The organism is Pararobbsia alpina, from assembly GCF_902859895.1.
GTDB classification, from domain to species: domain Bacteria; phylum Pseudomonadota; class Gammaproteobacteria; order Burkholderiales; family Burkholderiaceae; genus Pararobbsia; species Pararobbsia alpina.
The window spans coordinates 1-57,671 of record NZ_CADIKM010000003.1; the positions used below are offsets into that span (position 1 = coordinate 1).

Annotated in this window: 49 protein-coding genes and 3 pseudogenes (1 of these 52 running past the window's edge); 31 read left to right on the top strand and 21 right to left on the bottom strand. The window is 62.0% G+C overall.

From position 1 onward, the window contains the following. From HV670_RS04060 to HV670_RS04080, 5 genes and pseudogenes are all read left to right on the top strand, one after another. Positions 1-340, top strand: a 340-nt coding sequence (locus HV670_RS04060; RefSeq protein ID WP_281362356.1) for an IS4 family transposase, incomplete at its 5' end; no start/stop codon positions are given. A 27-nt stretch (positions 341-367) separates the two neighbouring features. Then, a complete protein-coding gene (locus tag HV670_RS04065; RefSeq protein ID WP_175103379.1) occupies positions 368-664 on the top strand; it encodes a hypothetical protein in 297 nt (98 codons plus the stop codon). A 520-nt stretch (positions 665-1,184) separates the two neighbouring features. After that, entirely contained in the window at positions 1,185-1,433 is a 249-nt protein-coding gene (locus HV670_RS04070) for a hypothetical protein (RefSeq protein ID WP_175103380.1), read from the top strand. A gap of 639 nt (positions 1,434-2,072) precedes the next feature. After that, positions 2,073-2,357 (top strand): hypothetical protein, encoded by a 285-nt coding sequence (locus HV670_RS04075; protein ID WP_175103381.1) that lies wholly within the window; start codon positions 2,073-2,075, stop codon positions 2,355-2,357. Between the two features lie 979 nt (positions 2,358-3,336). Continuing rightward, positions 3,337-3,516 (top strand): annotated as a pseudogene (locus HV670_RS04080) (transposase DNA-binding-containing protein); the annotation flags it as partial. Between the two features lie 130 nt (positions 3,517-3,646). Here HV670_RS04080 and HV670_RS04085 read toward each other — a convergent pair. From HV670_RS04085 to HV670_RS04095, 3 genes and pseudogenes are all read right to left on the bottom strand, one after another. Beyond that, positions 3,647-4,171, bottom strand: a complete 525-nt coding sequence (locus tag HV670_RS04085) for a YceI family protein (protein ID WP_175103648.1) — start codon at positions 4,169-4,171, stop codon at positions 3,647-3,649. 84 nt (positions 4,172-4,255) lie between these two features. Continuing rightward, complete coding sequence (locus HV670_RS04090; protein WP_175103382.1) at positions 4,256-4,837, bottom strand: YceI family protein; 582 nt, start codon at positions 4,835-4,837, stop codon at positions 4,256-4,258. A 23-nt stretch (positions 4,838-4,860) separates the two neighbouring features. Beyond that, a pseudogene (locus HV670_RS04095) lies at positions 4,861-5,420 on the bottom strand (cytochrome b). A gap of 101 nt (positions 5,421-5,521) precedes the next feature. Between HV670_RS04095 and HV670_RS04100 the strand changes: the two are divergent. Further along, positions 5,522-6,433, top strand: coding sequence for a LysR family transcriptional regulator (locus HV670_RS04100; RefSeq protein WP_175103383.1), 912 nt, complete (start codon positions 5,522-5,524; stop codon positions 6,431-6,433). Here the strand turns inward: HV670_RS04100 and HV670_RS04105 are convergent. From HV670_RS04105 to HV670_RS04145, 9 genes are all read right to left on the bottom strand, one after another. Next, the gene (locus HV670_RS04105) at positions 6,427-7,020 is read right to left on the bottom strand and encodes an NADPH-dependent FMN reductase (RefSeq protein WP_175103384.1); all 594 of its coding nucleotides are present in this window, start codon (positions 7,018-7,020) and stop codon (positions 6,427-6,429) included. The two genes, HV670_RS04100 and HV670_RS04105, sit on opposite strands and share 7 nt — an antisense overlap. 162 nt (positions 7,021-7,182) lie before the next feature. Then, positions 7,183-7,734, bottom strand: a complete 552-nt coding sequence (locus HV670_RS04110; protein ID WP_175103385.1) for an ankyrin repeat domain-containing protein — start codon at positions 7,732-7,734, stop codon at positions 7,183-7,185. A 255-nt stretch (positions 7,735-7,989) separates the two neighbouring features. Beyond that, positions 7,990-9,030 carry a LacI family DNA-binding transcriptional regulator gene (locus HV670_RS04115; protein ID WP_175103386.1) on the bottom strand — a complete coding sequence of 347 codons (1,041 nt, stop codon included), beginning with the start codon at positions 9,028-9,030 and terminating at the stop codon, positions 7,990-7,992. A gap of 224 nt (positions 9,031-9,254) precedes the next feature. Next, complete coding sequence (locus HV670_RS04120; RefSeq protein WP_175103387.1) at positions 9,255-10,331, bottom strand: ABC transporter ATP-binding protein; 1,077 nt, start codon at positions 10,329-10,331, stop codon at positions 9,255-9,257. Positions 10,332-10,334: 3 nt separating this feature from the next. Then, complete coding sequence (locus HV670_RS04125; RefSeq protein ID WP_217478366.1) at positions 10,335-11,234, bottom strand: carbohydrate ABC transporter permease; 900 nt, start codon at positions 11,232-11,234, stop codon at positions 10,335-10,337. A gap of 50 nt (positions 11,235-11,284) precedes the next feature. Further along, the gene (locus tag HV670_RS04130; RefSeq protein ID WP_175103388.1) at positions 11,285-12,172 is read right to left on the bottom strand and encodes a carbohydrate ABC transporter permease; all 888 of its coding nucleotides are present in this window, start codon (positions 12,170-12,172) and stop codon (positions 11,285-11,287) included. Between the two features lie 183 nt (positions 12,173-12,355). Further along, positions 12,356-13,606: an ABC transporter substrate-binding protein gene (locus HV670_RS04135; RefSeq protein ID WP_175103389.1), complete on the bottom strand. Its 1,251-nt coding sequence runs from the start codon at positions 13,604-13,606 to the stop codon at positions 12,356-12,358. 72 nt (positions 13,607-13,678) lie between these two features. After that, positions 13,679-15,067 (bottom strand): GH1 family beta-glucosidase, encoded by a 1,389-nt coding sequence (locus HV670_RS04140; protein WP_175103390.1) that lies wholly within the window; start codon positions 15,065-15,067, stop codon positions 13,679-13,681. Between the two features lie 175 nt (positions 15,068-15,242). Further along, positions 15,243-16,496 carry an MFS transporter gene (locus tag HV670_RS04145; RefSeq protein WP_246256978.1) on the bottom strand — a complete coding sequence of 418 codons (1,254 nt, stop codon included), beginning with the start codon at positions 16,494-16,496 and terminating at the stop codon, positions 15,243-15,245. A 252-nt stretch (positions 16,497-16,748) separates the two neighbouring features. Here HV670_RS04145 and HV670_RS30840 point away from each other — a divergent pair, with 252 nt between their 5' ends. Both HV670_RS30840 and HV670_RS04155 read left to right on the top strand, forming a co-directional pair. Further along, positions 16,749-17,141, top strand: a complete 393-nt coding sequence (locus HV670_RS30840; RefSeq protein WP_246256980.1) for a surface-adhesin E family protein — start codon at positions 16,749-16,751, stop codon at positions 17,139-17,141. A 101-nt stretch (positions 17,142-17,242) separates the two neighbouring features. Beyond that, the gene (locus HV670_RS04155; RefSeq protein WP_175103392.1) at positions 17,243-17,503 is read left to right on the top strand and encodes a hypothetical protein; all 261 of its coding nucleotides are present in this window, start codon (positions 17,243-17,245) and stop codon (positions 17,501-17,503) included. 155 nt (positions 17,504-17,658) lie between these two features. Here HV670_RS04155 and HV670_RS04160 read toward each other — a convergent pair whose 3' ends face one another. Next, entirely contained in the window at positions 17,659-18,603 is a 945-nt protein-coding gene (locus HV670_RS04160; protein ID WP_175103393.1) for a LysR family transcriptional regulator, read from the bottom strand. Between the two features lie 342 nt (positions 18,604-18,945). Here HV670_RS04160 and HV670_RS04165 point away from each other — a divergent pair, with 342 nt between their 5' ends. Next, entirely contained in the window at positions 18,946-20,139 is a 1,194-nt protein-coding gene (locus HV670_RS04165) for a porin (protein ID WP_175103394.1), read from the top strand. Between the two features lie 101 nt (positions 20,140-20,240). Here the strand turns inward: HV670_RS04165 and HV670_RS04170 are convergent, their stop codons facing one another. After that, a complete protein-coding gene (locus tag HV670_RS04170; protein WP_246256981.1) occupies positions 20,241-21,197 on the bottom strand; it encodes an EcsC family protein in 957 nt (318 codons plus the stop codon). A 208-nt stretch (positions 21,198-21,405) separates the two neighbouring features. Here HV670_RS04170 and HV670_RS04175 point away from each other — a divergent pair, with 208 nt between their 5' ends. From HV670_RS04175 to HV670_RS04185, 3 genes are read left to right on the top strand one after another with little or no spacing between them, the layout of a single operon-like run. Continuing rightward, positions 21,406-23,001: an MFS transporter gene (locus HV670_RS04175; protein WP_175103395.1), complete on the top strand. Its 1,596-nt coding sequence runs from the start codon at positions 21,406-21,408 to the stop codon at positions 22,999-23,001. Positions 23,002-23,014: 13 nt separating this feature from the next. Then, the gene (locus tag HV670_RS04180) at positions 23,015-23,482 is read left to right on the top strand and encodes a MarR family winged helix-turn-helix transcriptional regulator (RefSeq protein ID WP_175103652.1); all 468 of its coding nucleotides are present in this window, start codon (positions 23,015-23,017) and stop codon (positions 23,480-23,482) included. A 14-nt stretch (positions 23,483-23,496) separates the two neighbouring features. Continuing rightward, positions 23,497-24,012: a hypothetical protein gene (locus HV670_RS04185; RefSeq protein ID WP_175103396.1), complete on the top strand. Its 516-nt coding sequence runs from the start codon at positions 23,497-23,499 to the stop codon at positions 24,010-24,012. On the opposite strand, the gene queF is transcribed toward HV670_RS04185, so the two are convergent. The 4 genes from queF to HV670_RS04205 form a co-directional block, all read right to left on the bottom strand. Continuing rightward, the gene (queF, locus tag HV670_RS04190; protein ID WP_175103397.1) at positions 23,969-24,793 is read right to left on the bottom strand and encodes an NADPH-dependent 7-cyano-7-deazaguanine reductase QueF; all 825 of its coding nucleotides are present in this window, start codon (positions 24,791-24,793) and stop codon (positions 23,969-23,971) included. The two genes, HV670_RS04185 and queF, sit on opposite strands and share 44 nt — an antisense overlap. Then, positions 24,783-25,700 carry a 5'-nucleotidase gene (locus HV670_RS04195; RefSeq protein ID WP_175103398.1) on the bottom strand — a complete coding sequence of 306 codons (918 nt, stop codon included), beginning with the start codon at positions 25,698-25,700 and terminating at the stop codon, positions 24,783-24,785. Before HV670_RS04195 ends, queF begins: the two co-directional genes overlap by 11 nt. Positions 25,701-25,713: 13 nt before the next feature. After that, entirely contained in the window at positions 25,714-27,246 is a 1,533-nt protein-coding gene (gene ilvA / locus HV670_RS04200; RefSeq protein ID WP_175103399.1) for a threonine ammonia-lyase, biosynthetic, read from the bottom strand. 170 nt (positions 27,247-27,416) lie between these two features. After that, a complete protein-coding gene (locus HV670_RS04205; protein ID WP_175103400.1) occupies positions 27,417-28,082 on the bottom strand; it encodes a nucleotidyltransferase family protein in 666 nt (221 codons plus the stop codon). A 597-nt stretch (positions 28,083-28,679) separates the two neighbouring features. Between HV670_RS04205 and HV670_RS04210 the strand changes: the two genes are divergently transcribed. The 19 genes and pseudogenes from HV670_RS04210 to rhuM (HV670_RS31820) all read left to right on the top strand — a co-directional run bounded on the left by HV670_RS04210 (position 28,680) and on the right by rhuM (HV670_RS31820) (position 50,665). Then, positions 28,680-32,675: a DUF3683 domain-containing protein gene (locus HV670_RS04210; protein WP_175103401.1), complete on the top strand. Its 3,996-nt coding sequence runs from the start codon at positions 28,680-28,682 to the stop codon at positions 32,673-32,675. Between the two features lie 94 nt (positions 32,676-32,769). Continuing rightward, entirely contained in the window at positions 32,770-33,213 is a 444-nt protein-coding gene (locus HV670_RS04215; protein WP_175103402.1) for an HIT family protein, read from the top strand. Further along, the gene (locus HV670_RS04220; protein WP_175103403.1) at positions 33,213-33,626 is read left to right on the top strand and encodes a gamma-butyrobetaine hydroxylase family protein; all 414 of its coding nucleotides are present in this window, start codon (positions 33,213-33,215) and stop codon (positions 33,624-33,626) included. Before HV670_RS04215 ends, HV670_RS04220 begins: the two co-directional genes overlap by 1 nt. 92 nt (positions 33,627-33,718) lie before the next feature. After that, entirely contained in the window at positions 33,719-34,450 is a 732-nt protein-coding gene (ubiE, locus tag HV670_RS04225) for a bifunctional demethylmenaquinone methyltransferase/2-methoxy-6-polyprenyl-1,4-benzoquinol methylase UbiE (RefSeq protein ID WP_175103404.1), read from the top strand. Positions 34,451-34,601: 151 nt separating this feature from the next. After that, the gene (locus HV670_RS04230) at positions 34,602-35,357 is read left to right on the top strand and encodes a ubiquinone biosynthesis accessory factor UbiJ (protein WP_175103653.1); all 756 of its coding nucleotides are present in this window, start codon (positions 34,602-34,604) and stop codon (positions 35,355-35,357) included. Further along, entirely contained in the window at positions 35,357-36,928 is a 1,572-nt protein-coding gene (gene ubiB / locus HV670_RS04235; protein WP_175103405.1) for a ubiquinone biosynthesis regulatory protein kinase UbiB, read from the top strand. The genes HV670_RS04230 and ubiB overlap by 1 nt, the downstream gene beginning before the upstream one ends. A 208-nt stretch (positions 36,929-37,136) precedes the next feature. Continuing rightward, on the top strand, positions 37,137-37,595 hold the full coding sequence (locus HV670_RS04240; RefSeq protein WP_175103406.1) for an FmdB family zinc ribbon protein: 459 nt from the start codon (positions 37,137-37,139) through the stop codon (positions 37,593-37,595). An 8-nt stretch (positions 37,596-37,603) separates the two neighbouring features. Beyond that, complete coding sequence (locus HV670_RS04245; protein ID WP_175103407.1) at positions 37,604-38,263, top strand: DUF502 domain-containing protein; 660 nt, start codon at positions 37,604-37,606, stop codon at positions 38,261-38,263. An 84-nt stretch (positions 38,264-38,347) separates the two neighbouring features. Continuing rightward, positions 38,348-40,153, top strand: a complete 1,806-nt coding sequence (gene aspS / locus HV670_RS04250; protein ID WP_175103408.1) for an aspartate--tRNA ligase — start codon at positions 38,348-38,350, stop codon at positions 40,151-40,153. A 194-nt stretch (positions 40,154-40,347) separates the two neighbouring features. Continuing rightward, entirely contained in the window at positions 40,348-40,818 is a 471-nt protein-coding gene (nudB, locus tag HV670_RS04255; RefSeq protein WP_175103409.1) for a dihydroneopterin triphosphate diphosphatase, read from the top strand. Continuing rightward, positions 40,815-42,071, top strand: coding sequence for a cardiolipin synthase ClsB (clsB, locus tag HV670_RS04260; RefSeq protein WP_175103410.1), 1,257 nt, complete (start codon positions 40,815-40,817; stop codon positions 42,069-42,071). The genes nudB and clsB overlap by 4 nt, the downstream gene beginning before the upstream one ends. A 125-nt stretch (positions 42,072-42,196) precedes the next feature. Further along, positions 42,197-42,802: a TetR/AcrR family transcriptional regulator gene (locus HV670_RS04265; protein WP_175103411.1), complete on the top strand. Its 606-nt coding sequence runs from the start codon at positions 42,197-42,199 to the stop codon at positions 42,800-42,802. Between the two features lie 46 nt (positions 42,803-42,848). Beyond that, the gene (locus HV670_RS04270) at positions 42,849-44,633 is read left to right on the top strand and encodes an acyl-CoA dehydrogenase C-terminal domain-containing protein (RefSeq protein WP_175103412.1); all 1,785 of its coding nucleotides are present in this window, start codon (positions 42,849-42,851) and stop codon (positions 44,631-44,633) included. Positions 44,634-44,656: 23 nt separating this feature from the next. Beyond that, positions 44,657-47,089 (top strand): 3-hydroxyacyl-CoA dehydrogenase/enoyl-CoA hydratase family protein, encoded by a 2,433-nt coding sequence (locus HV670_RS04275; protein ID WP_175103413.1) that lies wholly within the window; start codon positions 44,657-44,659, stop codon positions 47,087-47,089. A gap of 19 nt (positions 47,090-47,108) precedes the next feature. Further along, entirely contained in the window at positions 47,109-48,308 is a 1,200-nt protein-coding gene (locus HV670_RS04280) for an acetyl-CoA C-acyltransferase (protein ID WP_175103414.1), read from the top strand. A gap of 147 nt (positions 48,309-48,455) precedes the next feature. Continuing rightward, on the top strand, positions 48,456-49,244 hold the full coding sequence (locus tag HV670_RS04285) for an enoyl-CoA hydratase (protein WP_175103415.1): 789 nt from the start codon (positions 48,456-48,458) through the stop codon (positions 49,242-49,244). Between the two features lie 168 nt (positions 49,245-49,412). Then, a pseudogene (locus tag HV670_RS30845) lies at positions 49,413-49,696 on the top strand (hypothetical protein); the annotation flags it as partial. Continuing rightward, complete coding sequence (gene rhuM, locus HV670_RS04290) at positions 49,696-50,475, top strand: RhuM family protein (protein ID WP_281362357.1); 780 nt, start codon at positions 49,696-49,698, stop codon at positions 50,473-50,475. The pseudogene HV670_RS30845 and the gene rhuM (HV670_RS04290), both read left to right, overlap by 1 nt. Continuing rightward, complete coding sequence (rhuM, locus tag HV670_RS31820) at positions 50,429-50,665, top strand: RhuM family protein (RefSeq protein ID WP_281362358.1); 237 nt, start codon at positions 50,429-50,431, stop codon at positions 50,663-50,665. The genes rhuM (HV670_RS04290) and rhuM (HV670_RS31820) overlap by 47 nt, the downstream gene beginning before the upstream one ends. Before the next feature lie 142 nt (positions 50,666-50,807). On the opposite strand, the gene HV670_RS04295 is transcribed toward rhuM (HV670_RS31820), so the two are convergent. The 3 genes in view from HV670_RS04295 to HV670_RS04305 are tightly spaced (at most 60 nt apart) and all read right to left on the bottom strand, a layout consistent with a single transcriptional unit that may run on beyond the window. Beyond that, positions 50,808-52,979, bottom strand: a complete 2,172-nt coding sequence (locus HV670_RS04295) for a putative bifunctional diguanylate cyclase/phosphodiesterase (RefSeq protein WP_175103416.1) — start codon at positions 52,977-52,979, stop codon at positions 50,808-50,810. Continuing rightward, the gene (locus HV670_RS04300) at positions 52,976-56,638 is read right to left on the bottom strand and encodes a response regulator (RefSeq protein ID WP_175103417.1); all 3,663 of its coding nucleotides are present in this window, start codon (positions 56,636-56,638) and stop codon (positions 52,976-52,978) included. Before HV670_RS04300 ends, HV670_RS04295 begins: the two co-directional genes overlap by 4 nt. Before the next feature lie 60 nt (positions 56,639-56,698). Beyond that, a protein-coding gene (locus tag HV670_RS04305) for an ABC transporter substrate-binding protein (protein ID WP_246256982.1) crosses the window boundary here: on the bottom strand, positions 56,699-57,671 show its 3' portion. 182 nt of this gene lie beyond the right edge of the window; 973 of the gene's 1,155 nt are visible here — the last part of the coding sequence; the start codon falls outside the window, past its right edge; the stop codon is at positions 56,699-56,701.

Genomic DNA, 57,671 nt, shown 5'->3' on the forward strand with positions numbered 1-57,671 from the left:
CGAACGGCTCGAGCGCGCGTTGGCGCTGTTTCTGGTGGTGGCCTGGCGCGTGGCTCATTTGATGCGGCTGGGTCGAACCTGCCCCGATCTGCACGCACATCTGTTCTTCGATCCCGATGAAATTCGCGCCGCCTACCTGCTCACGAAAACCCGTCCTCCGGCGCAACCCAAGCTCAACGACCTGTTGCGGTTGGTCGCGCGCCTAGGCGGATTCCTCGCTCGCAAGGGCGACGGCGAACCCGGCGCGGAAACCATCTGGAAGGGACTCACGAAAGTTCATGTCGCCGCAGAAACAATGCGTTTGTTGCGCGAGGACGGTGGTAACGACGCTTGTGTATAACGAGGTGGGTTAAGTATGGGAAATAAGATGAACATCGATGAGTTACTTTCGCAGGCGAAGCTGGCATCGGAGGACCATGTGAAGTTCGCACGATTCGTTGCAGTGACGGAGGCTTTGTGCGATGAACAATCCCCGCTTGTGTCCGCAGAGCGTCTGTCAGTCATTAGAGACACATGGTTTGAATTGGAATTGATCAACGCCTTGGCGTTGGACGAATGGGAATCGCACGGTAAGCCAGCGGATTGGACTGAAGTATGGAATTCGCGCTTTAGGTCAGATGCTCAGGAGTTGGTAGGCAAGCTATATAACCTGCTTTCTCTATAGTCTCTAAAAGAGTTGCCCATCGACGTGGCGGGGATCGTCTCGCAAACGCGACGACGACCGCGGGCGGCGCACTGTCAGCCGGCCAATCTGGATTGAATTTATACGGCCCCAATAATTTGGCGGCGATTAGATCCTCCATTAGTAGCGGCGCGGGGGGGGGTGAAATGGCCACATCCGCGCTAAATGGGGCGAAAATTAATTTCGAACAGAAAAAATGATTCGATTTCTATTGTTCCTTGTGTGGGCGCTTGCGATATCGATTCCAGGTGTCGCCCTTATTAAAATAACCACCGTGTGCATAGTAGAATTTTACTGTCACGTAGATTATAGCTGGAGCTATCAAGATGTTCGCTTCATTCTGATTCGGGGTTCCATTATGGCGTTGGCATTCTGTGTGTACGGGATGATGCGCTACAGATGAACCTTCAACCAGGGACAGTTCCGCACTGCCAATCAGCCGGACTGCGGCGGCTACCCGCGGAAGCGTAATTTTTGATGCTTTCTCGAAGATTGCCAAAGAATGATTCGACTAAAGCGCGATGTAATTACGATTGGATCCTTATTTCTGTTCTTTCTGGGGCTAGTGCTTGCAGCAGGGATCTTCTTCGAACTTCTGTTTTGGCCTTTGCTTGCATGGCAATTAGGTTCTACCGACTACGAACTTCCAACAATTGATCGCTTGCGCAAGTGGGGAAAGTTTATTTTGATTATTTCACCCGTTTGCTTGGTGATTATGTTGCTTTATGAGAAGAAGGCGTTTGGCCGTTAAATTCGTTAATGTTTTGTCTGCCAGGTGTTGCTACGTGAACTGGATTATCAGGTTTGAACTTATATGATTCTAACAATTGGGCAGTAATTGGATCCTCCATTGCCGATGATATGGGGGATGAAATAGCAACATTCGTAGTAAATGAAGCGAAAGATGCTATGGAACCCAAAAATGACTAGGCTCTTATTATTTTTTGCGTGGACATTTGCAATATCGATTTCTGCTGTTGCCTTCATCAAAATTACCGTCACATTTATAGTAGAATTTTTTATGACATGGCTCATAAGTGGAGCTATGAAGATGTTCGCTTCATTCTGAGTCGAGGATCCTTTATGGCGTTGGTGTTCTGCGTGCTCGGCGTGATACGCTACATTCAGTTAAATAAACGATACATCAAAGAGGATGGCAATGACGATTGAATATTTCTGAGATAAGGCTCCTCGGTGGCGTTGGTGTTCTGTCTGCTCGGACTGGTGCGCTACAGATGAAGCTTCACTCCGGAAAAAGTTCCGCGCTATCAACCGATTTGCGGCAAGCATATGTGGCGCCCGGTGGCGGGCAGCAGGTACTGGTTCCAAACCGCAGCCAATGGACCGATCCAAACGCGAACAAGATTGGTGAAATCAAGGGACTTCGCTAATGGATGCAATCAAACTGAGGCACTACGCGGAACTACTAGAAACCGAGATTCAGGCGAATCGTGGCAAGAGCAAAGATGTGGACTGGCTGGCGCAATATCGAACATTGCTTGAAGCACTGGAAGATGCTCGCACGGGGCGTATCGACCAACCTCGAGAATTAGGATTGAATCGATGGTTATTTGAATCCAATATTCAGGAATTCGATATGTTAACGGAGAGGCTGGCGCAGTTTGAGATCCTCCTTCGAGGCTCGGAGCTGCCAAGCGAAGGCGGGGCCGGATAGGCAGATGAAAACTGAGTACGTTTGCTATTTTCTACGACGCAACAACGATCAACTGGACCGATACGATGAACCGCCGCCAATGGACGGCGCGAGAGCCTTCGTTGTTCGAATGCGATCTCACCACTGAACGATATATTCGGCGTGACTCTAGTTGTCGAAGCGACAGTCTTGCGAGCGTGTTGCGGATCGGCCCGAGGGCGGGCAACCTGCAAGGCATAGTGCCGAATCGAGGACAATGGACCACGCCGACAAAGGTAAAACATGGATCAGGTAAAGCAATTGCAAGAGAGCGCGCGGATACTACATGCTTTGCTAACCCGCCATGCAAAATCTAGTGAGAACGCCGAGATGGTTTTGGGCTTTATGACTGCGTTGTTTGTCGCCATTGAGTGCGGCGAAGTAGTACCACCGGTTCATGACAAATATCGATGGTACTTCGCGAATACGGAGGGACCTCTGTTCAAGTATGACGACTTGGGCGAGGCCCATGCTCAGTATTCGCACGCCTTAGAGGGCTGGGTCACATGACAACCTCAGATTTTGCATTCCGACCGCTTCAACCACCAACCTCATCCGGATGAAGGACAACGCCAAGGCGTTTGCAGTGTTTTACGAGGATGCAATTGGCCGGTCCATCACTTCGAGGCCCAACAGATCTTTGCTGGCCAACGGCTAGAACCGTGTAGATCCGGCTGAAGTGAATCTATGGCACGTGAGGTCAATCCTCACGATCGTTCAATGCATTTGGCCAATGAATTGGTGCTTCAGATATCATCGCCATTTTCAGTCCGGTCCGGCCGAGAGCCGCCTCAAGCCTTGCAGGTAGCGGCGTGCATTTGCCTCCGTACTACCGGACACAGATTCAAACTTAAGTTGATGAAGTCGCACGGCGCCGAAAAACTCACGTGGAGAGCGATATTTCAGTGCACTGTGCGGATGATGCTCGTTGTAGTTGACCTGATGGCCAGCGTGCCCCAGGGCATGCCAGGGTTGGTGCGAGACGATGGCGGCGTACCGCTTCTTCGACAACGACAAGGTCGAGTGGCGTACGAATCTGGAACCGCGTTGGCAGCAGACGCACGAGCACATGCAAGACCATGTCGCTGCAAAAACATTGCGCCCCTTACGCGACGACGATGGCGACGACATTTCTGTATAACAAAACGCGTCTGAAGTGATCTCACACAAAAAGCAAAACGCCGCACCGCATCGTCGAAAACGGTTGCAGTGCGGCGTTTTTGCATCATGTGGCGGCTCGCGAACGCGCCGCCGTCACGACCGGTTCAAACTCAGTCGGCCTTGATACCTTCAACCTGGATCTGCAACTGGGTCGCCATCTTGAAGCCGTACTTGGCACCAAAGTCCATGCCGAAGTCGGCACGGTCGAATTGCGCGCTGGCTTCGGCACCGCAAACTTCACGCTTGAGCATCGGGTTCATGAAGCACTTGAACGAGTCGATCTTCAGGTTCAGCGGCTTGGTCACGCCGTGCAGCGTGAACGTGCCGACGACTTCAGCTGGCGTGTCGCCGTTGAAGCGGATCGATGTGCCCTTGTACGTGGCGGTCGGGAATTTCGCAACGTCGAAGAATTCGTCGGTTTTCAAATGCTTGTCGAGCGGCGCATTGCCGGTGTCGACCGACGCCGTGTCGATCGTGACGTCAACCGTGCCGGTCTTTGCTGCAAGGTCGAGGGTCACGACGCCGCTGCTGTTCGTGAACTTGCCACGCCATATCGAGACGCCACCGAAGTGGTCGGCTGCGAAGCTCGGATAGGTATGCTTCGGGTCGAGGTTGTAGGTCACCGGTGCGGCCATGGCCGAGCCGGCGAGCAGTGCCGCAACGCCCGCTGCGATCAGATGCTTGTTCAATTCAGACTCCTTGGTGTTGTTGAGACGGCCTTACTGGCCGCCGGTCACGATATGGAACTTCAGTTGGATGTCATCGGCGACGAGCGAGGTGTCGCTCCACTCGCCCTGACCGATCCCGTATTGCAAACGCTTGATGGGCAGCACGCCGTCGAAGACCTGCGAAGCGCCATCCTTCTTGTACTGAACCGGTATCACCACGTTCGCGCTCTTGCCACGAATCGTCAGTGTGCCGGATGCCGTATAGCCGCCATTCGCGCCCGGCTTGATCGAGTTCGAAACAAAGGTCGCGCGCGGAAATTCCTTGGCGTCGAACCAGTCCTTGCCCGCGACCTGGTCGTTGTATTCGGGGCTGCCGAGATCGAAGCTCGCGACGTCGACATCGAGCTGGGCCTTCGCGGCAGGCAGGTTCGCGGGGTCGAACGCGATGGAGCCGGTCATCTTGCCGAACTTGCCGTCGACCGGGACGTTCATCTGCTTGAACGTGGCCGTCACGCTGCTTTTCGCGCTATCGATGCCTGCCTGCACGGCCTGCGCGCCCGTGGCGAACGCGGCGGAGCCGAGCACGAGACCCAGCGACAGCGCGAGCGATCGAATCGGTTGCTTGGAGAACATGGTATGCCTCGAACGTTAAAGGGTCAGCGGCCGAAGGGCAGCATGCGTGCGAGCAGGCGCTGCCGGTCGACCCACTGGTGCTTGACCACCGCGAGCAGATGCCCCGCGACGGCCGCCAGTAGAGTGTAGTTCAGGTAGATGTGGACCGGCTTGAGCACGGCGGCGAGAGTACGGTTCGTGTCGATAAGCTTTGGCAGCGGAAGGACGCCCAGATAAACGACTTGGACGCCGGCTGCAGAACTGTACAGATAGCCTGTGACAGGAATGAGGATCATCAGGACAAAAGGGCGACATGGCCGAGATGCGCGGCGAGCTTTTCCCAGTCGTGCATCGCCTCGGGCAGCGCGGGTGGACGGTTGAATGCACGCCAGGCCAGCCGCGCAAGCGCGAGCACGAGGACGGTGACGCCGATCCACTTGTGCCAGGAAAAGTAGCGCAGCTTCGCAGGGGTGAAGCCGGGGATATCGGTCATGACCCAGCCGATCGCAAAGCCCCAGACGATCAGGGCGGCAATCAGCCAATGGAAGGCCATGGCGGTTCTCGTGTACTTCCGTGCCGATTGGGCGGCGAGGGGCTGCTGCATCGTCAGGGTTTCCACCAGGTCAGAGCGTCGAACTTTACGCGCGCGCATCGATAGAAACAATGGCTTAAAATCGATGCTTACTATCTAATTTATCGATGACCATGTCTGAGCGATCACCGACACTGGATCAATTGCGGGCCTTCGTCGCGGTCGCGGAGACCGGCAGCTTTTCGCGAGCCGCCGAAGTCCTCGACCGCGCCCAGTCGGTCGTCAGCTATACGATTGCGAACCTCGAGGCGCAGCTCGGCTGTTCACTGTTCGAGCGAGCGCGGCGGCGCCCGGTGCTCACCGAGGCGGGCCGCGCCATGCTGACCGACGCGCGGCGCGTCGACCTGATGATGCGCGAGATGACGGCGCGCGCGACAGGCTTGACCGGCGGCCTCGAGGGTGAGGTCTCGCTCGCGGTTGACGTCATGTATCCGTCTGCCAAGCTGGTGAGCGTGCTGCAGGCTTTCGCGGCGGAATTTCCGACCGTCGCGCTGAAGCTCCAGATGGAGGCGCTCGGCGGGGTATTGAAGCTCGTGCTCGACGACGAGAGCGGGTTGGGTATCGCAGGTCCGCAGGAGAGCTGGCCGGATTCGATCGAGGCGATCGCCGCCGGCGCGGTACGGCTCGAATCGGTCGCCGCACCGTGCCACCCGCTTGCCGGGTACGAAGGCAAGATTCCGGTCACGGCCCTGCGCGAGCACACGCAGCTCGTGCTGTCGGACCGCAGCCGGATGACCGAGGGGCACAACTTCGGCGTCTATGGCACACACACTTGGCGGCTCGGCGACCTCGACGCGAAGCATCGTCTGCTGCTGGCGGGACTGGGCTGGGGCTCGATGCCCGAGCATATCGTCGCACCCGACATCGCGGCGGGCACGCTCGTGCGGCTGGATCAGGCCGATCGGAGCCAGGCCTTCGAATACTCCTTTTCGCTGATCCACCGCGTCGATGCCCGTTCGGGTCCGGCGACCCGCTGGCTGGCCGAACGCTTCTCTTCTCTCCCGGCCCAGCCCGCTCCTCAATAAGGTGTGCCTTCGGCACGTTGCCGTTTCAAGGCGCGTGCGTACCAGAAGAATTCGTCGAGGAAACGGTTGAGCGTGCGCTCGACCCAGTCCGCGGTCGGCTTGCCGTGGGCATCGATTGCATGTTGGATACGAGGAATCGGCATCAGGCTCGGGACGCTCGACATGCCGAGTTCCGCGAGCGTCATGCGCAACTGCATTGCCGCGCGCACGCCGCCGAACTGGCCCTGTGAATAGCAGACGATGCCGGAGGGGCGCCAGTAATACTCTTCGAGAAAATGGTCGAGCAGGTTCTTCAGCGCGGCCGGCATGCTGTTGTTGTACTCACCGCTCACGATCAGAAAACCGTCGGCCCGGCGATAGAGCGTCGCGAGGCGTTCGAGCGCTTCGGGTGCGCTGCCTTTCGGATGTTCCTTGTACATCCGGTCGAGCAAGGGCAGGTCCAGTTCCATCGGGTCGACCAGCACGGCCTCGTGGCCGCGCTGTTCGAGCGCGTCCACAACGAGGCGCGCGGCGCGGATGCCCTGACGGTCCCTGCGAACCGACCCCAGCAACACCGGGACAGTCAGGCGGTCTTGCGTCTGGCTCATGCGGTCCTCCGTCAGAGAAAGAAGGTTTGGCGGATGGCTGCAGCAACAAACAACCCTGTTGGCAGGCCCGATCACACTAAGCCGTGTCGCCGGGCATCGATGACGGGGTGCTCGTGGCGCGCTGTTCACTCGACCTCGACTCAACCTCGACTTAACCTCGGCTTAACCGCGCCCGAGCTTTTCCAACTGCGTGGGCGTATCCGGCGCGCCCATGCGGAGCGCGGCGCCGTGCGCGGTGACGCCGCTCGTATCCTGCGCATCGACCTTCGCGCCATGCGCGACGAGAAAGTCGACGATCTCGGTGCGGTTGAACATCGCGGCGATCATCAAGGCGGTGCGACCGTCCGGCGAAGCACCCTCGACGTCCGCGCCGTGCTCGAGCAGAAGCTCGATCATCGAGAGGTTGCCTTTGAAGGCCGCCCCCGCGATCGGCGTCTGACCATTTTTGTTGCGCAGGTCCGGATCGGCCTTGTGAGCCAGCAAGACCCGTACCGCGTCGAGATGACCGTGATAGCTCGCGAGCATCAAGAGGCTGTCGCCTTTTTCGTTGCGCAGGTTCGGCGGCAGGCCCTTGTCGAGCAACTGGTCCAGCATGCCGGCGTCGCCTGCGCGCGCGAGATCGAACACCTGGCTCGCAAACTCGATCGTCGCGTCGTCGATCTCGGGCGAGGGTGTCGAGTGTGCCGGGCTGGCCGGCTTCGGTAGGTCTTGCATATTGGGCTCCCGGGAAACATGTGCGTGAGGCGCTGTGCCTGCCTCATGACATCATAGCTTCGTGCCGCCTGCTTCGTCTGTGTCGCACGGCTGAGCCTGAGTACACACAGGGTCCATGGAGGAGCCTTGCAGGGGCTCAAGCAGGTTCAGACAGGCTTTGGCAGGGCTCGGACAGCGCTCGGACGGGGCTCAGGTGGGACTCGGACAGGGCTCAGGTAGGGCTCGGACAGGGCTCGGACAGGGCTCAGCCAGGGCTCAAGCCGGGCTCTTCGCGCGGCTGCGCGGCTTGGCGCGCACCTGCGCGACCGATGCGCGCATCGAGACCGACACGGGAAACTGGCGAACCACCGGCTGCCCCACGCCATAGCATTCATTGATCAACCAGCGCACGGCGTTCGACGTGACCTCGTACATCGGAATATGCACCGAGGTCAGGGTCGGCGCGGTATGCGCGGCCGCGTCGACATCGTCGTAGCCGATGACCGAGAGCTCGTGCGGTACCGATACACCGGTTTGCCGGAGATAGGACAGCGCACCGATCGCCATATCGTCGTTCGCGCAGAAAAGGCCCGTGAACGACAGGCCCAGCCCGGCGAACGCCTTCATCGCCTGCCAGCCGCCATCGGGCGTGAAATTACCCTCGACGACCGGCACGCCCGCGGGATCGATGCCATGCGAGGCGACTTCGGTGAGAAAGCCGTTGACCCGGTCGACGTTGTCGGGTGCGCTCTTCGGGCCGGCCATCACGGCGAGCTTTCGGTGCCCGTGGTCGAGCAGCGTCCGTGCGGCCAGCATGCCGCCATAGGTGTGGTCGACAGAGAAGCACGCGTCGCGCATGCGCTCGAAATTGCGGTTCAGCAACGCGACCTTCGGCATGCGCTGCTGGATCCGCACGACATCCTCATCATGGAGATCGTGGCTGATCACGATGATGCCATCGCAGTCGCGCTGAATCAGGAAATCGATTGCGTCCAGCGCCTGCTCGCGTCCGTCGCCTTCGCCGCTGCCGTTCGCGACCACCATATGGCGGTGCACGGCGCGCAACTCGTTGTCGGTCGTCTCGAGGATGGTGCCGTAGAAATTGCCGCGGAACGACGGCACGAACAGGCCGATCACGCCGAGCGATTGCATCGACAGGGCGCGTGCGATCGAGGAGGGCCGGAAATCGAGCGCGGCTATCGCTGCGCGCACGCGTGCGGCCGCTTCCGGTGAAACCGACCCCTTGCCGGAAATGGCGCGCGATGCCGTGCCCACCCCGACTCCGGCCAGCCTTGCCACATCCTTGATGGTTGCCACGCGCTCTCCTGTCACCGCTCCGGGGGGCGGCTGGCGCCTTTGCTCCGGGCAAAATGGGGCGATTATATTTCGCTCGCCCCGCGCCGGTAGTCAAAAAATAGTCGGATCATCGACGCCCGGCCGTGCGCGCCGCGCCAATGCGGCACACGCCCAGCCCCCGGCCAGGCAGGTCAGCCTGCCGGACCCGGGATCCGGCGGCCGCTCTGTGGCGGCGCAGCCCGTGTTCAGAGCCGCTGGCCGCTTGCCTCGTCGAACAGCGACATATGCTGCGGGTCGATCGTGAAGCCGAGTGAGGCATCGAGTTCAGCGACGCCCGTGTCGCCCGCGATCGAGGCAAGCGCCTTGCCCGCATAGTCGAGCCAGACCACGCGATGGTTGCCCATCGGCTCGACGAGCGAGACGGTGCCGCGTTGCTTCGCCTCGCCGGTACCGATATGCAGATCCTCGGGGCGGACGCCCGCGACGACCGGCTTGCCGAATACCGGCGCGCTGATGAAGGCATACCGCGACGCATCGATCACGATCTCGCCCGAGCGGAACTCGACGCCGTTCGCACCGCGCTCGAGCGTGCCTTCGAGGAAATTGATGCCCGGCGAACCGAGAAAGCCCGCCACGAACACATTGGCCGGCTTCGCATAGACTTCGGACGGCGCGCCGATCTGCTGGATCACGCCGCCACGCATCACCGCGATGCGGCTCGCGAGCGTCATCGCCTCGACCTGATCGTGCGTCACGTAGATCATCGTCGAGCGCAGCGTCTTGTGCAGTTGCTTGAGCTCGCGGCGCAGTTCGGTGCGCAGTTTCGCATCGAGGTTCGACAAGGGTTCGTCGAACAGGAACACATCGGCTTCGCGCACGATCGCGCGCCCGATCGCCACGCGCTGACGCTGCCCGCCAGACAGTTGTGCGGGCTTGCGCTTGAGCAGCGGCTCGAGATGCAGGATCTCGGCGGCGCGCTTCACACGGCGCTCGATCTCCGGCTTCGGCGTGCCGTTGATGCGCAACCCGAACGACATATTGCGCTCGACGTTCATGGTCGGATAGAGCGCGTATGACTGAAACACGAGGCCGATCTGGCGGTCTTTCGGATCGGCCCAGGTCATGTCCTTGCCGCCGATCTCGATCGAGCCGTCGGTGACGTCGATGAGCCCGGCGATGCTGTGCAGCAGCGTCGACTTGCCGCAGCCCGAGGGGCCGAGCAACACGACGAATTCGCCTTCCTGTACATCGAGATTCAGTTTCTCGATGATGGTGTTGTTGCCGAGGCGAATCTCTAGATTGCGTATCGATACATTGGACATGAGCTAGCCCTTCACTGCGCCTGAGGCGATGCCGCGAACAAACCAGCGGCCCGAAACCAGATAGATCAGAAGCGGCACCATCGACGTCAGGATGGTCGCTGCCATGTTGACGTTATAGAGCCGCTCGCCGGTCGTCGTGTTGATGATGTTGTTGAGCTGCACGGTCATCGGCAGGTTGGCCTGCCCCGCGAAGACGAGCCCGAGGATGAAGTCGTTCCAGATCGCGGTGACCTGCATGATGACCGCGACGATGATGATCGGTGTCGACATCGGCAGCATCAGCTGGAAGAAGATCCGGAAGAACCCGCCGCCGTCGATTCGTGCGGCCTTGAACAGCTCGTTCGGGATCGTCGCGTAATAGTTGCGGAACAACAGCGTCATGATCGGCATGCCGAACACGGTGTGGATCAACACGATGCCGGGCAGCGAGCTGAACAGGTGCACGCTCGCCAGCACGCGGACCATCGGGTAGATCATGACCTGCAGCGGGATGAATGCGCCCATCAGCAAGATCGCAAACAGGATGGTCGCGCCGCGCGCCCGCCAGAACGACAGGGCATAGCCGTTGAGCGCGCCGAAGAAGATCGAGAAGATCGTGCTCGGCACGACGATCTTGACCGAGTTCCAGAAGCCGACCTGGATGCCGTGGCAGGCGAGGCCGGTACAGGCTTCGGTCCAGGCCGAGCGCCATGGTTCGAACGTCAGGTGCATCGGTATGGCGAACAGATTGCCGAGCCGGATCTCGTCCATCGGCTTGAGCGAGGTCGTCATCATCACGTAGAGCGGGATCAGGAAAAACACTGCCGCCGTGACGAGGAAGGCGTAGACCCCGATGCGCGCTGGCGTGAGGCGCGGCCGGCGGCCGCGCTGGGCTTGCGCCGACTCGCGCACGGGCGCGGTCATGCCGGGTACGGTGGCTTGACTCATTTTTTGGGTGTCCCCTATTGCTTCGCTCATCCCGCCTCCTTGAGCCGCATTGCCTGGCGGCGCACGTAGAAAACCGGCACGACGATTGCCAGCACGGTCAGCAGCATGACGATTGACGCCGCCGAGGCGAGCCCGAGGTTCGCGCGGCCGAACAGGTAATCCATGATGAACTTGGCCGGTACCTCGCTTGCGGTACCGGGGCCGCCCTGCGTCATCGCGACCACCGCGTCGTACAGCTTGACGACGGCAACGAACAGCAATACGAAGGCGGTCGCAAACGACGCTCCAAGCATCGGCATGACGATGCTCACGTAGACGCGCCAGCGCGGAATGCCATCGATGCGCGCGGCCTTCCAGATTTCCTCGTCGATGCCGCGCAGCCCCGCGAGCAGCAGCGCCATCACGAGGCCCGACGCCTGCCAGACCGCGGCCAGGACGATCGTATAGATGACCTTGTCCTGGCTGACGATCCAGTCGAACTGGAAGCCCGTGACGCCGAGCTTGCGGATCACCGACTGCAGGCCGAGCGTCGGGTTGAGCATCCATTGCCAGACGAGCCCGGTCGCGACGAAGGACATCGCATAGGGGTAGAGGAAAATCGTGCGCATCACGCCTTCGCCCGTGATCTTCTGGTCGATGAAGACAGCGAGCAGGAAGCCGATGACGAGGCAGGCGACGATGAACAGCAGCCCATAGATCACGATGTTCTGCAGCGACACCATCCAGCGGTCGTTATTGAACAGACGCACGTATTGGGTGAGGCCAACAAAATCGTTCGAGGGAAAGGTGTGCGAACTGCTCAAGGAGATCTTGGCGCTCCATACCATCGTGCCGAGGTAGACGAACACGACGGTCAGGGCCATCGGTATCAACGCCACGTAGGCCGTCCACGGGTAGCGCTGTTTGCGAGGCATTTTGGCCACAACATCCTCCGGGTCAAACCATTTACAGGGATACGAACACAAGAATGCAGAGACAAATACGGCGAGCCGGGGAATCCTGCCGGCTGGCCGGGGCGCCGCTCGTGGAGCGGCGCCCTTACTGCCTGAAGCTTTCAGACTCGACTACGGACTGCTCAAGCTTTCCGCACGCTTCGCTCAGGCACCCTTGACGGCGCTGGCGAAGGCCTTCTGTGCATCGTCGACCGATTGGTTCTTGTTCCAGAAGTTGGTCACGACGTCCTGCAGCGCACCGGCGAGGTCGGGCGACATCAGCATTTCCGCATTCGGCAGCTGACGCGACTTGTCCTTCATCGCGGTGAGCCCTGCTTGCGCGCAGACGTCGAGCTTCGACGCGTCGACGTCGGCACGAACCGGGATCGAACCCTTCTTCGCGCTGAACGCGACCTGCGCCGCGGGCGAGGTCATCACGGTGGCCAGCAGTTGCTGCGCCTTGATCGCCTCCGCATTATCCGTCTTCGGGAACACGAATACATCCCCCGCGACGATATACGGCGCCTTCGGACCGAAGCCCGGCAGGCAGCCATAGTCCTTGCCCGCGCTTTGATTCGCGGCGATGAACTCACCCTTGGCCCAGTCGCCCATGATCTGCACGCCGGCCTTGCCGCTGATTACGAGTGCGGTCGCATCGTTCCAGTTGCGGCCCGGCGAGCCTTGATCGACATAGTTGTGCAGCTTCTTGAACTCGGTCAGCACGTTCTTGAACGCGGGGGAGTTCACGGCATTCACGTCGTGGTCGCGATAGACCTTGAGGTAGAGATCCGGACCGCCGACATCGGCGAGCACCGCGTCGAACGTGATCTTTTCCTGCCACGGCTGGCCGCCGAGCGCGAGCGGAATGATGCCCGCGGCCTTGAGCTTGTCGAGGTCGGCCATCAATTCGGCGAAGTTCTTCGGGTCACTCGTGATGCCGGCCTTCTGGAAGGCGGGCTTCGAGTAGAAGAACCATGCCGGCATGTGAATGTCGACCGGCGCTGCATACCAGTGGCCCTTGAACTTGATGCTGTCGATCACCGGCTGCGGCAGGATCTTGTCCCAGTTTTGCTTCGCGGCGACTTCGTCGACGTTGTTCAGCAGGCCCTGGTCCACGATGTCGTGGAACTGCTTCGATGTGTTGAACTGGGCTGCGGTGGGGGGATCGCCGCCGATGATGCGGTTGATCGCGGCCGCGCGCGCCTGCTCGCCGCCTGCGATCGCGTTGTCGATCCACAGACCGCCCGCCTTGTTGTAGGCATCGGCGTATTCCTTGATCGCGGCGGATTCACCGCCCGAAGTCCACCAGTGGATCACGGTGGCCTTGAGCGGTTCAGCGTGAGCCACGGCGCTCGCGCCGAGGACCAGCGCGACCCCGGCGGCTATCGTTGTCAGCTTTCTTCTTGCCTTGAACATTCAGACCTCCTCCGTTGTAAGCCGCAGACTGACAGGCGGAGCCTGCCGCCAGCGTGTGGTGTTACAGCAATATCAAGACTGAGCGCGGCGATCCGCGAGGAACTTTGCGACGAGTTGAGCGCTGCGCTTGAGCGTGCGCTTCTGGGTCTGGTAGTCGACATGGACGATGCCGAAGCGGCGTTCGTACCCGAAAGCCCATTCGAAATTGTCCATCAGCGACCAGATGAAATAGCCGCGGATATCGACGCCGGCCTTCGCCGCTGTATCGACGGCCGCGAGGTGGCGGTTCAGGAACGACAGACGCTGGTTGTCGATGACTTCGCCATCGACCACTTGGTCGTCCGAGGCCATGCCGTTCTCGGTGATATAGATCGGGGGCAGATTCGGGTAGGTCTTGTGAAAGCCGATCAGCAGCTCCTGCAGGCCCAGCGGATAGACTTCCCAGCCCATCTGCGTGCGTTCGACGCCCGCGGGCGGCGCTTCGACAAAGCCGTGCGCGCCGTCGCTCTTCACATTCGTGCGGAAGTAGTAGTTGAGGCCGAGGAAGTCGAGCGGCGCGCCGATCGTTTCGAGATCGCCTTCCAGCACGAGGGGTTCGGCACCCGGCCACAGTTCGAACAGGTCCTGCGGAATCTGCTTCTTGAGCAGCGGGTCGAGAACCCACGCGTTGTGCTGGACTTCGAACAGGTGCGCGGCGCGCTGGTCGGCGGCGCTGTCGGTGTTCGCGGTGCCGCGGCCGACGTTGGCCACGATGCCGACCTGCGAGCCCGGATCGTTCTTGCGCAGGATCGGTACCGCGAGGCCGTGGCCCAGCAGCAGGTGGTGCATGGCCTGGGGCGCGTAGCGGATATTCGTGCGACCCGGCGCGTGATGACCGCTCGCATAGCCGAGGAATGCCGAGCACCACGGCTCGTTGAGCGTCATCCACGCATCGACCTTGCCCGCGAGCTCGCGGCTCATCAACTCGGCATAGTCGGCGAAGCGATAAGCGGTGTCACGGTTGAGCCAGCCGCCGCGATCTTCGAGATATTGCGGCAGATCCCAGTGATAGAGCGTGACGAAGGTCTTCAGGCCCTTGGCCTTGAGGCCGTCGAGCAGGGTCTTGTAGAAGTCGATGCCTTTGCGGTTCGGCTTGCCGTTCTCGTCCATCACGCGCGGCCACGCGATCGACAGGCGATAGCCGTCGACATTCAACGAGGACAGCAGCTCGACGTCGGCTTGCCAACGATGGTAGTGATCGCAGGCGAACTCACCGGTGTCGCCGTTCAGGACCTTGCCCGGTGTGGCCGAGAACGTATCCCAGATGGAGGGGAGGCGGCCGTCTTCATGGATTGCGCCTTCGATCTGATAAGAGGCGGTCGCCGTGCCGAGCAGAAAGTCCTTGCGCCGCAGAATCGAATCGGCCGGTGGGGAGAACGAGTGGTCACCAGCGTTGGGGGAAAGGGGCGCGTCGTTGAACACAAACACTCCTGGCAAGGATGATGACTATTGAAGAAATGAAGGAGTTGGAAACGGTTCCAATTGAGACGTGAAAATGTAGCAGGCCGCAAAGAACGGCCTCAATAGGGGTTTCCACAGGGGCTCCTGCGCAGCGTTTGAAACGCGCTTTGTGTTCGCGCAGTGCCCGCGCGATGGCCTAGCGCGCCGGGGTCGGCGTCGTCTTCGGGTTGCCACCCCGTCCGGCTGCTTCGGTGACCGGCGGCGTGGCACCGACTACGCGGCCGCCGATGACGGCGACGGCGATCGACGCCAGGAACAGCAGCCCGAATGCAAAACGCAGGCTCAACTGATCGGCGATGAAGCCGATGACCGGCGGCCCGACCAGGAAGCCCGCATACCCCGCGGTCGCCGTCATCGACACGCCGATCGAAGCCGTGGGACCCGTGCGGCCCGCCGCGCTGAAGATGATCGGCACGAGGTTCGATACGCCGATGCCGATCAACGCATAGCCGATGCAGGCGACCACGATGGTCGGAAAGGCAATGACGAGTACGAAGCCCAGGGCCGCGATGCCCCCGCCGATCCACATGGTTTTCTGTTGGCCGAGCCGGCGCACGACCAGATCGCCAACGAGGCGGCAGACAGTCATCGCCAGTGCGAACGCTGCATAGCCCGTGGCCGCCTGCGCCGCCGTGCCGTGCGCGACGTTGCGCAGGTAGACACCGCTCCAGTCCGTCACGGCCCCTTCGGTCACCATGCTCAGACAGGCGACCGCGCCGAGCAGCAGAAGCGCACGATTGCGGAACGTGAACGGGATTTTCTCGTGATGCGTCGGCGGCGCTTCGAAGCCAGGTCGCAGACCGATCGTTGCGCTCGAGATCACGATCAGCGCGACCAGGGTGGCGGGCAGCGCGAGGCCCGCTCCGACCGACAGCCCCGAGCTCGCGATGAAGCCGCCGAGCGCGGCACCGATCAGGCCGCCGACGCTCCAGGCGGCGTGGAACGACGACATGATCGGTTTGCCGCCGCGTGTTTCGATATAGCTTGCATGCCCGTTCATGAGCACATCGGTCGAGCCGTTCGACATGCCGAGCAGGAACAGCGCGATCATCGCGACGGGCAGGCTCGGCGCGTAGCCCGGCAGGCCGAGCAGCACGACGAAGAAGAGTGCGGCGCAAAGCGTCGAACGCGGCGTGCCGAAGCGCAGCGCAATGCGGCCCGCAAGCGGCATCGCGACGATGGCGCCGGCGGCGAAGGCGAGCAGTGCGAGACCGAGGGCACTATCGGATAGCGCGAGATGTTCCTTGATGCGTGGAATCGACGCGGCCCACGCGCCGATACCGACGCCGTTGGCGAGGAACACGCCGAGGGTCGCGACACGTTCGCGTGCCGGCGTATTGATGCTGTCCGGATCATGCGGGGATGTCGAAGAGGTAGGCCGGCCCGTCATGATGTCTCCTATAGGAATTGTCCGAGCATGTTAGCGCATTGAAAGCGCGCGGAGGATACGGGTTTATTGGAGTGGTTACTGGAGCGGTTACAGAGGGGTGACGATCCACGCGGAACGGCCGTTTCGAACCCTTCCGCAAGCATCGCAAAGGGCCGGAACGCCTGTACTGTCGGGGTTCTCGCCTGCTAGAATCCGTCACGTTCAAGAGTCGAACGCAATAACAACGCACGCAAGTCCACCGGATGGAACCGCATGAATGTTTTCTGGAAATGCGTGGTCCTGATGCCGCTGGTCGGCATGGCAAGCATGGCACAGGCGACCAAATGGGTTTCCTTGTCCCAGGCCCCCGATTTATCGTTCTCGGTCGATACCGATAGCGTCGTAAAGGATGAAAACGGTTATGTTGCCTACCTGACATTGACCACGTGGAAGGACGCCGCCGAACCGTCGGGCGCGACCGCGCCCGTATTGTCCGCAGTCACCCGTTACAAGATGGATTGCAACCGCCGCCAGTCGATGGCCATCGATGTTCGCTATGCGGGTGTCGATGGCGCGCCCGCGGGCGTGCACAGTTTTCCGCCGAATGCCTGGACGCCGGTGGCGCCGGGCACGGTGGTCGACGCGATCTATTCGAAGATTTGTTGAGCGAGGATTTTCCGGGAGGCCGGTGCCGCGTCGATCGCCTGCAAGTGTATTCGACGTGGTTTCAATAAAGAAGAGCAGGTTCTGGCAAATCAGACACGCACATGGCGATCAAGATTTCGGGTCCGTACAAGGGATTCTTCATCACCGTCGAGGCGACGCCAGCCCTGGCGCTCGCGCGGCCCGTTCGCGAGACCAACCCGGCGTTTGCCGCGACTGCCTACATCTACCGTCATGCGCCGAGCGGCGACGGCCGCGGCATGCGGTTTGACGCCAACCACGGCCGCCGCTTTGCGTCGATATCCGACGCATTCTTGTTCGGCGAGGCTTTTGCTCAGGAGCGCATCGACGAGATCGATGCCTAGAGGTGCAGCGGTGCTTACGAGCAGCGCCGCAGGGAGCGGCTACTCATGCAGTCACCGGAGGCAGTCATCTCATCCAGCGGCTCATGCAGTCACCTGATGCAGACATCACGTCCAGCGGCTCATGCAGTCACGTGATGCGGCGCTAATAGCACAACTCATGCCGCGCAGGCGATCGCCTCGTGACGCGGCGAAGCGCGCTCTTCCGTATGCCTGAAATGATTGATCGCGAATTCGACGAAGGTGCGCGTTTTCGCTGACAGATGGCGTCGCCCCGGATAGACAATCGAGACTTCACTGCCCGCATCGGCGGGGCGAAATGCGGGCAGCACGCGCGTCAGGGTGCCGCTCGCGATATCGGCCTGTACAAGCGATTCGGGTAGCAGGGCGATGCCCATCCCCGCGATGGCCGCATGCCGCAGCATCGCCGCATCGTTGGAAGCATAGTCAAGCTCGAGTGTCACGTGCCGCGTGATGCCCTGCGGTCCTTCAAAGGTCCAGACGTTGTCGCGCAGGTGTGACGAGGGGCCGAGCACCGAATGGCGCGTGAGCGCATCGGGCGCGTCGGGCTTGCCCTTGTGTGCAAGATAGCGCGGCGCGGCGACGATCGTCGCGTGGATCGACATCAGCGGTCGATGGACAAGACTGCCGCTCGTGACGAGATGCGGCGAGACGATGCCCGCATCGAATCCTTCCTCGACAAGATCGACACGCCGGTTCAACAGGATCACGTGAAGCCGGACTTCGGGGAACTGGCCTCGATAGGCCGACAGCATCGGCGTGAGGCCGCCGAGCGAAAACGAGGTCGACGCTACAATCCGCAGCGTGCCGGAAGGGGTCGCCGACGAATCGCCGATCGACGACTCGATCTCTTCGACCCGCGCGAGTACCTCGCGGCAGCCCTGTGCATATTCGCGGCCGGCTTCGGTCAGCGAGACCGAACGCGTCGTGCGGTTCAGCAGGCGCGTCTTCAAATGGGTTTCGAGCAGTGCGACATAGCGCGTGACTGCCGCATTCGAAATGTCGAGACTCGTCGCCGCCCTTCCGAAACTCCCTGTTTCAGAGACACGCAAGAAGACGCGCATCGCTTGCATCACATTCATCTCACTACTCCCGCGCACTCATGCATGGGTGCACGGTGCAGATCTACACATGATGCCGGGTACGCACGGGGAGATAGATCGGGAGATTCTGAAAGCGTGTAGGGCTGCGGCTTTAGTCCGAGTTTTCGCATCATTGGTTGAACCCATCGCGCAATGTGGTGCGTTGTCGCAATCGCACGGCTGGCGGGCCACTCAGGTTGTCTCGTGGTCGGTTGAGCGAGGTGCGCGTCTCTTCGTCATTCAACTTTACTGAAATAGGATTTTCATTGTCCGGGGTGGTTGGGGCCGTGCGTCCGATCCAGACTGTACGTGTTTTCAAACCGAAGCAACGGGGGAAGAAGCATGAGCAGCAATGGACAATCCTTGCACAGCGGCTCGCGGTCGATTGCGCGACAGCGCCTGCTCGCGATACTGGCGGGTGGGTACCTGGGGTTTGGCGGCACGGCGTCGGCCGAAGCCGAGGTCTCACTCTATGGCGAGATCGACACGGGCCTGACCTACACGAGCTCGGTGGCCGACGGCGACAAGCCGACCCATGGCAGCCGGCTCGCGGCGACCAGCAACAATGTCAGCGGAAGCTTTTTCGGCCTGCATGGCACGGAAGATCTGGGTGGCGGCGCGACAGCGGAATTCACGATCGAGCGCGGCATCGACGTGATGAACGGCGGCGGTAATGATGGCCAGCCGATGTTCGTCGGTCTCTCGCATCCGGAGGTGGGCACCTTGACCCTCGGCCACCAGGTCGATTCGGTCAGCGACTATCTCGCACCCCTGACCTTGACCGGCAGCGAGGGCGGCACCTACTTCGCGCACCCATTCGACAATGACAATGCCAACGGGACCTATCTCGTCAACCATTCCGTCAAATGGCAGAGTCCGGAGTGGCATGGCTTCCACTTCGGCGGCCAGTATGCGGTGGCACCGACTACGGCAGGCGGGCCGACATGGAGTGCGGGCGCGGCTTTCGCCAAGGGGCCACTGTCTCTGGCGGCAAGCTACGCGCAATCCGGCGGCGTACCGCTCGAGGACGATCTGGGTGCCGCGATCGGGAAATCGCTTGCCGGTGCCGGCATAACGGCCGCGCCCGGTGCGTTCGCGATCGGGCAACGCATCTACGGCGCCGGCATCAACTACGCGTTCGCAGACGTGACATTCGGCACGGTCTGGACGCACTCGCGATATGAGGCGCGTGGCAGCGACGATGGGACGGTTGTGAGTTCGATGAGTGCGGGTCGCCTCGATTTCGACAACTACGAAATCAACACGCGTTATCGAGCCAGCGAAGCCCTGACGCTGGCGGCTGCCTATACCTTGACGCGGGGCAAGGCGAGTTCGGGGAACACGCAGACCACGGCCTGCTTGCATCAGTTCGGCGTGCAGGCTGACTACGCGGTCTCGAAGCGGACCAACTTCTACGTTGAAGGCATCTACCAGCAGGCCGCCGACGACAAACCCGTTGCATTCGTCAACGGCGTCGGACCCGCGGACTCGGATCGTCAAACGGTGGTGTCGCTCGGCGTGCGGCATCTGTTTTGAGTGCGGCGCCAGTTTCCGGTGGCTGATTCTCGCCGCTGATTTTGGCCACTGATTTTGGCAATTGAGGTTGGCCACGGAGACTGGCGACTCGGTCAGCGAACTCAGGCCGGCAAGGCATCCCACTGTTCGCGGACCTTGAGCGCGCCATATTTACGCTCGAGTCCGCGCACGGTGAAGTGAGCATCGGCGATCTGCTGGAAGTGATCGATGAATGCCGCGTTGATCGCCGCACCGAAGACCGCCCCAAGCGCGGGAATCGATTTGGCCGCGACCTGTTCGCTGATCTGCACGGACAGTCGCGAGGCGATCTGGCGCATGAGCTGCAGCAGCACGGACGACGAGTGCGCGCCGATCCCCTTCGCGGCGAGCTCCGACGAGGCGCGCGACACGGCCTGGGCAAGCGTGCTGCGGACCACGAAGTAACCCCATTGGGCATCGTCATCGGCCTTCGCCGGGCCGCCAAGCGCGAGCACGAGCAGGCACTGCATCTGAACTTCGGGATCGCTCAACGATTCACCTTTCGACTGAGCGATCGAGCAGATCGAACGAAACATCAGCGTCGTGGTCACCGGCAACTCGGCCGGCAGCGCCAACAGGCCGAACGCGCCACCCGCGGCCCCCGTACCGATGACGGCGAGCTTGTGCAGCACCTTCGACTGCTGCGGTGTGCGGCGCGCCAGGCGCGTGAATCGATTTGCGACTCGAGTCAGCGATCGTGAGACGCCTCCGGCCGCGCCAGCTGATGTAGCCGGTGTAGCTGATAGAGCAAACCCAGCTGACTCAGCCGAACCAGCCGACTCGGTCGACCCAGCCGAATCAGCCGAATCAGCCGGTGCCACTGGCGGGGCCTGGGCGGGTAGCGTCTTCAGCGCGACATCGAGGCATTTCTCGAGTGCGGCTTGCGCAATCTCAGTGATCTTCTGGTGCGTGCCGCCCGGCAGATAGCGAAACAGATTGTCGATTCGCGTGCCGACCACACCGGCGAGCCGGATCGCGAGGGACGGCCGCATCAGCCGACTCTTCGCGGTTGCGAGCAGACCCAGGTCGTGGGGGCTCATCGGTGCTCCGATGAGCCCGGAAGTCTCCGCCGGATCCGCGGATGCGTCCGAGCGTGCGTCATCAACCCGATCCGATTCCTGATCTTCCTGCATCCCTTCCTCCTTACGTCCGGCAAGCCCCGCAAAGCGGGATAAAGCCGGCCAAACCCAATTTCTGGTCATGCTATGATTGTTTAAATTGACACGTCAACGATTGCAACGTCAAAAAATGAGCGTTCATTCCGCACAGCCCCATTCCAGCGGGCAGATCCTGCCTTTCCGCGAATCACTTCTCGCCATGCTCGGAGTCGCTTTCGTGACCATGCTCGTGGCGCTCGACCAGACCGTGGTCGGTACCGCGTTGCCCACCATCGTCGCCGAACTCCGCGGCTTCGACCTCTATGCCTGGGTCGGCACATCCTATCTGCTCGCCTCGGTCATCACCGTGCCGGTTTTCGGCCGCCTGGGCGATTACTTCGGGCGCAAACCGTTCGTGATCGCCTCGATTATCGTCTTCACGGGCGCGTCCATGTTATGCGGTGCCGCGCACCAGATGCTCTTCCTCGTGCTGGCCCGGGGGCTTCAGGGGATCGGCGGCGGCATGCTGGTGGGCACGGCGTTCGCGTGCATTCCCGATTTGTTCCCCGATCCTCGTGTGCGACTGCGCTGGCAGGTAATCATGAGCTCCGCATTCGGCATTGCGAATGCCGTCGGGCCGTCGCTCGGCGGATTCCTGACCCAATACTACGGCTGGCGGTCGGTGTTCTACGTGAACCTGCCGATCGGGCTGCTGTCGCTGTTCTTCGTCTACCGTTTCCTCCCGCATCTGCGCAACAGCCGGCACAAGGGACGCATCCAGATCGACTGGCTCGGCGCAGCGCTGATCGCCCTGTCGCTCGGCGCATTGCAGATGTTCGTCGAAGTGCTGCCCAAGCAGGGCCTCAGCGTGGAATCGCTCGCCCTGCTGGTGCTTGCCGGGCTCTCATTTCCCGCGCTCGTTTACTGGGAGCGCAAGGCCTCGCAGCCGATGCTGCCGCTCAATATGTTTTCGAACCCGGCCCTCTCGGTGCTGTTCCTGCTCGCCGTGCTCGGCGGTTTCATCATGTTCGCACTGCTGTTCTACATGCCGCTGCTGCTGCAGGGCGGTTTCGGCATGACGCCGCAAGGCGCCGGCATGATGATCACGCCACTCGTGGTCTTCATTACGATCGGCAGTATCGTGAACGGCCGGATCGTCACTCGACTGCGCAATCCGAATGCGATGCTCCACGTCGGCTTTACCCTGCTCGGCCTCTGCTGTCTCGGCGTGGTCACCGCCACGCATCTGACACCGCAAGGGATTCTGATCCTGACCATGCTGTGCGGTGGCCTCGGGCTAGGGTTCGTGATGCCGAACCTGACCGTGTTCGGCCAGCAGGCGGCCGGGCGCGAGCATCTGGGTATCGCGACCGCGATGCTGCAGTCGCTGCGCATGGTCGGTGGCATGATCGGCACAGCCTTGACCGGTACGCTGATCGCGCATCTGTATCGCGACGGGGTGCATGCCGCACTCGATGACGCACAGGCGCAGCGCTGGTTCGGTGCTTTCGCTGATCCGCAGATCCTGATCGATCGTCACGCGCAATCAGGTCTACTGGCACAGCTCGCGCAGGCGGGGCAAAATGGCACGCTATTGCTCGATCGTGCACGAGAGTCGCTGGTCAACGGCGTTCATCTGGGGCTCGCCTGCGCAGCTATCGTGGCATTTGCCGCGCTATGGTGCTCGCGGCGGGTGCCGCCGATGAAGCTCACGCGTGCGATCGATCCGACAGTTGTCGCGGATTAGGAGGTGAACCATGTTGAACGACCGTGAGCGGATTGCGTTGATCCAGCAGTTCGGCCGTACCTATCGGGCGTTCATGTCCGCGTTCGAAGGCCGTGTCGGACAGCCGCTGCCGCGCTGGCGCGTGCTGATCGCGCTGTATGACCATGGAGGCACGCGCTCGCAGCGCCAGCTCGTCGAATATTGCCGGATCGATCCAGGGGCGCTCACGCGTCAGGTCAAGGCACTCGAGGCATTGAACTGGGTCGAGCGGCGCAGCGACGAGCGCGACAACCGCGTGACCAATGTGACGCTGACCGACGTCGGGCGCGGGGTCATCGAGGCGGGGCTGCCGCAGCGCGATGCATTCCTGGCTGAATCGATGATCAAGCTCGACGACGAGACGCTTCTCGCGCTTTCGCGCGGTCTCGCGCTGTTCGAGGCGGGCGTTTCAGAGAGCGTAGCGAATCAGGCGGCGCTCGACGTCGCCGATCCCGTCGAATAGCAGGGCTGCCCGGCATGCGTTACGCAGAGACGCAGTTCCCGGACTGGCGCATCTGCGCACTCATGCTGGTCGCGCTGGCCGGTTTGCTGGTCTGGCGCCGCGCGCCGCGCCTGCCCGCCTGGACGGCCATGGTCTTGCTGGTGGCCGGATTCTTCGAATGCCGGCTGGCGACGCGCGTCGACGAGCAGGCGGTGCGAGTCGAGTTCGGTTGGGTGCCTGTCTACTCGCGCACGATCCCGCTGGCCGATATCGTGTCGGTCGGGACGGCGCCGGGTTCAGCGCCGGCGTCCTCGTTTTCGTCCCCACTCGCGCAAAGTCCCGCGGCCGGCGCCTGGGGCTGGGGGGTGCGCCGCGATCGCGACGGCACGTTCGCCATGACGATCCGCGGATCCCAGGGTGTCGTGCTGACACTGCGCGACGGGTCGAGGCTGCGGATCGGTTCGCAGGAGCCGGGCGCGCTCGAGCAGGCGCTGCGGCACGTGTTGCCTACTGCCGGGCCGTCCGCGCGTTGTCCGGCATCGGCATGCTGAAGTTCGTCCGGAACGGGTTGATATCGAGCCCGCCGCGGCGCGTATAGCGCGCATAGATCGCGAGCCGTGTCGGCCGGCACTGGCGCTGGATATCGACGAACATCTGCTCGATGCATTGTTCGTGAAAGCCCGTGTGATTGCGAAACGAGATGATGTAGCGCAACAGCCCCGCATGGTCGATCCGCGGTCCGTTGTAGTGAATCTGCACGCTGCCCCAGTCGGGCTGGCCGGTCACCGGACAATTCGTCTTGAGCAGGTTCGAGGTCACGGTCTCCTCGACGGGCGGTTCGTCGAAATTCGCGCCGAGCAGCGACGGCGTGGGCTCGTAAATATCCGTGTCAAGATCGAGACGGTCGAGCGAGATCCCCTCGAGCTCGTCGAATTCGAGCCTGGCGAACTCTGCCGGGGACGTGAGCTGGACCTTCACCGACGCGCCCGCGACAGCCGACAGATCGGTGCGCAGGGTGCTCGCGAGCACCTCCGCCGATTCGACGACCGTTTGCGCGAATGAGCCCAGATACAGCTTGAACGACTTCGACTCGATGATATTGGGCGAATCGGCGGGCACCGCGAATGTCGCGATTGCGATCTGCGGCTTGCCGCGCGGATTCATCCACGACATTTCATAGGCATTCCAGATATCGGAGCCGAAGAACGGCAGCGATCCTGTCAGGCCGATCGGCGTGCGCCCGCGCAAGCGCTCGATCGGAAACAGCAGCGCCGGGTCGTAGTGGTCGAGGTATTGGGCAGGCTTGCCGAGTGGGGATTGATCAGGGTTCATCGTTCGATATGCCGGAAATCACATGGCCGGTCGGTGAAAAGACACTCACTGCCGATTCGCAATGACGGGTCTGGTCGTCAAAAAAGAAATCGGGCTCGAATTCGCGCAGGAAGCGGCTCTTGTCGAGCCCGCCGAGAAACATCGCCTCGTCGACGTTGATGTTCCAGGCCATCAACGTGCGGATCGCGCGTTCATGCGCGGGTGCCGAACGTGCCGTGACCAGGGCGGTGCGGATGCGCATCGGCACCGATGCGCCGGCCACGCTTTGCAGGCGATGCAGGGCTTCGAGCAGCGGCTTGAACGGACCGCCCGGCAAAGGCAGCGCCACGCGGTTCGTTTCGTGGTGCTGGAACGCGTCGAGCCCCTCTTTCTGGAAGATGCGCTCCGCTTCGTCCGAAAACAAGACCGCATCGCCGTCGAATGCGATCCGGATTTCGTTGGGGAAACTCTCGGCCTGCTTGATCGATTCGGGAAACACGCGCGCAGCGGGGTAGCCCGCCAGCAAGGCGGCGCGTACATCGTCGGGGTTGGCCGAGAGGAACAGGTTCGCGTTCAGCGCATTCAGGTATTTGAACGGCGGCCGGCCGCGCGTGAACACGCCGCGCTGGAGATGCAGGTCGTGCTTGCTCGCCGAACGGAACACCCGCAATCCGCTGACCGGGTCGTTGCGCGAGAGGATCACCACCTCGACGCGATGCGCATCCTTGTCGTTGAACTGCTGGAGCTTCTGGATCAGCGGATAGGCGACGCCGGGCTTGGCCGGCGCGTCGAGCCGCTCGAGCTGCAACTGCATATAGGGCCGGTCGTCGCCGTTGCCCGCATCGAACGCACGGTTCTCCTCCTCGAAGTCGAACAGCGCCCGCGATGAAATCGCGACCACGAGCTTGTCATCGAGCGAGAAGGGCATGCGGTTCTCCGGTTCAGGCCAGGAACAGACGATAGACCGGATTGCGGCTCTCGTCGAAGTTGGGGTAGCCGAGCGTCGTCAGGAAGGCCTCGAACATGCCGATTTCGTCGGCCGGCACCTGGATTCCGACCAGGATGCTGCTGTAGTCCGCGCCCTGATTCCGGTAATGGAACAGGCTGATGTTCCAGTTCGGGGCCATCGACGACAGGAAGCGCATCAGCGCGCCCGGCCGTTCAGGAAACTCGAAGCGGTAGAGCAGTTCGTTCTGCGCGAGCGGCGAATGGCCGCCGACCATGTAGCGGATATGCTGCTTGGACAGTTCGTCGTGCGAGAGATCGACCGTGCTGAATCCGTGCTGCTCGAAGCCCGCGCGAATCTGCTCGGTTTCGTCGCGGTTGCGGATCTGCACGCCAACGAAGATTTGCGCCTCGGCCTTGTCGGAGATCCGGTAGTTGAATTCGGTCACGCTGCGCTCGCCGAGCAGTTCACAAAACCGCTTGAAGCTGCCGCGTTCCTCGGGGATCGTGACCGCGAACACGGCTTCGCGCGACTCGCCGACTTCGGCGCGCTCGGCGACGAAGCGCAGGCGGTCGAAGTTCATGTTCGCGCCCGAGGTGATCGCGATCAACGTTTCATCCTTGATGCCTTCGCGTTCCGCATAGGCCTTGAGCCCCGCGAGGCCGAGCGCGCCGGCAGGTTCGAGCAGGCTGCGTGTGTCCTGGTAGACGTCCTTGATCGCGGCGCACAGCGCGTCGGTGTCGACCAGCACGACTTCATCGAGATGAGCCTGGCAGAGCCGGAAGGTTTCCTTGCCGGCCAGCTTGACCGCGGTGCCGTCCGAAAACAGGCCGACCTCGGCCAGCGTGATCAGCTCGCCCTTTGCGAGCGACTGGGCCATCGCCGACGAGTCCTCGGTCTGCACGCCGATGACCTTGATCGACGGGTCGAGTGCCTTGACGAATGCGCCGATTCCGGCGGCAAGGCCGCCGCCGCCGATCGGCACGAAGATCGCGTGGATCGGGCCCTGGTGCTGACGCATGATCTCCATCGCGACGGTGCCCTGGCCCGCGATCACGTCCGGGTCGTCGAACGGATGGACAAAGGTCAGGCCGCGCTCGGCCTGGATCTCGGCGGCGCGCTGGTAGGCGTCGGAATACGACTCGCCCGCCAGCACGACTTCGACAGCGTTACCGCCGTGGGTACGCACGGCGTCGATCTTGACATGGGGCGTCGTGACGGGCATCACGATCACCGCCTTGACGTTCATGCGCGCGGCCGACAACGCGACGCCCTGCGCATGGTTGCCGGCCGAGGCGGTGATCACGCCGCGCGCGAGCGCCTCGGGTGTCAGATGGGCCATCTTGTTATAGGCCCCGCGAACCTTGAACGAGAAAACAGGCTGGTTGTCCTCGCGCTTCAGGTAAATCTGGTTGCCCAGCCGTGCCGACAGATTGCGTGCGAATTCGAGTTCGGTTTCGCGCGCAGCGTCGTAGACGCGCGCGGTCAGGACTTTCTTAAGATAGTCGGGGGATTCGGCGACGGACATGGGCGGCAGGCGAAAGGGCAAAAGGGTGTCAATGATAGCGTCCCGGGCAATGGCGCGGGCCTGGGACGCCGTTGTCCGTGGTTCCGAGGGTCGCTGCTTTGGGGGGGGCTGGATGCATGACGGATAGTCGTGAAGATGCGCTCGGCACCGTGAGGATCGGTAGGCCGGTCCTATGGTGCCGCAAGTGCGTTTCCGAGCGCGCTGAGATCATGCGGCGTATCGATATCGCGGATCACGCCCGCATCGAGCGTGTCGAGGCGCCGGACCGGGAACGCCGCGAGCAGGCTGCGCGCGCCCTCGTCGCCGTCGAGTTGCGCGAGCGCGGCGCCGTGATCCGGCCCGAAGCCGACCGGATGGCCGCGCTGACCCTGGAAGAACGGCGCGACGATGGCATCGCGGGCGGCATCCGGCCCGGTCAGGGCGGTCGCGAGGTCCTCGATGGTAGCCGGCGCGATCGCCGGCATGTCGGCGAGCGCGACGAGCCAGCCCGGCGCGTCGGCCGAGGCGCGCACGGCCGCGGCAAGCGCCGCGCCCATGCCGCGCTCGGCATCGCTGCTGACAATGACCTCGCAACCCGCATCCGCGAGCACCTTGCGCAGGGTCGCCGAATGGATCGACCCGGGTTCGCCGGGGCGCACCACCGCGATGACTCGCGACAGCACCACGCGCATACGCCGCGCCGCCACGAAGGCGACCGGCAGGCCGCGGCTCGGCCCGGCGGGCAGGGGTTCGGTCAGCTTGTTGCGCAGGCCGGCCGGGTCGAAGCGCGAGCCCAGGCCGGCGGCGAGCAGGATGCCGACGGGCAGGTCGGGACGGTGACGGGTAACGTGGCGCATGAATTCCTCCTGTGGGGATTGTCTCATTGATAGGGAGGGGAGCCCCGCTCATAGAAACGAACTTCCGCTCATGGACGCAAACCCCCGCTCATAGACGCGCCCCCCGCTCACGGACGCAAATCCCGCTCATGGATGCATCTCCCCGCGAGCGCTTGTGCCGGCGACGGATCGCACACGGCCACGTCAGGGGCGGACCGTCGCCTCGGGGCACACCCCCCGGGGCGTGTCCTCTTGCTCCGGGGCACATAACCCTGTTCTTTCAAGGGCAAACACGGAGGGTGCCGATGAAGTACAATCGACTCTCAAGAAAAGGACCCCGCAATGCTTTGGCAGCCAGCCCTTTCCCGTCATGTTCCGGCCCACGAGCGCACAAGTCGCTCGGCCGTCGCACGCCCGCTGCTGCTTCTGCTGTTCCGATCGTGGCGTTCGACCCATTCCTGCAGGCGCTGACACAGTCAGCGTTCACGCCCAGACTGGTTGTCGCACCCGTGTCCCCGGGATGCCGGGTTCCGCCGCCAGCCAGCCAAGCAATCCGCGCGTATCGCGCGCCGCCGGCCCCGACCTGACCTCGGGCCTGGTTAAATAAGATCGTCGAATATGAACGCTCCCCAAGTCTTCGAACCGCTGACGCCCAATACTGCCGTCGCAGTTGCCCTGCACGAAAACGGTCCGCGCCTTCGCGAGATTCCCTATAACTACACTTCGTTCTCCGATCGCGAAATCGTGATTCGCCTGCTCGGCGACGAAGCCTGGCGGGCGCTCGACGAGTTGCGCAGCGAGCGGCGGACCGGCCGTTCGGCACGCATGCTCTATGAAGTGCTCGGCGATATCTGGGTGGTTCAGCGCAATCCGTACCTCCAGGACGACCTGCTCGATAATCCGAAGCGACGCGCGCTGCTCGTCGACGCGCTCTATCACCGCCTGAGCGAGATCGAAAAGCGTCGCAAGGCCGACCTCCACTCGCACAACGACGACACGGGGCGCGACCGCGCCGCGCGCGTCGAGACGCTGGTGAATGCCGCCCGGCGCGCGGTCGAATCGTTCAAGGCGCAGTTCGAAAAGACGTACGACCTGCGCAAGCGCGCGACCCGGGTGCTCGGGCGGGTCACGCGGAAAGACAACATCAAGTTCGACGGCCTCTCACGCGTCTCGCACGTGACCGATGCGACCGACTGGCGCGTCGAATATCCGTTCGTCGTGCTCACGCCCGATAGCGAGGCCGAGATCGCCGGCATGATCAAGGCCTGCTTCGAGCTTGGTCTGACGGTGATTCCGCGCGGGGGCGGCACCGGTTATACGGGCGGCGCGATTCCGCTCACGCCGTTTTCCGCCGTCATCAATACCGAAAAGCTCGAGCAGCTCGACGCGGTCGAACTGAGTGACCTGCCGGGCGTCGATCACAAGGTCGCGACGATCTTCTCCGGTGCGGGTGTCGTCACGCGGCGCGTGACCGAGGCGGCCGAAGCCGCCGGCTATGTGTTCGCGGTGGACCCGACCTCGCTCGACGCCTCCTGCATCGGCGGCAACATCTCGATGAATGCGGGCGGCAAGAAGGCGGTGCTCTGGGGCACCGCGCTGGACAACCTCGCCTGGTGGCGGATGGTCGACCCCGAGGGCAACTGGCTCGAAGTCACGCGGCTCGACCACAATCTCGGCAAGATTCACGATATCGAGGTCGCACGTTTCGAACTCAAGTGGTTCAACGGCAACGACGCGCCGGGCCAGACGCTGCTGCGCACCGAGACGCTCGAGATCCCGGGCCGGCGTTTCCGCAAGGAAGGCCTCGGCAAGGACGTGACCGACAAATTCCTCGCGGGCCTGCCGGGCATCCAGAAGGAAGGCTGCGACGGCCTGATCACGAGCGGCCGCTGGATCCTGCACAAGATGCCCGCGCATACGCGCACGGTCTGCCTCGAGTTCTTCGGTCAGGCGCGCGACGCGATTCCGAGCATCGTCGAGATCAAGGACTTCCTGTTCGAAACCTCGAAGCAGGGCGGCGCGATTCTCGCGGGCCTCGAACATCTCGACGAGCGCTATCTGCGTGCGGTCGGCTATGCGACCAAGAGCAAGCGCAATGCGTTTCCGAAGATGGTGCTGATCGGCGATATCGTCGGCGACGATGCCGATGCCGTGGCCGCGGCGACCTCCGAAGTGGTGCGCATGGCCAACGGCAAGAGCGGCGAAGGGTTTGTCGCGGTCAATGCCGAGGCGCGCAAGCGCTTCTGGCTCGACCGCTCGCGTACCGCGGCGATTGCCAAGCATACCAATGCGTTCAAGATCAACGAAGACGTCGTGATTCCGCTCAACCGCATGGGCGAATACACCGATGCGATCGAACGGATCAACATCGAGCTCTCGAACAAGAACAAGCTCGAGCTGCTCGACGCGCTCGAGACCTTCTTCCGGTCCGGCAACCTGCCGCTCGGCAAGAGCGACGATGCCAACGAAATCCCGAGCGCGGAGCTGCTCGAAGACCGGGTGAACCAGGCGATCGAATTGCTTCAGCGCGTGCGTGCGCGCTGGCGCTATCTGCAGGACAACCTCGACAGGCCGCTCGCCACCGCGCGCGACGAACTGCCGGCGCTCGGTTATGAATCGCTTGTCGAGAACTTCGCGAAGCGTCTCGAGACCCAGCCTGACGCGAATGTGTTCCATCTCGCCCAGGACCGGACCCTGCGCGTGTCCTGGAAACAAGAGGTGCGCGGTGAGTTGCGCCAGATCTTCAACGGCGGCGAGTTCAAGCCGATCCTCGATGAGGCCCAGGCGATCCACAAGCGCGTGTTGCGCGCCCGCGTGTTCGTCGCCTTGCATATGCATGCGGGCGACGGCAACGTGCATACGAACATCCCGGTGAACTCGGACAACTACGCGATGCTCCAGGACGCGCATCAGGCGGTCGCGCGAATCATGCGCATTGCCCGTTCGCTCGACGGCGTGATCTCGGGCGAGCACGGCATCGGCATCACCAAGCTCGAGTTCCTGACCGACGAGGAGCTCAGCGAATTCCGCGCGTACAAGCTCCGGGTCGATCCCGAGGGGCGTTTCAACAAGGGCAAGCTGCTCGGCGGCGCCGACCTGCGCAATGCCTATACGCCGAGCTTCGGCCTGATGGGCTATGAATCGCTGATCATGCAGCAGAGCGATATCGGGGCGATCGCCGACAGCGTCAAGGACTGCCTGCGCTGCGGCAAGTGCAAGCCGGTCTGCGCGACGCACGTGCCGCGCGCGAACCTGCTCTACAGCCCGCGTAACAAGATCCTCGCGACCTCGTTGCTGATCGAGGCGTTTCTCTACGAAGAGCAGACGCGGCGCGGTGTGTCGATCAAGCACTGGGACGAGTTCAACGATGTGGCCGACCATTGCACGGTCTGCCACAAATGCCTGACACCGTGCCCGGTCAAGATCGATTTCGGCGACGTCACGATGAATATGCGCAACCTGTTGCGCAAGATGGGCAAGAAGAAGTTCAACCCGGGCTCCGCCTCGGCCATGTTCTTCCTGAACGCGACCAACCCGAACACGATCAAGCTGACCCGCAAGGTCATGATCGACTGGGGCTACAAGTTCCAGCGCCTCGGCAACGATACGCTGAAGAAGCTCGCGCGCAAGCAGACCGCGGCACCGCCGGCGACGGTCGGCAAGCCGCCGGTCGTCGAACAGGTGATCCACTTCATCAACAAGAAGATGCCGGGTAACCTGCCGAAGAAGACCGCACGCGCGCTGCTCGACATCGAGGACGACAAGATCGTGCCGATCATCCGCAACCCGGCCGGTACGAGCGTCGATTCGGAAGCGGTGTTCTATTTCCCGGGCTGCGGGTCGGAGCGGCTGTTCTCCCAGGTCGGGCTTGCGACGCAGGCGATGCTCTGGCACGTCGGCGTGCAGACCGTGTTGCCGCCGGGCTATCTGTGCTGCGGCTATCCGCAGCGCGGCGCGGGCCAGTACGACAAGGCCGAGAAGACCGTGACCGACAACCGCGTGTTGTTCCACCGGGTGGCGAACACGCTGAACTATCTCGACATCAAGACCGTCGTCGTCTCGTGCGGCACCTGCTACGACCAGCTCGCGGGTTACGAGTTCGAGAAGATCTTCCCGGGTTGCCGGATCATCGACATTCACGAGTTCCTGCTCGAGAAGCAGGTCAAGCTCGAAGGCGCGACAGGGGTCCGCTATATGTATCACGACCCCTGCCATACGCCGATCAAGACGATGGACCCGACCAAGCTCGTCAACCAGTTGATGACGAGCGGCGATAACGGCGGCTACACGATCGAAAAGAACGATCGCTGCTGCGGCGAGTCGGGCACGCTGGCCGTCACGCGGCCCGATGTGTCGACGCAGGTGCGCTTCCGCAAGCAGGAGGAAATGGAGAAGGGCACCGCCAAAGTTCGCAAGGACGGCTATGAAGGCGAGGTCAAGATCCTGACGAGCTGCCCATCATGCCTGCAGGGCTTGTCGCGCTATGAAGGCGATGTGAGTGTCGAGGCCGACTATATCGTCGTCGAGATCGCGCGCAATCTGCTCGGTGAGAACTGGATGGCCGACTATGTCGCGAAGGCCAATTCGGGCGGCATCGAGCGCGTGCTTGTTTGAACGAAGTCGTCGAACGTCCGGATCTGGAGGATCGAGGTCTGGACGCTGCACAGTTGAGACGGGGAAAATATCAGTGGAACCCGAGGGAATATCGATGGCCTGCGTATTCTGTGATTCGGAGGGAGGGGTGGTGCTCTGGCGCGACGCCTCGATGCGCGTCGTGCTGGCGGACGAAGCCGGCTATCCGGGCTTTTGCCGGGTGATCTGGAATGCGCATGTTGCCGAGTTCAGCGACCTCGACGCGGGCTCGCGCATGCAGATGATGGAGGCGGTCGCCGCGGTCGAGCGCGCCGTGCGCCGGGCGATGAAGCCCGGCAAGGTCAACCTCGCGAGTCTAGGCAATCAGGTTCCGCATCTGCACTGGCACGTGATCCCGCGGTATGCGGACGACGCGCATTTCCCCAAGCCGGTCTGGGCATCGCCCGAGCGCGACGTCGCCGAGGTCCGGATCCATGAACGCCAGGCGCTTGCCCGCGGCCTGCACGATGCGGTGAATCTGGAAATGCGCAGCGTAGCGGCGCCAAGTGGAGAGCTTTGATGAATGCACGTACTCCCGTACCTTCGGGTCTTGTCCTGCACAAGCAGTCGAAGGTGCTCGAAGTCCAGTATGAGGATGGCCGTTCGTATCGGCTCCCGTTCGAGTTGCTGCGCGTCATGTCGCCGTCGGCCGAAGTGAAGGGGCACGGTCCCGGTCAGGAAACATTGCAGACCGGCAAGCGCGAAGTGGTGCTCGCCGGACTCGCGCCAGTCGGCCACTATGCGGTCCAGTTGATGTTTTCGGATGGGCACGATACCGGCATCTACACTTGGGACTATCTGTATACGCTCGCGACGCGGCAGGATGAAATCTGGGCCGACTACTTCGCAAAACTCGTCGCCGCGGGGCTCGATCGCGATGCGCCGATGAAGCCGGGCGGCGCGCACGGCCACGGCCACGGCTGCGCGCACTGAGCGGTGGCCGGCGCCGAGCGATCCTCGTGGAGCTATCCCAAGTCCGGCCTGCGAAGGTAACATCGCGCCTATCTTCTGGGGAGCATTCAATAATGAGCAAAACGCACTTCGGTTTCGAAAGCGTCGACGAGAACGCGAAGGCAGACAAGGTCGCCGGGGTGTTTCATTCGGTTGCGTCGAAGTACGACGTGATGAACGACATGATGTCGGCCGGCATGCACCGCTTGTGGAAAGCCTTCACGATCGCGCAGGCCGCCGTGCGGCCGGGCTTCAAGGTGCTCGACATCGCGGGCGGCACGGGCGATCTCGCCAAGGCGTTCGCGAAACAGGCCGGCCCGTCCGGCGAAGTCTGGCTGACCGACATCAACGAATCGATGCTGCGCGTGGGCCGCGACCGCCTGCTCGACAAGGGCTTGATCACCCCGGCCATGCTCTGCGACGCCGAAAAGATCCCGCTGCCCGACAATTATTTCGATGTGGTGACCGTGGCGTTCGGGCTGCGCAACATGACCCACAAGGACGTCGCGCTGGCGGAGATGCGCCGCGTGCTCAAGCCGGGCGGCAAGCTGCTCGTGCTCGAATTTTCGAAGGTGTGGGCGCCGCTCTCGAAGGCTTACGACTTGTATTCGTTCAAGGTGCTGCCGTTTCTGGGCAAGAAGATCGCGGGCGATGCCGACAGCTATCGTTACCTCGCCGAATCGATTCGCATGCATCCCGACCAGGACACGCTCAAGACGATGATGGAAGGTGCCGGGCTCGATCGCGTGAGTTACTACAATCTGTCGGCCGGCGTGGTCGCCCTGCACGTCGGGGTGAAGTTCTGACCGTGCGTCACCGTCGTGGCAATTCTGGTGGTGAATCGGGCGGCAATCCGCGCGCCTATCCGGGCAACCATCGCGGTTCGCTGCCATCGTCCTCTAGAATGGCAACTCCTGGCCGCTGTCGCCGCCTTCCCGAGTGCCTATGCGATCGCTCATGACCGTCGCCGCGAACCCCCTGATTGCCGTCGTCAACCATCTGCTGGCCCGTGAGAGCTGGGCACGTGCGAAGCTGCTTCCCTATGCGGGGCGCCGTGCACGCGTGCGCATGCCGGTCGGTGCGCTCGACGTCGTCGTGCTCGCGGACGGCCTGCTCGGCCCGGTCTTGCCGGCCGTCTCCGCCGATGCGAGCGGTGACGCTTCAGACTCGGCACACGCTGCGCCGGAGGTCTTCGACGTGACGATCACGGTCGAGGCGAGCGCCGCCCCGGCCTTTCTGTCGGGCGGGCAGGCGGGTGCGATGAAATATGTGCGAATCGACGGTGATGCCGAGTTCGCGACCGCGCTCGGTTATCTCGCCGAGCATCTGCGCTGGGAGCCCGAGGAAGATCTCGCGAAGCTGGTCGGCGACGCCGGTGCGCATCGTGCCGCGACGTTCGCGCGCGAGATCGTCGATCGCACGCGCCGCACGGGCCGCAACCTGCTCGAATCGGTCGCCGAGTTCCTGCTCGACGAGGATCCGCAACTCGTCCGCCGCGGTGAACTCGAGACGCTGGTGGCCGATCTCACACGCATGCGCGACGATGTCGCCCGGTTCGAAAAACGCATCGAGCGGCTCGAACGCGAGGCACCCAGGGCGAGGAGGGCGACCGTCCCCGCGACAGCGTCCATCCCCGCATCCGCGCCTGCGTCGGCTGACGCCCCCGCCGAGACCGCGCCGGCCAAACCGAATCCTCCGGACGGAACACACTGATGCGCGTGCTGCGTTCGATCAAGATTTTTTACACCATCTTCATCTACGGTCTGGACGAGATGGTGTTGTCGCTGTTCCGCGGACGCATGATGCGACTGCTCGTACGGACCGTCACCTTCGGCCGCCGGCTCGACATGCCGCGCGGCGTACGCCTGCGGCTCGCGCTCGAAAGCCTCGGGCCGATCTTCGTCAAGTTCGGCCAGGTGCTCTCGACGCGCCGCGACCTGCTTGCGCCGGACCTCGCGATCGAGCTCGCGAAGCTCCAGGACCAGGTGCCCCCGTTCAGTTCCGCACTGGCGATCGCGATCATCGAGAAATCGCTCGGCAAACCGATCGCCGAGATCTTCGATGAGTTCGAGGCCGTGCCGGTCGCGAGCGCATCGATTGCGCAGGTCCATTTCGCGCGAATCAAGCATGGTCCGCACGCGGGCAAGGCAGTCGCGATCAAGGTGTTGCGGCCCAATATGCTGCCCGTGATCGACAGCGATCTCGCGCTGATGGCCGATCTCGCGCGCTGGGCCGAACGGCTCTGGGCCGATGGCAAACGGCTGCGCCCGCGCGAGGTGGTCGCGGAATTCGACAAGTACCTGCACGACGAACTCGACCTGATGCGCGAGGCCGCGAACGCGAGCCAGCTGCGGCGCAATTTCGTGGGCCTCGATTTGCTGCTCGTGCCCGAGATGTACTGGGAATTCTGCACGCAGCAGGTGCTCGTCATGGAACGGATGGTCGGGGTGCCGATCAGCCAGGTCGATACCCTGCGCGCGGCCGGGGTCGACATACCGCGCCTCGCGCGCGAAGGCGTCGAGATCTTCTTTACACAGGTGTTCCGAGACGGCTTTTTCCATGCGGACATGCACCCGGGCAATATCCAGGTGAGCCTCGACAACGAAAGCTTCGGCCGGTATATCGCGCTCGATTTCGGCATCGTCGGGGCGCTCTCGGATTTCGACAAGAACTACCTCGCGCAGAACTTCCTGGCGTTCTTCAAGCGCGACTATCATCGCGTCGCGACGCTGCATCTCGAATCGGGCTGGGTACCACCCGATACGCGTGTCGAAGAACTCGAGGGGGCCATCCGCGCGGTCTGCGAACCTTATTTCGACAAGGCGCTCAAGGACATCTCGCTCGGCCAGGTCCTGCTGCGTCTGTTCCAGACCTCACGGCGCTTCCAGGTCGAGATCCAGCCGCAACTGGTGCTGCTGCAGAAGACCCTGCTGAACGTCGAAGGCCTCGGCCGCGAACTCGACCCCGAGCTCGATCTCTGGCAGACCGCGAAGCCCTATCTCGAACGCTGGATGACCGAGCAGATCGGCCCGCGCGGGTGGATCGAACGGCTCAAGATCGAGATCCCGCAGTGGAGCAAGACCCTGCCGCAACTGCCCCGGCTGATCCATCAGGCCCTGTCGGACGCGAAAGACGAGTTCACCGACAGCGATGCGCTGATGAAAGCCGTGCTCATCGAGCAGCAGCGCATGAACCGCGCGCTGCATGCGCTGTTGTTGTTCCTGCTCGCGGTCGGTATCGGCATGGTGGTCGCCAAGCTCTGGTCGAACTGGTTCGGCGGCTGAAAGCGGCGGGCCGCCGGGCCACGTGCCTGGCGCGCACTGCTCGCGCTTCGTGTGAGTCTCGTTCGCGGCCTTGCGCCACGCTTTGCCTCTTTCATCCTTTTTTTCACCTTGCGCCGCCAAAATCCCCCGCAAACCCCCGCTCGCATATTGCAATCTGCCATTCCGTCTATAATTCAGGGTTTTGCGTCACCTGCCAGGGAATCCAGTCATGCCGATCTATGCTTACCGTTGCGAGTCGTGTGGTCTTGCGCAAGACATGCTTCGCAAGATATCCGATCCGCCCTTGTCCATCTGCCCCGAGTGCGGCAAGGACACGTTTCGCAAGCAGGTCACGGCGGCTGGCTTCCAGTTGAAGGGCAGCGGGTGGTATGTCACGGACTTCCGCAATAATGGCAATGCGCCCGCGAAGGGCGGCAAGAAGGACGGCGAAAGCGGCACGGCTGCGCCAGCCGCCGCGGCTGAGGGTGCCTCGGCCGGCAGTGGCGACGGGGGCGACAAGGCAGGGGCGGGCGCCAAGTCGGGCGGTTCCAGCGGCGACTCGGGCAGCAGTTCCGGCAGCAACGCGGCTTCAGGCGCTGCCGGCGGCTCGGGCGCGTCCGGCTCGTCGCCGGCACCCGCTTCGAGTTCCGGCAGCACGTCGTCTTCCGGTGGCATGACCTCTTCCTAGGCTTATCGATGACTGCAAAGACGGCGAAGACAATCAAGAAAGTCACGCTCAAGACGTATTTCCTGACGGGTTTGCTGGTCCTGGTGCCGCTCGCGATCACCCTGTGGGTGCTCGGCCTCGTGATCGGCACGATGGACCAGACACTGAACCTGCTGCCGAGCTCGTGGCAGCCCGAACGTCTGCTCGGCTTCAACCTGCCGGGTATCGGCGCGTTGCTGACGCTGGTCTTTATCTTCATCGTCGGGCTGCTGGCCCAGAACTTCATCGGCCAGACGCTCGTGAAATGGTGGGAAACGCTGCTCGCCCACATTCCGGTCGTCGGTCCGCTCTACACGAGCGTCAAGCAGGTGTCCGACACGCTGCTCTCGAGCAACGGCAATGCATTTCGCAAGGCCTTGCTGATCGAGTACCCGCGCAAGGGCAGCTATACGATCGCTTTCATGACCGGCATTCCGAGCGGCGAGGTGGCGAGCCATCTCGAAAGCGAACACGTGAGCGTCTACATTCCGACGACACCGAACCCGACGTCCGGTTTCTTCCTGATGTTGCCGCGTGCCGAGGTCGTCGAACTCGACATGACGGTCGATGCCGCACTGAAGTACATCGTGTCGATGGGGGTGGTCGCTCCGGTCACCCCGGTACGGCGGCCGATCGATCCGCCGCTGTGAATGAACATCCGTGGTGACCGTCTTGCGTGACCGTCATCTGGCCAATACCGAAGCAACGAAGCAATTAGACCGAAAGTCCATATCATGTCGATGAGAACTCAATACTGCGGGCTCGTAACCGAAGCCCTGCTCGGCCAGACCGTTTCACTGTGTGGTTGGGTGCATCGCCGTCGCGACCATGGTGGCGTGATCTTCATCGACCTGCGCGACCGTGAGGGTCTGGTTCAGGTCGTCTGCGACCCGGATCGCGCGGAGATGTTCGCCGTGGCCGAAGGCGTGCGCAACGAATACTGCGTGCGCGTGACCGGTCTCGTGCGCGCGCGTCCGTCCGGCACCGAGAATGCCGGCCTGAACAGCGGCAAGATCGAAGTACTGTGCCACGAGCTCGAAGTGCTCAACGCGTCGGTGACGCCGCCGTTCCAGCTCGACGACGACAACCTGTCGGAAACCACGCGCCTCACGCATCGGGTGCTCGATCTGCGCCGCCCGCAGATGCAGCAGAATCTCAAGCTGCGCTACCGTGTCGCGATGGAAGTGCGCAAGTACCTCGATGCGCAAGGCTTCATCGACATCGAAACGCCGATGCTCACGAAGAGCACGCCGGAAGGCGCGCGCGACTACCTCGTACCGTCGCGTGTGAACCCCGGCCATTTCTTCGCACTGCCGCAGTCGCCGCAGCTGTTCAAGCAGATGCTGATGGTCGCGAACTTCGACCGCTACTACCAGATCGTCAAGTGCTTCCGCGACGAAGACCTGCGCGCCGATCGCCAGCCCGAGTTCACGCAGATCGATTGCGAAACCTCGTTCCTGACCGAGCAGGAGATTCGCGACCTGTTCGAGCAGATGATCCGTACCGTGTTCAAGAACACGATGAATGTGGACCTCGGCGATTCGTTCCCCGTCATGAAGTACGAGGAAGCGATGCGCCGCTTTGGCTCCGACAAGCCCGACCTGCGCGTGAAGCTCGAATTCACCGAGCTGACCGACATCATGAAGGATGTCGACTTCAAGGTGTTCAGTTCGCCCGCCAACACGAAGGACGGCCGCGTCGCGGCGCTGCGCGTGCCCCAGGGCAGCGAACTCACGCGCGGCGATATCGACAGCTACACCGACTTCGTGAAGATCTACGGCGCGAAGGGCCTCGCATGGATCAAGGTCAATGAAGTCGCGAAGGGCCGCGACGGCCTGCAAAGCCCGATCGTCAAGAACCTGCACGATGCCGCAATTGCCGCGATCATCGAGCGGACCGGCGCACAGGACGGCGACATCATTTTCTTCGCCGCGGACCGCGCGAAGGTTGTCAACGACAGCCTCGGCGCCTTGCGCCTGAAGATCGGTCATTCCGAATTCGGCACTGAGAAGGGCCTGGCGGAACAGGCATGGCGGCCGCTGTGGGTGGTCGACTTCCCGATGTTCGAGTACGACGAGGACAACGCCCGCTGGGTGGCGGCTCACCATCCGTTCACGAGCCCGAAGGACGAGCACGTCGACTATCTCGAAGCCGATCCGGGCCGCTGCCTCGCGAAAGCGTACGACATGGTGCTGAACGGCTGGGAAATTGGCGGCGGTTCCGTGCGGATCCACCGTGAAGAGATGCAGAGCAAGGTGTTCCGCGCGATGAAGATCGGTGCGGAAGAAGCCCGCGAAAAGTTCGGCTTCCTGCTCGACGCGCTGCAATATGGCGCGCCGCCGCACGGCGGGATCGCCTTCGGCCTGGATCGCATCGTCACGATGATGGCCGGCGCCGATTCGATCCGCGACGTGATCGCCTTCCCGAAAACCCAGCGCGCACAGTGCCTGCTGACCCAGGCGCCGAGCGAAGTCGACGAAAAGCAATTGCGCGAGTTGCATATCCGGCTGCGTCAGCCCGAGCCGGCGAAACAGGCGTAGTTCGAGTCGAACGGCGACGGCAGAGCTGTCGCCGCAGGGGTTCAGTGAAGCCCCCCGGAACGAAAACGAGACCCCACGTCTTTCGAGGCGTGGGGTTTTGTCGTTCAACGATCGACGAAAGCTCGCCACTCACTTGCCACACTCACTGCCCGCTTGCCTGCTATCGTTATGGTGTTCGAACTTCGACAAGCGCAATGCGGCCCTTCAAAATCCCAGAATCCGTCCTCGTCGTGGTCCACACCGTCGAGCTCGAGGTGCTGTTGATCGAACGCGCCGACCGGGTGGGCTTCTGGCAATCGGTCACCGGTTCGAAAGATCGCCTCGACGAACCGCTTGCGGCGGTTGCCGCGCGTGAGGTGGCCGAGGAGACCGGCATCCTGGTCGGCACGCCCGACGTGCCGGCGAGCGCACTGGTCGACTGGCGGCATACGATCGACTACGAGATCTATCCGATCTGGCGACATCGCTACGAACTTGGCGTGGTGCGCAACACCGAGCACTGGTTCGGCCTGACCTTGCAGGGCGAATGCGAGATCACCCTTGCGCCGGGCGAACACACCGCCCATGTCTGGCTACCCTACCGCGACGCTGCGGCCCGCTGTTTCTCGCGCTCGAATGCGGAGGCGATCCTCCAGTTGCCCGACCGCCTGCGAGCCACCGCATGACGAACGAGACGCCGGTCCTGCAGGACGCCAACGAGCTGGAAGTCCCGGGCGGCGAATTCAACCGCGCCCTGGTGCGCAGCCGCCGTGGGGCGCGCCTGCGTTTCTCGGCTGGCAATCGGCTTCGCCTGTTTCAATCGGGTACGGACTATTTCGCCACACTGATCGAGCGGATCCGGACCGCACGCAAGACCGTCGTGCTCGAGGTCTATATGTTCTGTGCCGATGCCGCGGGAGCCCAGGTCTCGGCCGCGCTTGTCGAAGCGGCGCGGCGCGGCCTGTCGGTGCGCGTCATCACCGATGGTGTCGGCACGGCGCAGAATCTGCCCTACTACGACGACTGGCGGGCGCACGGTGTGCGGTTCCGGATCTTCAATCCGCACCTGTTCGGCCGTTTCGGTTTCTCTCGCACGCACCGCAAGATTGCGTCGATCGACGGCGAGATCGCCTTCGTCGGCGGCATCAATATCGTCGACGACTTGGAAAACGAGGGCGTGAAACTCGATCAGCCGCGCTGGGATTTCGCGCTCGAGATCGCCGGTCCCGTCGCGGCCGAGGTCCATGCCGCGTTCGAGCAGCAGTGGCAGCGACTCGACTCGAACCCGGTCCGCGCCACCTTGCGCCGTACGCTGACCTTCGTGCGCGACGGCGGGCCCGCGCGCGTGGAGGCGCCGCCGAGCCCGCCACAGCTTGCCTTTGTCGCACGCGACAACCTGAACCGGCGCCGCACGATCGAACGGGCCTACTTGCACGCGATTGGCCATGCGCGCGAGGAAATCGTGCTCGCCAATCCCTATTTCATGCCCGGCCACAAGCTGCGCGGCGCGCTGGTCAGCGCCGCGAAGCGTGGCCTGCGTGTCAAGCTGCTGATCGGGCGCAAGGAATTCCGTTTGCTCGACTATGCGGTGCCGCTGCTCTACGGCATGCTGCTGCGCGCCGGCGCCCAGATCGCCGAGTACGACAAGACGATGCTGCACGGCAAGGTCGCGGTGATCGACGGGAGCTGGGCGACGGTCGGCTCGTCGAACCTCGATGCCCTGAGCCTCCTGCTCAATCACGAGGCCAATGTCATCATCGCCAACGCCCCGGAAGTCGGCGAATTGCGCGACGCGATCCTCGCGGCGTTCGAGGAGTCGCCCAAGATCGACCCGCGGCTCTATGCGGCGCGGCCTCTTCCGGAGCGCCTGCTGAATTGGTTCACCTATAACGCCTACCGCGTGGCAATGAAAATGCTGACGGTGGGCGAGTACGACTAACAGTCGGCCGCCGGTTAGACCCCCGTTTCTAATAAAGTGCTTGTGACTAAGGCGGCTGGAGACACACAATAGTACGGCCGTTCTTTTTTAAGGGCATGAACGGTTGATCGATTGAAAAAGAGGCTATGCGAAAAGGCGAACAAACGCGGGCTGCCATTCTTGACGCAGCGTTGGAACTGGCGAGCCGGGATGGTCTGGAGGGACTGACCATCGGCCTGCTCGCGGAACGCATGCAGATGAGCAAGAGCGGTGTGTTCGCACACTTCGGCTCGCGCGAGGATTTGCAGGTGGAAGTCGTCAAGGAATACCACCGCCGTTTCGAGCAGGAAGTGTTCTATCCGGCACTGAAGGAGGCGCGCGGCCTGCCGCGCCTGCACGCGATGATGTGGCGCTGGATCGACAAGCGCGTGCAGGAAGTGACGACCGGCTGCATTTACATCAGCGGCGCCGTCGAGTACGACGATCGCGCCGAAAGCCCGGTTCGGGTCGAACTCGTACACAGCGTGACGATCTGGCGCAACGCGCTGCTGCGCGCGATTCGCCAGGCGATGGAGGAAGGCCATCTGCGGGCCGATACCGATCCGCAGATGATGCTGCTCGAACTGTACAGCCTGACACTTGGCCTGCACCACGACGGGCGCTTCCTGCGCTTGCCCGATGCTGTCGAGCTGACGCGCCGCGCACTCGAGAAGCAATTCGATTCGTATCGGAGCGGCGCCACCACGCGGTAGACCGCAGCGGTGCTGTTCGACAAGCTCGATAATCCTGGAGAGACACATGGGTCAGTACGCCGCGCCACTGCGCGATATGCAATTCGTCCTGCACGAACTGCTCGACGTCGAAAGCGAACTCAAGCAGATGCCCGCGTATGCGGAGATCGACGCCGACACCGTCAATCAGGTGATCGAGGCAGCCGGCAAGTTTTGCGCCGACGTGATTTTTCCGTTGAACCAGAGCGGCGACCTCGAAGGCTGCCACTGGAACGACGGCGAGGTCACGACGCCCAAGGGCTTCAAGCAGGCCTATCGACAGTATGTCGAAGCAGGCTGGCCCGCGTTGGCCTGCAACCCCGACTTTGGCGGGCAGGGCCTGCCGAGGTTCGTCAACAACGCCTTGTTCGAAATGGCAAACTCGGCGAACCAGGCCTGGACCATGTACCCGGGTCTCTCGCACGGCGCCTATGAGTGCCTGCATACGCATGGCACCGACGAGCAGAAGCGGGTCTACCTTGCGAAGCTCGTCTCCGGCGAATGGACCGGCACCATGTGCCTCACCGAGCCGCATTGCGGCACCGACCTCGGCATGCTGCGCACGAAGGCCGAGCCGCAGGCCGACGGCACCTACCGGATCACCGGCACCAAGATCTTCATCTCGAGCGGCGAGCATGACCTCGCCGAGAACATCGTCCACCTCGTGCTCGCACGCCTGCCCGACGCGCCGGTCGGCACGAAGGGCATTTCGCTGTTCGCGGTGCCCAAGTTCAATCCGACGGCCGACGGCGGGATCGGTGCGCGCAACGGCATCAAGTGCGGCTCGATCGAGCACAAGATGGGCATCCACGGTAATTCGACCTGCGTGATGAATCTCGACGATGCGCTCGGCACGCTCGTCGGCGAGCCGAACAAAGGGCTCAATGCGATGTTCGTGATGATGAATGCCGCGCGCCTCGGCGTCGGCATGCAGGGTCTCGGCTTGACTGAGGTCGCCTATCAGAACTCGCTGGCCTACGCGAGGGAACGCCTGCAGATGCGTTCGCTGAGCGGTCCGAAAGCGCCGGACAAGCCAGCCGACCCGATCATCGTGCATCCCGATGTGCGTCGGATGCTGCTGACGCAAAAGGCCTATGCCGAGGGCGGTCGCGCATTCTCATACTGGATCGCGCTGCAGATCGACAAGGAACTGTCGCACGAGGACGAGAGCGTCCGCAAGGATGCGGCCGACCTCGTCGCGCTGCTTACACCGATCATCAAGGCCTTCCTGACGGACAACGCATTCGAGTCGACCAATCATGCGCTGCAGGTGTTCGGCGGCCACGGCTTCATCCGCGAATGGGGCATGGAGCAGTACGTGCGCGACGCCCGGATCAACATGATCTACGAGGGCACGAACACGATCCAGTCGCTCGATCTGCTCGGTCGCAAAGTACTCGGCGACATGGGCGCGAAGATGAAGAAGTTTGGTCGCATCGTGCAGGACTTCGTCGAGCAGGAAGGCGTGAAATCGGAGATGCAGGAGTTCATCAACCCGCTCGCCGACGTCGGTGAAAAGCTGCAAAAGCTGACCATGGAAATTGGCATGAAGGCGATGGCCAACCCCGACGAAATCGGCGCGGCCGCGGTGCCTTACCTGCGGGTCGCGGGCCACGTCGTATTCGCGTACTTCTGGGCACGCATGGCGCGTATCGCGCTCGACAAGCAGGCGAACGACGATCCCTTCTACAAGTCGAAGCTCGCGACCGCACGTTTCTATTTCGCGAAACTGCTGCCCGAGACGGCCTTCCAGATCCGCGCGGCGCGCGCCGGCGTCAAGCCGCTGATGGATCTCGAAGCCGAACTGTTCTGACCTGTCCAATCCGGAGAATTCCTGTGAGCAATCTGATCATTCGCAAGGTCGCGGTACTCGGCGCCGGCGTGATGGGAGCGCAGATCGCCGCGCACCTCGTCAACGCGAAGGTGCCGGTCCTGCTGTTCGACCTGCCCGCGAAAGAAGGCCCGAAAAACGCGATCGCGCTCAAGGCGATCGAGAACCTCAAGAAGCTGAGCCCGGCACCCTTCGGCATCAAGGAAGACGCGCAGTACATCGAGCCCGCGAACTACGAGGAGGACCTCGACAAGCTCAAGGATTGTGACCTCGTGATCGAGGCGATCGCCGAACGCATGGACTGGAAGCACGACCTCTACAAGAAGGTCGCGCCCGCGCTCGGCGCGAATGCGATCTTCGCATCGAACACGTCGGGCCTCTCGATCACGGCCTTGTCCGAAGGATTCGACGACACGCTCAAGGCGCGCTTTTGCGGCGTGCACTTCTTCAACCCGCCGCGCTACATGCATCTGGTCGAACTGATCCCGACCGCGACGACCGCGCCGGCGATCCTCGACGATCTCGAAACCTTCCTGACGAGCGTGGTCGGCAAGGGCGTCGTGCGCGCGAAGGACACGCCGAACTTCATCGCGAATCGTGTCGGGATCTTCTCGATCCTCGCCGTGGTCGCCGAAGCGGGCAAGTTCGGTCTGGGCTTCGACGTGGTCGACGACCTGACCGGTGCACGCCTGGGCCGCGCGAAGTCCGCGACGTTCCGCACGGCCGACGTGGTCGGTCTCGACACGATGGCCCACGTGATCAAGACGATGCAGGACACGCTCGCCGACGATCCGTTCTACCCTGTCTACCAGACGCCGGCCGTGCTCAAGGCGCTGGTCGAGAAGAATGCGCTGGGGCAGAAGAGCGGCGCGGGCTTTTACAAGAAGGAAGGCAAGGTCATCAAGGTGCTCGACCCGGTCAAGGGCGAGTATGTCGAGTCCGCCGGCAAGGCCGACGAACTCGTGGGCCGCATCCTCAAGCGGCCGCCGGCCGAGCGCCTCAAGCTGCTGCGCGAATCGGAGAACGCACAGGCGCAGTTCCTGTGGTCGATCTTCCGCGACGTGTTCCACTACATCGCCGTCCATCTCGAATCGATTGCCGACAACGCACGCGATGTCGACCTCGCGATCCGCTGGGGTTTCGGCTGGAACGAAGGCCCGTTCGAGGGCTGGCAGGCCGCGGGCTGGCAGCAGGTTGCCGAGTGGGTCAAGGCCGATATCGAGGCGGGCAAGGCGCTTGCGAACGTGCCGCTGCCGGCCTGGGTGTTTGCTGGCAAAGTGGCCGAGAACAAGGGCGTGCATGCGGCGGCCGGTTCCTATTCGCCCGCGGCGGACGACTTCGTGCCGCGCAGCGCACTGGCGGTCTACGAGCGCCAGGTCTTCCGTGCGCCCGTATTCGGCGCGGCGGCCGCGGACCCACTCAAGTACGGCAAGACCCTGTTCGAGACGGATACCGTGCGTGCGTGGGTCGACGATCGCGCGGGCGAGGACGATGTCGTGATCGTCTCGTTCAAGAGCAAGATGAACACGATCGGACCGTCGGTGCTCGACGGCATCGCCCAGGCGATCGGCCTCGCCGAGCAGTCGTACAAGGGCGTCGTGATTTGGCAGCCGACCTCGCTGAAACTCGGCACGCCGGGCGGCCCGTTCTCGGCGGGCGCGAACCTCGAGGAGGCGATGCCGGCCTTCATGTCGGGCGGCGCGAAGGGGATCGAACCGTTCGTCAAGAAGTTCCAGGACGGCATGATGCGCATCAAGTACGCGAACGTGCCGGTGGTCGCCGCGGTGGCGGGCATCGCGCTCGGCGGCGGCTGCGAACTGTCGCTGCATAGCGCGAAGCGTGTCGCGCATGTCGAGAGCTACTTCGGTCTGGTCGAAATCGGCGTGGGTCTCGTGCCGGCCGGCGGCGGTCTCAAGGAAGCCGCGCTGCGCGCGGCCGAGGCCGCGCAAGCCGCCGACAGCAACAACTATCTGCAATTCCTGACGAAGTCGTTCACCAACGCGGCCACCGCGAAGGTCTCGACCTCGGCGCTCGAGGCGCGCACGATGGGCTACCTGAAGCCGTCGGACACGATCGTATTCAATGTGTTCGAACTGCTGCACACGGCCAAGCGTGAAGCACGGGCGCTCGCCGAGGCCGGCTATCGTCCGCCGCTGCGCGCACGCGCGATTCCGGTCGCGGGACGCGCGGGCATCGCGACGATCAGGGCGCAGCTCGTCAATATGCGTGATGGCCGCTTTATCTCGGCACATGACGACCTGATCGCGGGCAAGATCGCCGAATGCGTATGCGGTGGCGATATCGAGACGGGCAGTCTCGTCGATGAGGAATGGCTGCTCAAACTCGAGCGCAAGGCCTTTGTCGAACTGCTCGGCATGGCCAAGACGCAGGAACGGATCATGGGCCTGTTGCAGACCGGCAAACCGGTCCGCAACTAAGCGCAAACAGGAGCACGACATGAGCAAACATTTACAGGATGCCTATATCGTCGCGGCGAGCCGCACGCCGATCGGCAAGGCGCCGCGCGGCGCGTTGCGCAACACACGTCCCGACGAACTGCTGGTGCACGCGATCCGTTCGGCGCTCGCGCAGGTGCCGGGGCTCGATACCAGCCTGATCGAAGATGCGATCATCGGCTGCGCGATTCCCGAAGGCGAGCAGGGCCTGAACATCGCGCGCCTCGGTGCGTTGCTGTCGGGTCTGCCGAACACGGTCGGCGGCGTCACGGTGAACCGCTTCTGCGCTTCCGGGGTGACCGCGCTTGCGATGGCGGCCGACCGTATCCGCGTCGGCGAGTCGGACGTGATGATCGCCGGCGGGGTCGAGTCGATGAGCATGGTGCCGATGATGGGCAACAAGCCGTCGATGTCGCCGCATATCTTCGAGCGCGACGAGAATATCGGGATCGCCTACGGCATGGGTCTCACCGCCGAACGCGTGGCCGAGCAATGGAAGATCAGCCGCGATGCACAGGACCAGTTCTCACTCGAGTCGCACCAGAAGGCACTGAAAGCGCAGCAGGCCGGTGAATTCGATGCCGAGATCGCGCCGTTCACGGTGCTCGAGCGTACGCCCGACCTGTCGAGCGGAGAGGTCAGGATCCGCGAGCGCGAGATCCGGCTCGACGAAGGTCCGCGTGCCGATACGTCGATCGAGGGACTCGCGAAACTGCGTACCGTCTTCGCGAACAAGGGTTCGGTCACTGCGGGCAACAGCTCGCAGACCTCGGACGGTTCGGGCGCGCTGATCGTCGTGTCGGAGAAGATCCTCAAGCAGTTCAACCTGACACCGCTCGCGCGCTTTGTGAGCTTCGCCGTACGCGGTGTGCCGCCTGAGATCATGGGGATCGGGCCGAAGGAAGCGATTCCCGCGGCGCTCAAGGCGGCCGGTCTCAAGCAGGACGACATCGACTGGCTCGAACTCAACGAAGCGTTCGCCGCGCAGTCGCTCGCGGTGATCCAGGACCTGGGTCTCGACCGCTCGAAGGTCAACCCGATGGGCGGTGCGATTGCGCTCGGCCATCCGCTCGGCGCGACCGGCGCGATCCGCGCGGCAACCGTCGTGCATGCGCTGCGCCGGCATAACCTGAAGTACGGCATGGTGACGATGTGTGTTGGGACGGGCATGGGCGCGGCGGGTATTCTCGAGCGCGTTTGACGGGCTGATGGGCGGGCCGTGCGCCTCGAACGGCCTGCCGGTGTGCAGGCCGTTTGTCTATATGGGCCGGGCCTGAAGCGCCTTCGTCCGCACTTCCATGCAGGTGACACGCGCTTCGAGCAGTGAATCGCAGTCAAGGAGACGGACATGGAGACAAAAGTGGAAACAGGCACCGATATCATCGTGAGCCGGGACGAAGGCGTCCTGACGATCGCGTTCAATCGCGTGGCGAAGAAGAACGCGATCACGGTCGCGATGTATCGGGCGATGGCCGATGGGCTTGCCGAGGCGGCTGCGGATCCGGCCGTGCGCGCGATCCTGCTGCGTGGCGACGAGACCGTGTTCTGCGCGGGCAATGACCTGGCTGATTTCATGAAGAACCCGCCGAGCGGGCAGGATGCGCCGGTGTTCCAGTTCCTGCAGGGTATCGCGAGCACGCGCAAGCCGGTCGTCGCGGCGGTCGCGGGTGCGGCCATCGGCATCGGCACGACGATGCTGCTCCATTGCGACCTCGTCTATGCGGCCGAGAATGCACGCTTCTCGCTGCCCTTCGCGCAGTTGGGCCTGTGTCCCGAAGCGGCCTCGAGCATCTTGCTGCCGCAATTGGCCGGCTATCACCGCGCGGCCGAGAAGCTATTGCTTGGCGAGGCGTTCGATGCGAGCGAGGCCCTGGACATGGGGCTCGTGAACCGCGTGTTGCCGGTCGAGAGGCTCAATGCGTTTGCGCTCGGGCAGGCGAAGAAGCTCGCCGCGCTGCCGCCGTCGTCGTTGCGTGCGACAAAGAGTCTGATGAAGGATGCAAACCGCGAGGCAATCCTTGCGCGGATCGTCGAGGAGGGCGTGCAGTTCAGCAAGATGTTGTTGGCACCGGAAGCGCGCGAGGCGCTGACGGCATTCGCCGAGAAGCGGCGGGCGGACTTTTCGAAGTTCGATTGAACGGTTGATCCGGACGCTGCGATCGTTGCATGGGCTGGCGAGGCGCAGATGCGGGGGAGACTTGCGCTGCAGCGAGGGCCGCGCGCATTCGTCTCGAAAACAACGCTCGAAAGTAGTCTTCAACGAGGTCTTGGGCGAGTTTTCGGTCAACGCGCGGCTCGCCGTTCTCTTGCAGCTGTTGGAATCCCGCACGTTACCATCCAGGGGCTGCGCCGTTCGTTCGGAACGCTCTCGGAGTGGGCTGAGTGTCCTTTTGGTGTGGTCGCACAATCCAGGGGCATAGGCCGACAGCATTTGCCGAGAAGCATTATCGGCGCCGACCGCTCGACCTCCTCCGCATGTGGCACGATAAGATCGAATCCTGGATGCTGGAGCAGGCCGGCATCCCATCTATGGCGTCGTCGCACACGACGGCATCCGCTCTATCCAAGTTGAACGACAAGGTAGCTTGATGGCTGGCGAATTGATTCTTTACACGACTGATGATGGCACCGCCAGTATCCGCCTTCGAGCCGAGGGTGGGACCGTCTGGCTTAGCCAACTGGAGATGGCGGACTTGTTCCAGACCTCCAAGCAAAATATCAGTTTGCATATCAAGAACGTACTTGCGGAGGGAGAGCTGGTCGAAACAGCAGTGGTCAAGGAATACTTGACAACTGCCTCTGATGGCAAAAATTACAAGATCAAGGCGTACAACCTCGACATGACCTTGGCCGTAGGCTATCGAGTGCGATCGTTGCGCGGCACACAGTTTCGCCAATGGGCGACCACTCATCTTCGGGAGTATTTGATCAAGGGCTTCGTCATGGACGACGAACGCCTCAAAGAGCCGGGTGGCTGGGACTACTTCGACGAGTTGCTCGAACGCATCCGGGACATTCGTGCGTCCGAGAAGCGCTTCTATCAAAAGGTTCGAGACATCTACGTCACTGCGGTCGACTACGACGGCAAATCCGCCGCAGCGCAATTGTTCTTTCAAAAGGTCCAGAACAAGATGCTGTGGGCCATTACAGGGCATACGGCGGCTGAGCTGATCTCCGGCCGCGCCGACGCCGCGCAGCCGAACATGGGACTTAGCACGTTCAAGGGCAGTCGGGTGCGCCAAGGGGATGTCACGGTCGCCAAGAATTACCTTCAGCAGCCGGAAATGCGGAAGACATGGCACGCCGACGCAAGCCATGACAATGAACGAGTGGGAAAGCAGGCTCGATGCCTTTCTTCAGTTCAATGAGCGCGAGATTCTGACCCATGCAGGAAAGGTCAGCGCGCAGGTTGCTGAGCGATTGGCACTCGAACGCTATGCTGAATTCGACTATCGGCGTCGCACAGCCGAGCGCTTGGCGGCAGATGCGGAGGATGTTGATGCTCTGGAGCAAATCGAGCGACAGCTCGAAAAGAAATCTGAGGAACGCAAAAAGTAATGTGATGGCGTGTCTTTGACGGCCGTGCTGTCTCGCTGCAAGCGTTCCATTTCGACCGCCGTCCGCGAAATATCCTCCTGTCGGCACTGCTGGTCGCAGTCTTTGCTGGGGGCATGCTCTATCAGGGGCGGAGTTGCCTGCGCTATGTGTTGGTTTCGGGGAGTAGCTTCACCTCATCGTTGCCTGCAAGCGCCAGGGTATGCCTCATAGGGGCACGGCGACAGCTGTCCGCAGGTAGACGCGTTCCTGCGCCAAGCAGCGCGCTCATTTCGTTTGCCGGCAACGGGCGGCTGAAGTAATAGCCTTGCATCGTGTCGCATCGATTGGTGTTCAGGAAATTCAACTGACCTTCCGTTTCCACGCCCTCGGCAACGGTCGTCATGTGGAGAGACTCAGCCATTGCGATGATCGACCTGGCAAGCGATGCCCCGTCATCGGTGGTGACGTCGCAGATGAACGATCTATCGATCTTGACGACGTCGAACGAAAATTCCTTTAGATACGAGAGACTCGAGTATCCGGTGCCGAAGTCGTCCAGCGCCAGCACGACTCCGATTTCCTTGAGTTGTCGCAACGCTTTCACGGCTGTTTCCCTGTCTCGCATGAGCACGCTTTCGGTCAACTCCAGTTCCAGATATCTGGCCGCGAGTCCGCTTTCAGCAAGGGCACTCAGAACGAGTTGCGGCACGTTTTGCTGCCGAAACTGCCGTGCGGACACGTTAACCGCCATGATCAAATCAGGATGTCCGGCGTCGTGCCACGCCTTCGCCTGGGCGCAGGCAGTCCTCAGTACCCATTCGCCAATCGGTATGATCAATCCTGTCTCTTCCGCGAGAGGAATGAAACTATCTGGCGGGATCAACCCGATTCCCGGACGACGCCAGCGTAGCAGCGCTTCAAGACCGCTGACCCGCCCACTTCCAAGATCCACCTTGGGTTGATAGTAGAGTTCCAGTTCGTGCTGCACGATAGCCTGGTGTAGCGCATTGATGAGTTCCGCCTGTTCCTCCACCTGAACACCCATTGCGCATGTATAGATCTGATAGCAGTTTCTGCCGCTGTCTTTTGCGCTGTACAGCGCGGCATCGGCAGTCTTGAGCAGCATCTCGCTGCGGGTGCCTCCTTCCGGGTAGACGCTCACCCCTATACTCGTCGTCACATGCAACTCGTGGCCTTCCACGACGAATGGCAGAGAAAACACATCCAGCACTTTCCTGGCGGCGAGCTCTACGTTCTCAGTCGACGTGAGCGCCGGCATCACGATGACAAACTCATCTCCTCCCAGCCTTGCCAGGGTATCGCCTTCGCGCACCGCGCCCTTTAGTCTGGCCGCGACTGCCTGCAGCAGGCCATCTCCCACAGGGTGGCCAAAATTGTCGTTGATGAACTTGAATCGATCCAGATCGAGCAGCATCACAACCAGGCGCTGCACGGCGCGATGCGCCTGAGCGATTGATTGTGCAATGCGGTCGCTCAGCAGATTGCGGTTCGGCAGATCGGTCAGCGCGTCATGGTTGGCCAGATATTCGATCTGGGCTTCGTGCATCTTGCGTTCCGTAATGTCCTGCAAGGTGCCGCGCAGCACTACAGTGCGATCTTGCTCGCAGAATGCTTCGGCCCGCTGCAGGACAAATCGTTCGCTGCCGTCCGGACGAAAAATGCGATGTTCCAGTCCGAATTTGAGGCCCGCGGCATGCAGATTCATGAATGCGTGATTCAACTGGGGACGTTCCTCTTCGGGTACGCGTTGTATCAGGCAATTGAAGTTCGAAGGATCGGTTTCCGGATCAAGCCCTAGTATGCGGAACAGCTCCGGTGACCAGGAGCCCTCGGTGCTTCCTACGCGATATTCCCAGCTGCCGACGTGCGCCAACTCCTGGGCAAATGCGAGGCTTGCCTTGCTGCGCGCCAGATCTTCAAGCACGGTGCTCGCGCGTAACAGGTAACGCATGCGATAGCCGAGCAATTTCCAGCGCATTGGCTTGGAGACGAAGTCGGTTGCGCCTGCTTCAAAGGCACAGGTAATGGACTCATCGTCGTCGTTGCCGGTGAGAACGACAATCGGAATGCGCTCGCCGTCGGGTAATCCACGGATACGCCTGCAACATTCGAATCCGTCCATTCCGGGCATGCTGACGTCCAGCAGTATCGCGTCGGGACGACGACGCTGGAATGCCGCAATGCCTTCAATGCCGCTTGCAGCTTCTTCCACACGAAAACCTTCGGGCTCGAGCGCCTCCACAACAAGCATGCGGGTCATCGCGTCGTCATCGACAATGAGGACCAACGGCAGGTCTTTGGTTTCTTCGTTCATGCCGCCACCTTTTCCAATGCTAGCGCCGCGAGGACGCGTTCGAGCTCCGCCGGCACACTGCCTAGCGGTGTACTCGCTGCGGCGACCCCGGAAGTGCGCGCGAGTTGCTCGATTTCACGACATTTCGCCTGAAGTACAACGGCGCCGACGTTCGCGCTGGTCGATTTCAGTGTGTGCGCGGCGTACCGCAAAGCTTCAGCGTCGCCCGCCACGAAGGCGTCGTGCATCGCGGCGAGCAGGCGGGGTGCGTCGAGCACAAACAGGTCGATAACCCGGGTGAGCACGTCGGGTCGGCCGGGTTTTTGCAGGTCGCGCAACGCTTGCAGTGCTTTAGGATCGATTGTGACCGGGTCACTCTCGTGGGAGGCTGCCGCGTCAGGGGCGTTGATCCCAAAACCGTCTCGCGCGATTTCCGTGGGCTTGATCCAGTGCACAAGAGTCGCCAGCAAGACATCACGGCGCACGGGTTTGGAAACGTAATCGTCCATGCCTGCTTCAAGGCAGCGTTCCTTGTCGCCGCTAACGACGTTTGCGGTCATCGCAATGATGGGAATGCGTCGGCGACCCGTTTCGAGTTCTTGCCGGCGTAGCGTGCGAGTTGCCACAAAGCCGTCCATTTCGGGCATTTGACAATCCATCAATACGATATCGAATTCGTTGTTCGCGAGTGTCGACAGCACCTCAAGACCGTTCCCGGCGACGGTGACGCTGTACCCCGCGCCCTCGAGCATCGCCACCGCGATTTCCTGATTGACTGCGTTGTCCTCCGCCAATAGCACCCGGGTCGTTGCCTTGGCGCAGCAAGGCGCAGTGGACGCGGGTGCCGGAATCGATGTCGGAGTGACGCCCGTGCCTGCGTACGGCGCGGTATCTGGCGTGGCAAAACCGATTGCCGCTGCGATGCTGGCATAGAGATCGGATCCACGTACCGGTCGGCTAAGACAGTGGCTAACGCCCAGCTGGCGCGCAAGGCCGAAATTGTCCGAAGCGTCGAATGAGGTGAGCAGGACGATGCTCAGTGGCGCGAGCGCAGCGTCGGCTCTAATCGCCCGGACCAGTTCGATGCCATCCATCACTGGCATTCGCACGTCGATGATCGCCACGTCGAAGAGCCTGCCGTTGGCCGTCGCGTCTCGCAGATGATTCAATGCTTCGACGCCGTTCGAGGCGCTCGTCGCATTCATGCTCCATTCGCGTGCGTGTTCCAGCAAAATGCTGCGGTCGGTCGCGCCGTCGTCGACAATCAATACGCTCCTGCCGGCGAGGGAGCCTCGTACGGCGGGGGCCACGAACGAGCCCTTGCCGGTGAGCCGCTCGAGGCGCAGCGCAACCGAGAACGTCGAACCTTTACCGGGTGTCGTCTCCAACGCTATCGTCCCGCCCATCAATTCGGCAAGCTGTCTGGAGATAGAGAGCCCGAGGCCGGTCCCGCCGTACTTGCGCGAAGTCGAACTGTCCGCCTGCCGGAAAGGTTGAAACAGGTTCGCGGCGATCTCCGGCGCGATCCCTATACCGGTGTCGGAGACCGACAAACAGATTCGATCCTGCTCGTCGCAGTACGCATCGACGACAATTCCCCCACGTTCGGTGAACTTGATCGCATTGTTGATCAGATTCGTGAGGATCTGCCGCAACCGAACCGGGTCGCCGCGAACCCGTTCCGGAAGATCGTCGCTCCCGCGGCCAACGAGACTCAGGCCCTTGCGTTGGGCGCTATGAGAGAACAGTGCGATCACGTCGTCGATCGACTGTCGCAGATTGAATTCGACATGTTCCAGTGTCAGCTTGCCTGCTTCGATCTTCGAAAAATCCAGAATGTCGTCGATGATGGTGAGCAGCGTCTCGCCCGAACGGTATACCGTATCGAGGAAACGCCGTTGCTTCGGGGTTAGCTCCGTAAGCAGCAATAACTCGGTCATCCCCAGTACGCCGTTCATGGGCGTGCGGATTTCGTGGCTCATCTTGGCCAGAAACTCGGACTTCGCCCGGTTGCCGGCCTGAGCCTGCTCGCTCACCAGCTTGAGCTGGGCATCGCGTTGCTCGATATTCTCGAGCATGCCGTTAAAGCCGTTGATCAATACGCCGATCTCGTCCGTGCTGTGTTCCAGCACGCGCAACGAGAGATCGCTATCGCCTCGTATCCGTTCGATAGTGTCGGTCAGCTTCGAAAGGGGGCGGGAAATCGTCGTTCCAATTTTGGTGTTGGCAAAGATTCCAGCAAGAGACAACAGCGCCGACGCCATCAAAATAGCCACGAAGGAACGGTTTTCCGACTCCTGTACCTTCGCAATCATGTCCTGTTGCTGGCTGCTGATTCTTTCCACTTGCAGGTCGCCGTACTCCACCTGTCTTTTCGAGATGGTATTGATCTGGTCAACGATCCTGAGGAGCGCACTATCGCTCGCCAGCACACGAGCCTTCGCGGTAATGATGCTTTCCGTCGCCTCATCGACTATGTCGATAAGCTGGCCGATGGAATTTGCGTCGGCGATCGACGCGCTCTGCGCTATTTTTGATAGCTCGGTCGACAATAAAATTGCGCCCTTTCTCAGCTCGGCGTTGTCGGCCCGTGCACCGGCCGCCTTCATGCGGAATTCCGCGGCGGATGCGCTCGAGATAACTCTTCCAACTTCACCGTTCGACTCGCGAAGATCGATGTGGATCCTGCTTGCCGTATCTTTCACGCGCCTGGCGTTCTGGAAGAAATGATTGGCCGCCGCAAGCTTCTGGCGTTCGTCCACCAGCTGCATCTCGATCGGGTCAATCGCATCTGAAATCTGCAGATTGACGGACTCGAGACCGTCCAGAATATTGGCCTTGAGTGCCTGGTATCCGGCTTCCGATTTTGCGTCTGCAAATACCCTCGTGCGCAATGCGATCAATCCGTTGTCGTCATCCAGCACGCGTCCGGCCAATGCGGAAATGGTCTGGCGTACCGCGCTGGATTCCGTTCGTTCTCCCTGTGTTTCAGCAAGATTGTCGATTCCTTCGGCCACAGCCTTCATACGTTCCTTCAAGGGCGTGAGTTTGTAGCGGTTCTTTACTGCTTCAATCTCCCCGATGATGATGATCATGTCCTTCACGTGCGACCGGATATCGGTCAGTCTTTTTATCCCCTCATATGACGTAAGGCTAGCTCGCTGGGCTTCGGTGGCGACCGTCTCTGCCTGAGTATTCAAGGTTTCGATCTTCGTTTCGATGGTGCGGATCGATCGTTCGAGACTGTCAAGCGTGTTCTGAACGTTGGTAGCCTCGGATCTGAATATCTTCGTATCGTTCAAACGCTCACTGACCGCGTTATTCATCAAGCCTTGCATGTCCTTTAACGTGGCCGGCCTGATCTCAATGGAGTGCTTGTCCAGTTGCTGGATTTCAATCGTGATGGCTTCGATAGACTTGATATTGGCATCGAGTTCAGCGGAAAACTGTTCCTGTTGCGCGCCATCCGTCGACATGCCGAGTCTGAGAAAATTGCTTGAAACTATCTCGGTCGTGCGCAGCAGTTCGCCCATCTTCAATTGCTGTGGCACAGACTCGGTAGTCAGTCTATGCACGCTTGAAGCCACGCTTTTCAGCGCGAACAGGCTGGCCACCGCTATCGCCGCCATCCCCAGCAGAAGTAGCCAGGTGCTGGCGAGCAGTTTTGTCTTGATTCGCACGAAAGCCTCACTTGGGTATCACGCAGCGCGCTTCGACAGGTGGAGAGACGTTTCCTTCCCCTATCGGGGAATCGTTTTAATCGATGCGATCTTGCCTTGCGATATCTGGGTCAAAAAGACTGCATCGGAACCCTGATGATCTTCCTGGGAGAAGTCAATTTGCATGCCGCCGATATCCAGCGCCCTGATCGATTCGAAAGCCGTGATCAAACCGGCGCGCGTCAACGCAGGCCCGGCTTTTTCGAGCGCGATCACCATCATCTTGGCGGTAATGCAGCCTTCGAAATTGACGAATCCGAGTTTTTCGCCTGGGACATGCTTCGCAAGCAGCGCTGCGCATTCTCTGGCGAGCGGCAGGCTGCGATCGCCTGGAAGAGGGACGACTTGCGATATTACGACTCCATCGCCGTTTGCTCCGACCAGTTGCACCAGGTTGTCGGTTCCGGCAAAGGACACCGTCGCCAAACTGGCCTTAAGCCCTTCAGCCTTGGCACTCTTGATGAAAACCGAGAGCGATGCATACGTGCCGACCATGATCACCACATCCGGGTTGCTTTCGATCAAGGCACCCAGTCCCGCCTTGACAGCAGTCGTGCCGCGTTGGAAAGCGGCTTTTGCTATGACATCCATACCGCGACGTTTCAAAGCCCTTTCCGTTCCCGCTAGCACAGCCAAACCAAAACTGTCGTCTTGGTAAAAGACTGTGAAACGCTTGGCACCTTTGTCCTTGATGAAGTGGTCGACCAGTACTTCGAGTTCGTCATCGTAGCTCGCCCGGATATTGACAACCTCCGGAATGACCGGCTTGCGCAAGGTCATTGCTCCGGTGAACGGGCCTATGAGCGGCGTCCCGGTTTCTTTGACGATAGGGAGGACAGCATTCGCGGTTGGCGTGCCGGTATATCCGAATAATGCGAAAACGTTTTGTTCCGCAATCATTTTTAGCGTCGCGTCGATTGCCTTGTTTGGGTCATACGCATCGTCGTCCACCAGCAAATTGATCTGTCGTCCGTAAATTCCACCATTTGCATTG

What these genes read in the sequence shown, in the direction of transcription:
- rhuM (WP_281362358.1), top strand. Translation starts at nt 50,429, where the DNA reads ATGAACGAGTGGGAAAGCAGGCTCGATGCCTTTCTTCAGTTCAATGAG.
- HV670_RS04205 (WP_175103400.1), bottom strand. Translation starts at nt 28,082, where the DNA reads ATGCGCCACGTTACCCGTCACCGTCCCGACCTGCCCGTCGGCATCCTG.
- HV670_RS04195 (WP_175103398.1), bottom strand. Translation starts at nt 25,700, where the DNA reads ATGCCCTTCTCGCTCGATGACAAGCTCGTGGTCGCGATTTCATCGCGG.
- HV670_RS04085 (WP_175103648.1), bottom strand. Translation starts at nt 4,171, where the DNA reads ATGGCCGCACCGGTGACCTACAACCTCGACCCGAAGCATACCTATCCG.
- HV670_RS04240 (WP_175103406.1), top strand. Translation starts at nt 37,137, where the DNA reads ATGCCGATCTATGCTTACCGTTGCGAGTCGTGTGGTCTTGCGCAAGAC.
- HV670_RS04185 (WP_175103396.1), top strand. Translation starts at nt 23,497, where the DNA reads ATGCGTTACGCAGAGACGCAGTTCCCGGACTGGCGCATCTGCGCACTC.
- HV670_RS04070 (WP_175103380.1), top strand. Translation starts at nt 1,185, where the DNA reads ATGATTCGACTAAAGCGCGATGTAATTACGATTGGATCCTTATTTCTG.
- HV670_RS04215 (WP_175103402.1), top strand. Translation starts at nt 32,770, where the DNA reads ATGGCCTGCGTATTCTGTGATTCGGAGGGAGGGGTGGTGCTCTGGCGC.
- ilvA (WP_175103399.1), bottom strand. Translation starts at nt 27,246, where the DNA reads ATGTCCGTCGCCGAATCCCCCGACTATCTTAAGAAAGTCCTGACCGCG.
- HV670_RS04135 (WP_175103389.1), bottom strand. Translation starts at nt 13,606, where the DNA reads ATGTTCAAGGCAAGAAGAAAGCTGACAACGATAGCCGCCGGGGTCGCG.
- clsB (WP_175103410.1), top strand. Translation starts at nt 40,815, where the DNA reads ATGACGAACGAGACGCCGGTCCTGCAGGACGCCAACGAGCTGGAAGTC.
- HV670_RS04245 (WP_175103407.1), top strand. Translation starts at nt 37,604, where the DNA reads ATGACTGCAAAGACGGCGAAGACAATCAAGAAAGTCACGCTCAAGACG.
- HV670_RS04220 (WP_175103403.1), top strand. Translation starts at nt 33,213, where the DNA reads ATGAATGCACGTACTCCCGTACCTTCGGGTCTTGTCCTGCACAAGCAG.
- HV670_RS04145 (WP_246256978.1), bottom strand. Translation starts at nt 16,496, where the DNA reads ATGACGGGCCGGCCTACCTCTTCGACATCCCCGCATGATCCGGACAGC.
- nudB (WP_175103409.1), top strand. Translation starts at nt 40,348, where the DNA reads ATGCGGCCCTTCAAAATCCCAGAATCCGTCCTCGTCGTGGTCCACACC.
- HV670_RS04130 (WP_175103388.1), bottom strand. Translation starts at nt 12,172, where the DNA reads ATGCCTCGCAAACAGCGCTACCCGTGGACGGCCTACGTGGCGTTGATA.
- HV670_RS04295 (WP_175103416.1), bottom strand. Translation starts at nt 52,979, where the DNA reads ATGAACGAAGAAACCAAAGACCTGCCGTTGGTCCTCATTGTCGATGAC.
- HV670_RS04210 (WP_175103401.1), top strand. Translation starts at nt 28,680, where the DNA reads ATGAACGCTCCCCAAGTCTTCGAACCGCTGACGCCCAATACTGCCGTC.
- ubiE (WP_175103404.1), top strand. Translation starts at nt 33,719, where the DNA reads ATGAGCAAAACGCACTTCGGTTTCGAAAGCGTCGACGAGAACGCGAAG.
- aspS (WP_175103408.1), top strand. Translation starts at nt 38,348, where the DNA reads ATGTCGATGAGAACTCAATACTGCGGGCTCGTAACCGAAGCCCTGCTC.
- HV670_RS04100 (WP_175103383.1), top strand. Translation starts at nt 5,522, where the DNA reads ATGTCTGAGCGATCACCGACACTGGATCAATTGCGGGCCTTCGTCGCG.
- HV670_RS04120 (WP_175103387.1), bottom strand. Translation starts at nt 10,331, where the DNA reads ATGTCCAATGTATCGATACGCAATCTAGAGATTCGCCTCGGCAACAAC.
- HV670_RS04125 (WP_217478366.1), bottom strand. Translation starts at nt 11,234, where the DNA reads ATGACCGCGCCCGTGCGCGAGTCGGCGCAAGCCCAGCGCGGCCGCCGG.
- queF (WP_175103397.1), bottom strand. Translation starts at nt 24,793, where the DNA reads ATGAACCCTGATCAATCCCCACTCGGCAAGCCTGCCCAATACCTCGAC.
- HV670_RS04075 (WP_175103381.1), top strand. Translation starts at nt 2,073, where the DNA reads ATGGATGCAATCAAACTGAGGCACTACGCGGAACTACTAGAAACCGAG.
- ubiB (WP_175103405.1), top strand. Translation starts at nt 35,357, where the DNA reads ATGCGCGTGCTGCGTTCGATCAAGATTTTTTACACCATCTTCATCTAC.
- HV670_RS04165 (WP_175103394.1), top strand. Translation starts at nt 18,946, where the DNA reads ATGAGCAGCAATGGACAATCCTTGCACAGCGGCTCGCGGTCGATTGCG.
- HV670_RS04175 (WP_175103395.1), top strand. Translation starts at nt 21,406, where the DNA reads ATGAGCGTTCATTCCGCACAGCCCCATTCCAGCGGGCAGATCCTGCCT.
- HV670_RS04280 (WP_175103414.1), top strand. Translation starts at nt 47,109, where the DNA reads ATGAGCAAACATTTACAGGATGCCTATATCGTCGCGGCGAGCCGCACG.
- HV670_RS04065 (WP_175103379.1), top strand. Translation starts at nt 368, where the DNA reads ATGAACATCGATGAGTTACTTTCGCAGGCGAAGCTGGCATCGGAGGAC.
- HV670_RS04285 (WP_175103415.1), top strand. Translation starts at nt 48,456, where the DNA reads ATGGAGACAAAAGTGGAAACAGGCACCGATATCATCGTGAGCCGGGAC.
- HV670_RS04170 (WP_246256981.1), bottom strand. Translation starts at nt 21,197, where the DNA reads ATGAGCCCCCACGACCTGGGTCTGCTCGCAACCGCGAAGAGTCGGCTG.
- rhuM (WP_281362357.1), top strand. Translation starts at nt 49,696, where the DNA reads ATGGCTGGCGAATTGATTCTTTACACGACTGATGATGGCACCGCCAGT.
- HV670_RS04155 (WP_175103392.1), top strand. Translation starts at nt 17,243, where the DNA reads ATGGCGATCAAGATTTCGGGTCCGTACAAGGGATTCTTCATCACCGTC.
- HV670_RS04105 (WP_175103384.1), bottom strand. Translation starts at nt 7,020, where the DNA reads ATGAGCCAGACGCAAGACCGCCTGACTGTCCCGGTGTTGCTGGGGTCG.
- HV670_RS04110 (WP_175103385.1), bottom strand. Translation starts at nt 7,734, where the DNA reads ATGCAAGACCTACCGAAGCCGGCCAGCCCGGCACACTCGACACCCTCG.
- HV670_RS04160 (WP_175103393.1), bottom strand. Translation starts at nt 18,603, where the DNA reads ATGAATGTGATGCAAGCGATGCGCGTCTTCTTGCGTGTCTCTGAAACA.
- HV670_RS04270 (WP_175103412.1), top strand. Translation starts at nt 42,849, where the DNA reads ATGGGTCAGTACGCCGCGCCACTGCGCGATATGCAATTCGTCCTGCAC.
- HV670_RS04230 (WP_175103653.1), top strand. Translation starts at nt 34,602, where the DNA reads ATGACCGTCGCCGCGAACCCCCTGATTGCCGTCGTCAACCATCTGCTG.
- HV670_RS04090 (WP_175103382.1), bottom strand. Translation starts at nt 4,837, where the DNA reads ATGTTCTCCAAGCAACCGATTCGATCGCTCGCGCTGTCGCTGGGTCTC.
- HV670_RS30840 (WP_246256980.1), top strand. Translation starts at nt 16,749, where the DNA reads ATGAATGTTTTCTGGAAATGCGTGGTCCTGATGCCGCTGGTCGGCATG.
- HV670_RS04265 (WP_175103411.1), top strand. Translation starts at nt 42,197, where the DNA reads ATGCGAAAAGGCGAACAAACGCGGGCTGCCATTCTTGACGCAGCGTTG.